Annotated in this window: 59 protein-coding genes (2 of these 59 running past the window's edge); 33 read left to right on the forward strand and 26 right to left on the reverse strand. The window is 61.1% G+C overall.

What is annotated here, in order from left to right; translation table 11 throughout:
* A protein-coding gene (locus AC1Q6Z_RS28395; RefSeq protein ID WP_306041347.1) for an error-prone DNA polymerase crosses the window boundary here: on the forward strand, positions 1-376 show its end. Its footprint begins 2,882 nt before the window's first position; 376 of the gene's 3,258 nt are visible here — the last part of the coding sequence; its start codon lies off the left edge, out of view; it ends in the stop codon at positions 374-376.
* Positions 377-411: 35 nt separating this feature from the next.
* Here AC1Q6Z_RS28395 and AC1Q6Z_RS28400 read toward each other — a convergent pair whose 3' ends face one another.
* From AC1Q6Z_RS28400 to AC1Q6Z_RS28420, 5 genes are all read right to left on the reverse strand, one after another.
* Positions 412-1,647 (reverse strand): CapA family protein, encoded by a 1,236-nt coding sequence (locus tag AC1Q6Z_RS28400; protein ID WP_306041559.1) that lies wholly within the window; start codon positions 1,645-1,647, stop codon positions 412-414.
* A 91-nt stretch (positions 1,648-1,738) separates the two neighbouring features.
* Positions 1,739-3,373, reverse strand: coding sequence for a dipeptide ABC transporter ATP-binding protein (locus AC1Q6Z_RS28405; protein ID WP_306041557.1), 1,635 nt, complete (start codon positions 3,371-3,373; stop codon positions 1,739-1,741).
* Complete coding sequence (locus tag AC1Q6Z_RS28410) at positions 3,363-4,244, reverse strand: ABC transporter permease (protein WP_306041555.1); 882 nt, start codon at positions 4,242-4,244, stop codon at positions 3,363-3,365. Before AC1Q6Z_RS28410 ends, AC1Q6Z_RS28405 begins: the two co-directional genes overlap by 11 nt.
* An 11-nt stretch (positions 4,245-4,255) precedes the next feature.
* Positions 4,256-5,227, reverse strand: coding sequence for an ABC transporter permease (locus AC1Q6Z_RS28415; protein ID WP_242224959.1), 972 nt, complete (start codon positions 5,225-5,227; stop codon positions 4,256-4,258).
* A gap of 11 nt (positions 5,228-5,238) precedes the next feature.
* Complete coding sequence (locus tag AC1Q6Z_RS28420; protein ID WP_306041552.1) at positions 5,239-6,831, reverse strand: ABC transporter substrate-binding protein; 1,593 nt, start codon at positions 6,829-6,831, stop codon at positions 5,239-5,241.
* 373 nt (positions 6,832-7,204) lie between these two features.
* On the opposite strand from AC1Q6Z_RS28420, the gene AC1Q6Z_RS28425 reads away from it, so the two are divergent.
* Positions 7,205-7,432 (forward strand): helix-turn-helix transcriptional regulator, encoded by a 228-nt coding sequence (locus AC1Q6Z_RS28425; RefSeq protein ID WP_242225027.1) that lies wholly within the window; start codon positions 7,205-7,207, stop codon positions 7,430-7,432.
* Positions 7,433-7,481: 49 nt separating this feature from the next.
* On the opposite strand, the gene AC1Q6Z_RS28430 is transcribed toward AC1Q6Z_RS28425, so the two are convergent.
* The 4 genes from AC1Q6Z_RS28430 to AC1Q6Z_RS28445 form a co-directional block, all read right to left on the reverse strand.
* On the reverse strand, positions 7,482-8,717 hold the full coding sequence (locus AC1Q6Z_RS28430) for a hypothetical protein (RefSeq protein ID WP_492649966.1): 1,236 nt from the start codon (positions 8,715-8,717) through the stop codon (positions 7,482-7,484).
* Between the two features lie 181 nt (positions 8,718-8,898).
* Positions 8,899-9,975: a class I SAM-dependent methyltransferase gene (locus tag AC1Q6Z_RS28435; protein ID WP_492649962.1), complete on the reverse strand. Its 1,077-nt coding sequence runs from the start codon at positions 9,973-9,975 to the stop codon at positions 8,899-8,901.
* A 208-nt stretch (positions 9,976-10,183) separates the two neighbouring features.
* Positions 10,184-10,915 (reverse strand): helix-turn-helix transcriptional regulator, encoded by a 732-nt coding sequence (locus tag AC1Q6Z_RS28440; protein WP_306041547.1) that lies wholly within the window; start codon positions 10,913-10,915, stop codon positions 10,184-10,186.
* A 258-nt stretch (positions 10,916-11,173) separates the two neighbouring features.
* Positions 11,174-12,589 (reverse strand): amidase, encoded by a 1,416-nt coding sequence (locus AC1Q6Z_RS28445; RefSeq protein WP_306041546.1) that lies wholly within the window; start codon positions 12,587-12,589, stop codon positions 11,174-11,176.
* Positions 12,590-12,768: 179 nt separating this feature from the next.
* On the opposite strand from AC1Q6Z_RS28445, the gene AC1Q6Z_RS28450 reads away from it, so the two are divergent.
* Positions 12,769-12,936, forward strand: a complete 168-nt coding sequence (locus tag AC1Q6Z_RS28450) for a hypothetical protein (RefSeq protein WP_492649963.1) — start codon at positions 12,769-12,771, stop codon at positions 12,934-12,936.
* A 233-nt stretch (positions 12,937-13,169) separates the two neighbouring features.
* On the opposite strand, the gene AC1Q6Z_RS28455 is transcribed toward AC1Q6Z_RS28450, so the two are convergent.
* The gene (locus AC1Q6Z_RS28455; RefSeq protein ID WP_306041544.1) at positions 13,170-14,366 is read right to left on the reverse strand and encodes an FAD-dependent oxidoreductase; all 1,197 of its coding nucleotides are present in this window, start codon (positions 14,364-14,366) and stop codon (positions 13,170-13,172) included.
* A gap of 45 nt (positions 14,367-14,411) precedes the next feature.
* Complete coding sequence (locus tag AC1Q6Z_RS28460) at positions 14,412-14,927, reverse strand: copper chaperone PCu(A)C (RefSeq protein WP_151652281.1); 516 nt, start codon at positions 14,925-14,927, stop codon at positions 14,412-14,414.
* 184 nt (positions 14,928-15,111) lie between these two features.
* On the opposite strand from AC1Q6Z_RS28460, the gene AC1Q6Z_RS28465 reads away from it, so the two are divergent.
* Positions 15,112-16,041 (forward strand): cation diffusion facilitator family transporter, encoded by a 930-nt coding sequence (locus tag AC1Q6Z_RS28465; RefSeq protein WP_370360515.1) that lies wholly within the window; start codon positions 15,112-15,114, stop codon positions 16,039-16,041.
* Between the two features lie 13 nt (positions 16,042-16,054).
* Here the strand turns inward: AC1Q6Z_RS28465 and AC1Q6Z_RS28470 are convergent, their stop codons facing one another.
* From AC1Q6Z_RS28470 to AC1Q6Z_RS28490, 5 genes are all read right to left on the reverse strand, one after another.
* Positions 16,055-17,242 carry a peptidoglycan L,D-endopeptidase MepK gene (locus tag AC1Q6Z_RS28470; protein WP_492649967.1) on the reverse strand — a complete coding sequence of 396 codons (1,188 nt, stop codon included), beginning with the start codon at positions 17,240-17,242 and terminating at the stop codon, positions 16,055-16,057.
* A 214-nt stretch (positions 17,243-17,456) separates the two neighbouring features.
* Entirely contained in the window at positions 17,457-18,512 is a 1,056-nt protein-coding gene (locus tag AC1Q6Z_RS28475) for a flavin-containing monooxygenase (protein WP_306041540.1), read from the reverse strand.
* An 11-nt stretch (positions 18,513-18,523) separates the two neighbouring features.
* Positions 18,524-19,153 (reverse strand): L,D-transpeptidase, encoded by a 630-nt coding sequence (locus AC1Q6Z_RS28480; protein ID WP_084438751.1) that lies wholly within the window; start codon positions 19,151-19,153, stop codon positions 18,524-18,526.
* Positions 19,154-19,294: 141 nt separating this feature from the next.
* Positions 19,295-19,618 (reverse strand): hypothetical protein, encoded by a 324-nt coding sequence (locus tag AC1Q6Z_RS28485; protein WP_492649964.1) that lies wholly within the window; start codon positions 19,616-19,618, stop codon positions 19,295-19,297.
* Positions 19,619-19,850: 232 nt separating this feature from the next.
* A complete protein-coding gene (locus tag AC1Q6Z_RS28490; protein ID WP_064334800.1) occupies positions 19,851-20,780 on the reverse strand; it encodes a LysR substrate-binding domain-containing protein in 930 nt (309 codons plus the stop codon).
* Positions 20,781-20,866: 86 nt separating this feature from the next.
* Between AC1Q6Z_RS28490 and metC the strand changes: the two genes are divergently transcribed.
* From metC to lspA, 15 genes are all read left to right on the forward strand, one after another.
* Entirely contained in the window at positions 20,867-22,093 is a 1,227-nt protein-coding gene (gene metC / locus AC1Q6Z_RS28495) for a cystathionine beta-lyase (protein ID WP_306041533.1), read from the forward strand.
* A 101-nt stretch (positions 22,094-22,194) separates the two neighbouring features.
* Entirely contained in the window at positions 22,195-23,112 is a 918-nt protein-coding gene (locus AC1Q6Z_RS28500; RefSeq protein WP_492649965.1) for a transporter substrate-binding domain-containing protein, read from the forward strand.
* A 61-nt stretch (positions 23,113-23,173) separates the two neighbouring features.
* Entirely contained in the window at positions 23,174-24,316 is a 1,143-nt protein-coding gene (locus tag AC1Q6Z_RS28505; protein ID WP_064334840.1) for an amino acid ABC transporter permease, read from the forward strand.
* Between the two features lie 2 nt (positions 24,317-24,318).
* On the forward strand, positions 24,319-25,392 hold the full coding sequence (locus AC1Q6Z_RS28510) for an amino acid ABC transporter permease (protein WP_306041530.1): 1,074 nt from the start codon (positions 24,319-24,321) through the stop codon (positions 25,390-25,392).
* Positions 25,392-26,147, forward strand: coding sequence for an amino acid ABC transporter ATP-binding protein (locus AC1Q6Z_RS28515; RefSeq protein ID WP_306041528.1), 756 nt, complete (start codon positions 25,392-25,394; stop codon positions 26,145-26,147). Before AC1Q6Z_RS28510 ends, AC1Q6Z_RS28515 begins: the two co-directional genes overlap by 1 nt.
* A 184-nt stretch (positions 26,148-26,331) precedes the next feature.
* Positions 26,332-26,787 (forward strand): pseudoazurin, encoded by a 456-nt coding sequence (locus AC1Q6Z_RS28520; RefSeq protein ID WP_064334805.1) that lies wholly within the window; start codon positions 26,332-26,334, stop codon positions 26,785-26,787.
* A gap of 240 nt (positions 26,788-27,027) precedes the next feature.
* Positions 27,028-27,390: a copper homeostasis periplasmic binding protein CopC gene (copC, locus tag AC1Q6Z_RS28525; protein ID WP_168169022.1), complete on the forward strand. Its 363-nt coding sequence runs from the start codon at positions 27,028-27,030 to the stop codon at positions 27,388-27,390.
* Positions 27,391-27,400: 10 nt separating this feature from the next.
* Positions 27,401-28,243 (forward strand): copper homeostasis membrane protein CopD, encoded by an 843-nt coding sequence (gene copD / locus AC1Q6Z_RS28530; protein ID WP_370360509.1) that lies wholly within the window; start codon positions 27,401-27,403, stop codon positions 28,241-28,243.
* Positions 28,244-28,341: 98 nt separating this feature from the next.
* A complete protein-coding gene (locus tag AC1Q6Z_RS28535; RefSeq protein WP_306041525.1) occupies positions 28,342-28,944 on the forward strand; it encodes a transglutaminase-like cysteine peptidase in 603 nt (200 codons plus the stop codon).
* A 203-nt stretch (positions 28,945-29,147) separates the two neighbouring features.
* Complete coding sequence (locus tag AC1Q6Z_RS28540; protein ID WP_306041524.1) at positions 29,148-29,717, forward strand: MAPEG family protein; 570 nt, start codon at positions 29,148-29,150, stop codon at positions 29,715-29,717.
* A 168-nt stretch (positions 29,718-29,885) separates the two neighbouring features.
* Positions 29,886-30,527, forward strand: coding sequence for a DsbA family protein (locus AC1Q6Z_RS28545; protein ID WP_306041523.1), 642 nt, complete (start codon positions 29,886-29,888; stop codon positions 30,525-30,527).
* Positions 30,527-31,396 (forward strand): peptidylprolyl isomerase, encoded by an 870-nt coding sequence (locus tag AC1Q6Z_RS28550; RefSeq protein ID WP_064334810.1) that lies wholly within the window; start codon positions 30,527-30,529, stop codon positions 31,394-31,396. The genes AC1Q6Z_RS28545 and AC1Q6Z_RS28550 overlap by 1 nt, the downstream gene beginning before the upstream one ends.
* A gap of 69 nt (positions 31,397-31,465) precedes the next feature.
* Complete coding sequence (locus tag AC1Q6Z_RS28555) at positions 31,466-32,506, forward strand: L,D-transpeptidase family protein (RefSeq protein WP_306041522.1); 1,041 nt, start codon at positions 31,466-31,468, stop codon at positions 32,504-32,506.
* Between the two features lie 193 nt (positions 32,507-32,699).
* Positions 32,700-33,389: a L,D-transpeptidase gene (locus AC1Q6Z_RS28560; protein ID WP_306041521.1), complete on the forward strand. Its 690-nt coding sequence runs from the start codon at positions 32,700-32,702 to the stop codon at positions 33,387-33,389.
* Positions 33,390-33,392: 3 nt separating this feature from the next.
* Positions 33,393-33,899, forward strand: coding sequence for a signal peptidase II (gene lspA, locus AC1Q6Z_RS28565; protein WP_370360505.1), 507 nt, complete (start codon positions 33,393-33,395; stop codon positions 33,897-33,899).
* Positions 33,900-33,931: 32 nt separating this feature from the next.
* Here lspA and AC1Q6Z_RS28570 read toward each other — a convergent pair whose 3' ends face one another.
* The 4 genes from AC1Q6Z_RS28570 to AC1Q6Z_RS28585 all read right to left on the reverse strand — a co-directional run bounded on the left by AC1Q6Z_RS28570 (position 33,932) and on the right by AC1Q6Z_RS28585 (position 38,053).
* A complete protein-coding gene (locus tag AC1Q6Z_RS28570) occupies positions 33,932-35,251 on the reverse strand; it encodes an MFS transporter (protein WP_306041519.1) in 1,320 nt (439 codons plus the stop codon).
* 15 nt (positions 35,252-35,266) lie between these two features.
* Positions 35,267-35,542 carry a metal-sensing transcriptional repressor gene (locus tag AC1Q6Z_RS28575; protein ID WP_306041518.1) on the reverse strand — a complete coding sequence of 92 codons (276 nt, stop codon included), beginning with the start codon at positions 35,540-35,542 and terminating at the stop codon, positions 35,267-35,269.
* 166 nt (positions 35,543-35,708) lie between these two features.
* Positions 35,709-36,902 carry a ZIP family metal transporter gene (locus AC1Q6Z_RS28580; protein WP_306041517.1) on the reverse strand — a complete coding sequence of 398 codons (1,194 nt, stop codon included), beginning with the start codon at positions 36,900-36,902 and terminating at the stop codon, positions 35,709-35,711.
* Positions 36,899-38,053 carry a multicopper oxidase domain-containing protein gene (locus AC1Q6Z_RS28585; protein WP_306041516.1) on the reverse strand — a complete coding sequence of 385 codons (1,155 nt, stop codon included), beginning with the start codon at positions 38,051-38,053 and terminating at the stop codon, positions 36,899-36,901. Before AC1Q6Z_RS28585 ends, AC1Q6Z_RS28580 begins: the two co-directional genes overlap by 4 nt.
* A 182-nt stretch (positions 38,054-38,235) precedes the next feature.
* Here AC1Q6Z_RS28585 and mntR point away from each other — a divergent pair, with 182 nt between their 5' ends.
* From mntR to AC1Q6Z_RS28600, 3 genes are all read left to right on the forward strand, one after another.
* Positions 38,236-38,706: a manganese-binding transcriptional regulator MntR gene (gene mntR, locus AC1Q6Z_RS28590; protein WP_306041560.1), complete on the forward strand. Its 471-nt coding sequence runs from the start codon at positions 38,236-38,238 to the stop codon at positions 38,704-38,706.
* A 226-nt stretch (positions 38,707-38,932) separates the two neighbouring features.
* On the forward strand, positions 38,933-39,373 hold the full coding sequence (locus AC1Q6Z_RS28595) for a disulfide bond formation protein B (protein WP_064334819.1): 441 nt from the start codon (positions 38,933-38,935) through the stop codon (positions 39,371-39,373).
* A complete protein-coding gene (locus AC1Q6Z_RS28600) occupies positions 39,370-40,017 on the forward strand; it encodes a DsbA family protein (protein ID WP_306041515.1) in 648 nt (215 codons plus the stop codon). Before AC1Q6Z_RS28595 ends, AC1Q6Z_RS28600 begins: the two co-directional genes overlap by 4 nt.
* Before the next feature lie 132 nt (positions 40,018-40,149).
* On the opposite strand, the gene AC1Q6Z_RS28605 is transcribed toward AC1Q6Z_RS28600, so the two are convergent.
* From AC1Q6Z_RS28605 to AC1Q6Z_RS28625, 5 genes are all read right to left on the reverse strand, one after another.
* A complete protein-coding gene (locus AC1Q6Z_RS28605) occupies positions 40,150-40,758 on the reverse strand; it encodes an SCO family protein (protein WP_306041511.1) in 609 nt (202 codons plus the stop codon).
* Positions 40,755-41,258 carry a copper chaperone PCu(A)C gene (locus AC1Q6Z_RS28610; RefSeq protein WP_023517227.1) on the reverse strand — a complete coding sequence of 168 codons (504 nt, stop codon included), beginning with the start codon at positions 41,256-41,258 and terminating at the stop codon, positions 40,755-40,757. The genes AC1Q6Z_RS28605 and AC1Q6Z_RS28610 overlap by 4 nt, the downstream gene beginning before the upstream one ends.
* Positions 41,259-41,395: 137 nt before the next feature.
* Positions 41,396-41,812, reverse strand: coding sequence for a MerR family transcriptional regulator (locus AC1Q6Z_RS28615; protein ID WP_023517226.1), 417 nt, complete (start codon positions 41,810-41,812; stop codon positions 41,396-41,398).
* Between the two features lie 29 nt (positions 41,813-41,841).
* On the reverse strand, positions 41,842-42,048 hold the full coding sequence (locus AC1Q6Z_RS28620) for a hypothetical protein (protein WP_023517225.1): 207 nt from the start codon (positions 42,046-42,048) through the stop codon (positions 41,842-41,844).
* Positions 42,049-42,153: 105 nt separating this feature from the next.
* Positions 42,154-42,573 carry a MerR family transcriptional regulator gene (locus tag AC1Q6Z_RS28625; RefSeq protein ID WP_023517224.1) on the reverse strand — a complete coding sequence of 140 codons (420 nt, stop codon included), beginning with the start codon at positions 42,571-42,573 and terminating at the stop codon, positions 42,154-42,156.
* A gap of 177 nt (positions 42,574-42,750) precedes the next feature.
* Here AC1Q6Z_RS28625 and AC1Q6Z_RS28630 point away from each other — a divergent pair, with 177 nt between their 5' ends.
* Entirely contained in the window at positions 42,751-42,972 is a 222-nt protein-coding gene (locus tag AC1Q6Z_RS28630) for a heavy-metal-associated domain-containing protein (RefSeq protein WP_064334823.1), read from the forward strand.
* Entirely contained in the window at positions 42,969-45,047 is a 2,079-nt protein-coding gene (locus AC1Q6Z_RS28635) for a heavy metal translocating P-type ATPase (protein ID WP_306041505.1), read from the forward strand. The genes AC1Q6Z_RS28630 and AC1Q6Z_RS28635 overlap by 4 nt, the downstream gene beginning before the upstream one ends.
* A 368-nt stretch (positions 45,048-45,415) precedes the next feature.
* Here the strand turns inward: AC1Q6Z_RS28635 and AC1Q6Z_RS28640 are convergent, their stop codons facing one another.
* Positions 45,416-46,021, reverse strand: a complete 606-nt coding sequence (locus AC1Q6Z_RS28640; protein WP_306041503.1) for an SCO family protein — start codon at positions 46,019-46,021, stop codon at positions 45,416-45,418.
* Positions 46,022-46,171: 150 nt separating this feature from the next.
* On the opposite strand from AC1Q6Z_RS28640, the gene AC1Q6Z_RS28645 reads away from it, so the two are divergent.
* From AC1Q6Z_RS28645 to AC1Q6Z_RS28685, 9 genes are all read left to right on the forward strand, one after another.
* A complete protein-coding gene (locus AC1Q6Z_RS28645; protein WP_306041501.1) occupies positions 46,172-46,720 on the forward strand; it encodes a TlpA family protein disulfide reductase in 549 nt (182 codons plus the stop codon).
* 40 nt (positions 46,721-46,760) lie between these two features.
* Positions 46,761-46,940, forward strand: a complete 180-nt coding sequence (locus AC1Q6Z_RS28650; RefSeq protein ID WP_370360498.1) for a UPF0262 family protein — start codon at positions 46,761-46,763, stop codon at positions 46,938-46,940.
* Complete coding sequence (locus AC1Q6Z_RS28655) at positions 46,937-47,128, forward strand: helix-turn-helix domain-containing protein (RefSeq protein ID WP_145926157.1); 192 nt, start codon at positions 46,937-46,939, stop codon at positions 47,126-47,128. The genes AC1Q6Z_RS28650 and AC1Q6Z_RS28655 overlap by 4 nt, the downstream gene beginning before the upstream one ends.
* A 707-nt stretch (positions 47,129-47,835) precedes the next feature.
* Entirely contained in the window at positions 47,836-48,819 is a 984-nt protein-coding gene (locus AC1Q6Z_RS28660; protein WP_145926158.1) for a DUF3991 and toprim domain-containing protein, read from the forward strand.
* Positions 48,820-48,932: 113 nt separating this feature from the next.
* A complete protein-coding gene (locus tag AC1Q6Z_RS28665) occupies positions 48,933-49,538 on the forward strand; it encodes a DUF1419 domain-containing protein (RefSeq protein ID WP_306041498.1) in 606 nt (201 codons plus the stop codon).
* A 109-nt stretch (positions 49,539-49,647) separates the two neighbouring features.
* Complete coding sequence (locus tag AC1Q6Z_RS28670) at positions 49,648-50,730, forward strand: hypothetical protein (RefSeq protein ID WP_306041496.1); 1,083 nt, start codon at positions 49,648-49,650, stop codon at positions 50,728-50,730.
* Positions 50,727-51,326: a hypothetical protein gene (locus AC1Q6Z_RS28675; RefSeq protein WP_306041494.1), complete on the forward strand. Its 600-nt coding sequence runs from the start codon at positions 50,727-50,729 to the stop codon at positions 51,324-51,326. Before AC1Q6Z_RS28670 ends, AC1Q6Z_RS28675 begins: the two co-directional genes overlap by 4 nt.
* An 88-nt stretch (positions 51,327-51,414) precedes the next feature.
* Entirely contained in the window at positions 51,415-51,759 is a 345-nt protein-coding gene (locus tag AC1Q6Z_RS28680; RefSeq protein WP_272809659.1) for a hypothetical protein, read from the forward strand.
* Between the two features lie 298 nt (positions 51,760-52,057).
* Positions 52,058-54,917 carry the 5' portion of a helicase-like domain-containing protein gene (locus AC1Q6Z_RS28685; RefSeq protein ID WP_306041487.1) on the forward strand. The gene runs 2,252 nt beyond the window's last position, so only the first 2,860 of its 5,112 coding nucleotides appear in the window; the start codon lies at positions 52,058-52,060; its stop codon lies beyond the right edge, outside the window.

Consider the following 54,917-nt stretch of genomic DNA (forward strand, 5'->3'; position numbering starts at 1 on the left):
CAAAGGGGTCATGTTCATGACGCTTGAGGATGAGACTGGCATCATCAACGTGGTTGTCTGGCCAAACGTGTTCGAGCGCCAGCGACGGCTCGTTCTCTCAAGCTCGATGTTGGCGATCAACGGGAAGATTCAGCGCGAAGGTGACGTGGTGCACCTGGTTGCGCAACGGATCTTCGATCTTTCGGAGGACCTTGGCCGGTTGGGTGAGCGCGACGACCAGTTTCCCTTGCGCCACGGACGAGGCGACGAATTCGCCTATGGCAATGGCGCGCCAGATTCGCGTGGGCGGCCAAAGGAGGCAGTGCCGGCACGTGAGATATACGTGCCGGACTTGCTGATCGATCGGTTGAAGGTCACAAGTCGAAATTTCCATTGATCGCCCACACCCAGATGTGGTCGATCGGCAGAGGGTTAGATGCGAATGCGCGCTGTGTCGTCCAAAATCTCAATGCCCACGCCGAATTTTCCGCAGTGCTCCCGAAACCGCTGGAGAATCCTTTCCGCGTCGTGACCGTGGGCAAGCTCTGGTGCAAGGCGCTCTTCCAAAGCTTCGCTTTTCAAGGCTTCTGCACCACCGATAACGACCGGGTGAAATGAAACGCCGGCAACCTGGCCATCGTCGTCGAACGAGCACAGGCCAATCACACTCTCCCACACTTCACGCGCCCGCCATTTCGATTTCACGGATTTGACGTGGAAAATGAAATTGCCCAGACTGTAGAATATCGGCCGCCCGCGGTAGATTTCGATCGGCTGAAGGACGGGAGCGCCATGGCTCACGAACATGGCCGCCCCCGCGTCGATGCATTTCTTCGCGACGGCCCCCACCCATTCAGCCACCTGATACCAGTCCGCGGCCCAGTGATGGTGGTGCAGGTACGCGATGACTAGGCACCCTTCTTCGGACGCTGACGTGATCGCGGCGAGATTTCGGCAGAGGGAGTCTTCGTCGATTTTGACGTTTCGGCCGAACCGATCGGAGCGCCTGAATATCGCGCGGGCGATGCTCAGCTCAACCTCAGGATCGACATGTGGCGTGTCGTCAGGTTGGCTGTCATTGGCGAGGTCCATCGCTGTGTAGCCGACATTGTCGCGGATCGCGCGCAACTGCTCGAAAGCCTCGGCGTCGACATCGATCACCTTCGACAGCTTCAGCCGGTTAACGCCGGGGCGTTCAGGACGGCCGATGGAAGCATCCGCGGCGTACATGAAGTCAGGTCCAGGTCCCCCGTCCATGGCGACAAGGGCCACCTTCCGCCCGCCAACGAAGCCCTTCGCAGCGCGCGACGCCGCCGTCCGGTTGCGCCCGATGCCGGCGTGAAGGAACCCGCGCCTCTCCACCTCCTCCAGGGTGGAAAGAACGCCGGAGGGACCGAGGTCGAACGCATGGTTGTTCGACAGCGCAAGCCCTTGAAAGCCAAGTGCCTGCAATGCGTCCAGAGCATTAGGCTGGCTGCAGCCGAATACCGCACCTTTGAGCGGCCATCCTCCATGGTTGCCGAGTATCGTGCTTTCGAAGTTCGTGAAAGCGAAGTCGGCTCGCTGGAGCACCTCCTGGACTTCCCTGAAACCGGGCGTGCTGACGTCGCGGGTATCGTGTTTGATGAGTGATTGCCCGGTAACGGCGATCGTGAACCTGTTTATCATGACAGACCTTTCCTCGCTGCGCATGGACGCGGCGTGCAGATAGATGAAGAGCAAATTCGAGTTGTGCCCAATGCCTGCGACGTCGCTGCCGTCAATGCGTGAAACGCTTCGGGCGCGCGTCGATCAGGCTGCGCGTGTACGGGTTTTGCGAGCGCGAGAAGATGAACTCCGAGGGACCGGCATCTTCCACCTCGCCATCTTTGAAGATGTAGATTGAGCTGCAAAGCGCCTGCACCAGCGCCAGGTCGTGCGAGATGAAGAGCATCGAAATGGCCCGCTCCGCTACATTCTCCTTGAGCAGCGCGACAATCTCCGCCTGCACGGATACGTCAAGCGCTGACGTGGGCTCATCGGCAACGATGATCCGCGGGCCGGCGAGAAGGGCGCGTGCGATGCAGATACGCTGCTTCTGTCCCCCCGACAGTTGGTGCGGATATCGGCCGAGAAGGCTGTGTGCCAATTGGAGGCGATCCATCATATTGACCACATCCTGCCTCGGGTCGCCCGATTGGCGACTTCCGAACCGGACACTTTCCCGTAGCGTCTCTCCAATCGGCATGCGCGGATTCAGCGAGATCGCCGGATCTTGGAAGATCATCTGGACCTCACCGAGCAGACCGCTCCGACGGCCGGGCCGAGAAATGTCGAACCGCCTGCCGTCGATATCGAGATTGCCGCTGTTGGCAGTCTCCAGCCCGGCGATGATCCGGCCGATCGTGCTCTTGCCACTGCCGCTTTCCCCGACGATGCCGGTGATCGCGCCGCGCTCCAACACCACCGAAACGTTGCGCAACGCGGATTTGTGGGCCTTCCTCCTGAACCAGGCAAATCCGCTGGAGAAGGTCTTGGCGACGCCCCGGGCGGCGAGGATGGGCGGCGTATCGGTCTCGGCGACATGCTCCGCTGGACTATCCGACAACCGCAATCTGGGGACGGCGGCGAGGAGGCTGCGGGTATATGTGCGCTGTGGGGCGTCCAGTACCGATGCCGTGACGCCGGACTCCACAACCTTGCCGTGGCGCATGACAACCACCCGGTCGGTTATATCGGAGACGACGCCCATGTCGTGAGTGACAAGGATGATCGACACGCCGGTCTCGTCGACGAGTTCGCGCAGGAGCGCGAGGATTTGCTTTTGCACCGTCGCATCGAGGGCGGAGGTCGGTTCGTCGGCGATGATGATATCGGGTGCGCCGGCAAGTGCGATTGCGATCACAATGCGCTGGCGCTGACCGCCCGAGAACTGGTGGGGGTAGTTGTCATATCGTTCGCGCACATCCGGAATGCCGACGCGAACGAGCAAATCGAGGGCCATGGCCCGCGCTTCCTTGCGCAGCGTCTTGTCATTGTTGGCGAGGATAGCTTCTTCAACCTGGGGGCCGACGGCCATGAGCGGATCGAGAGATGCGGTGTGATCCTGGAAGATCGCAGATATCCGCCGTCCCCTGATTTCGGCCCATTGGTGTTCGTCCATTCCATCGAGCGTCTTGCCATCGAAGAGGATGGTGCCGGCCGTTCGCTCGAAATCTGCGGCAAGAAGACCAAGGATGGCGTTGCCAAGCGTCGACTTTCCCGCGCCGGACTCGCCGATCAGACCAAGGACTTCGCCGCGTTGCAGGCTGATGCTGACATCGTGGAGGATCGTCGTGGCGCCGGCTGGAGTGCGGTGTTTCAAGGTGAGATTGCTGACCATCAGCAAAGGATCACGCGTGTTGTCATGCGCCATGGGAACGCCTCCTGGGATCCAGCCGGCGCCGCAGGTCTTCGCCGACGAAGTTGATGCTTGCGATAAGACCGAACAGAGCAAGGCCCGGGAAAAGGCTGATCCAGTATTGGCCGGTCAGCAGGTACTGGAAGCCGTTTGCGACGGTGGAGCCGAGCGACGGCTTGTCGATCGGCACTCCGAGTCCGAGAAAGGAGAGGGTGGCTTCTAGCGCGACGGCATGGCCGAGTTCGATCGGGATCAGGGTGATGGCCGGGGCGATGCTGTTCGGAAGGAGGTGACGAAAGAGGATGCGATGGGTCGGCAGTCGCAGGAGCCGGGCCGCATCGAGATACGGCTTGCCGATCTCGCTGAGCGCCACCCCACGCGCAAGTCGGGCATAGGTTGCCCATTGCACGATGACGATTGCAAGGATGATGCGGTCGACGCCGGGACCGAGCGTGACGATCGCGATGAGGGCCACCAGGATGGTGGGCAGGCTTAGCTGGAGATCGACGATGCGCATGATAAGGGCGTCTGCCCACTTGCCGAAGTAAGCGGCGCTGACACCGAGCGTCAGCCCGATGAAGGCGGCAATCGCCGTGCTGGTGACCGCAACGAGAAGACTCAGGCGCAGGCCATAGAGTATGGTGCTGACGATATCGCGCCCAAGTCCGTCCGTTCCGAGCAGATAGGCGTAGCCAACGCCACTGACGGTTCCTGGTGGGGACGAAGCTTCCCACGCCTGGATCTGCAGCGGGTCATAAGGGTTTTGCGGCGCGATGAACGGTGCTGCGAGCGCCAGCAGAATGTAGGCGGCAAGCAGCACCAGCGAGAGGCTGAAGCGGTGTTGCCACGGATACCTCCACAATGTGCGAAGTGTTTCGGCCTTCATGAGTTCCCCTTTCAAGCGGAAAGGCGCACGCGCGGATCGAGCGCGGCATAGGTGAGGTCAACGAGGGCGTTCAGCCCGACGAAGGCGACGGCGACGAAGGCTAGGGTTGCCATCACGACCGGCCGATCGAGAAGCTGGATGGAGTCGATCAGAAGCTTGCCGACGCCGGGCCAGGCGAAGATCGTTTCCACCACCACCGCGAAGGCCAGCATCCCGCCGAACTGCATGCCGACGATGGTCACGATGGGAATGCTGATGTTCGGCAGGGTATGCCGGAACAGGACCCGCCGCGCTGACAGGCCCTTTGCCCGGCAAAACCGGATGAAATCCTGGCTTTCCACCTCAATAGTGCCCGCCCGCGCCAGTCGCGCGATAAGCGCGATCTTCGGAATGGCAAGGGCGAGGGCAGGCAGCGCCAGATGGCTGAGACCGTCGAAGGTGAGAAAACTCCACTCCCGGCCGAGCAGCGAGACTGTCTCACCACGGCCGCTTGAGGGAAACCAGCCCATGGCGAGTGCGCCGAGGAGGATGAGCATCATGCTCAGCCAGAAGGAAGGGATGCTAAGCGCAAACACGCTCGCGTTCAGGACGATGCGGTCAAGCAATCCCCCTTGCCGCCGACCGGCCAGAAGCCCGAGCAGAGTGCCGCACGGTGCGGCAATCAGCATGGCCGTCGACGCGAGTTCGAACGTTGCCGGCAGCTTGCTCATGACAAGCGAAAAGGCCGGCAGATGGTAGATATAGGACGTCCCGAAATTGCCGGTGACGACGTTGCCCATGAACAGGAAATACTGCCACCAGAGCGGCTGATCGAGGCCGAGGGCAATCGTCGCGTTGCGGATGTCCTCGGCGGTGGCTGTTTCGATGTTGACGATGTTGAAGACGGGATTGCCCACGCTATGGATACCGGCAAAGCCGATCACCGACATGACGAGGAGGAGGAGGAAGGCTTGTGACAGCCTTCCAACGATGGTGGTCATCATGGCAGTCCCCCTCACTTACCCGAGGGTACGGCCTGCATCGCGGTCGTCCAGCCGCGCGGATGCACGGCATAGGAGCCGACCTTCTCGCCATGTCCGACGATCAGATGGAAATGGTAGAGCGGGATCATCGGATAATCTGCCATGACGAACTCCGTGGCTTCGGCGATCGCTGCATTCCGATCGGGGCCTTCATCCATGGCCATCGCCTTTGCCAGCATCTCGTCGAATGCCGGGTTCCGGTACTTACCGTAGTTGAGCGATCCCGTGCCCGCTTCGTTGTCGGAGGAGCCAAGGAGCGCTCCGAGGCAGAATGTCACCGCCTCGCCGGAGCATCCGCCGTACCAGACCGGATAGTCGCCGTTGGACCGCTTGGTGGCGAATACCGAGAACGGCGCCACCTCGGGCTGAGCACTTACCCCGATCCTTGCCCAGTTCTGCGCGATAGCCTGCAGGGACTCGCCGTCACCGGGGTACCGGCCCGCCGGGCCGGCGAGCACCACCTTGAAGCCATCGGGATAACCGGCTTCAGCGAGAAGTGCCTTTGCCTTCTCATAGTCCGGGGGCGTCACCTTCAGGTTTGCCGACGTTCCGGCGAGGCCGGTCGGGAAAAGCTGGGAGGCCGCGGTGCCATAACCGAGCAGGATCCTGTCGGCGATGAAGGCGCGGTCGGTGGCCAGCGTCAGGGCCTGCCGCACACGCTTGTCCTGGAAGGGATTCTTGATCTCGCCACCCGCCTTGTCGGTCAGCCCAGGCGGCTTCTCTCCGCCGATGTCGAACTGCAGGAAGTTCGAACGGGCGGCAGCGGCGCTTTCCACCTTCACGCCGCGCTGTTCGAGGCCCTCGACGTCGCGTGCCGGGATGGAGTCCGCAACGTCGACGTCGCCGGTCGCCAATGCTGCCACGCGTGCGGCAGGGCTTTCGATGACGCGGAAGGTGACGTTCGTCCAGGCCGGCGTTCCGCCCCAGTAGGCGTCGTTCCACTCCAGGTTGAGCGTTTCACCTGATTGCCAGCTCTTGAACTTGTAAGGGCCCGTCCCGACCGGCCGCGCGCCGGCATTGAGATCCTCGGTCGTTGCGAAGCCATCCGCCTTGTGAGGCATGATGAAGATCGGGGTCATCAGAAGCGGCAGGGTGGGAATGTCACTCGTCGTCTCGATGACGACGGTCAAGGGGTCCGGCGCCGATACCGACTTGATTGCCTGCGTATACGACTGATAGCCGCCGCTCGGCGGCTTGAGGAAGTCCCGGATGCGCTCGATCGAGTAGATCACGTCCTGGGCCGTGAAAGGCGAGCCGTCGTGGAACTTGACGCCTTCGCGCAGCTTGAACTCCCACTGCGTTTCCGAGAGCCGCTTCCAGGATGTCGCGAGCCGCGGCACAGGGTTCATCTGTGCGTCCTGGGTCACGAGACGCTCGTAGATATGGGAAAGGAGGGAATTGTTCTCGCCGAGATCGGCATAGTGCGGATCGAGTGTCATCAGCTTGAACTGCGTCCCGATGCGCAGATCTTCCGCCATGGCGGCGCTCTCGAGAAAGCCCGCCGATACGGTCGCGGCGAGTGCCGCGGCAAACACTGTCGAGCGGAATTGATGCAGAAATGGCATTGCGATGGTCCCTCCTTGGTTTTTTGCGCCCGGCCTGCCGAGATGAAGGGCTTCTTCACCACACGCGTTTCCGCTCCCGTTGAACGAATTCAGTCGTCGCAAAGGGCAGGTGGGCGAGGTTGTGATAGCTTTAGATCCGGCTTCTTATCTGCAGCGGCTGCATGAAGATGCGGACATTTGTGGAGAGGAGGTTTCCATGGATGATTGCAGGCAAAGTTCTGCTAATCTCAGAATCAGCCATGATCCGAGCTCCTACCAGCTTGATTATGGTCAGGTCAGATTGCGTGCTCCAACACGCCATCTGGCCGCTTGCATGATAAGACCTACAGGAAGAGCCCATGACATGCAACATAAATCACCATCGTATGGTGATATGAAGCCAATTCAGTGCAGATTGGCCCGCACAGCATTGGGCTGGGGAGTTGTCGACCTTGCCAAGGCAGCAGGGGTCTCAACGCAAACCGTAGTTCGGCTCGAGCGCGGGGAGGAGTTGCGCGAAACGACGCTCGCACGGATTCAAGCGGTACTTGAGGACGCAGGAATAGAGTTCATTCCCGCGGACGGCGGTGGTGTGGGCGTTCGCTTCCGAAACCCGTCCTGAGCTTTAATTGCCATCACGCAGTACCCAAAGGCCGGGATGCCGTGTCGCGTCACGGTCCTGACCACAGCCACTCGCTTGAGATGCGCTTGATTGTGCCATCGTCGATATGCGCGGACATCTCGGCCCAGATGGGATCGGTTGTGAAGCTCGCTAGGTCGCCGCTGGCCTGCTCCAGCGTCAGGTTCGCGTACGTCGAAAGGAGAGGGGAGATTCCGCCCGCAGCTTCGATTTCCTGAAAAGGATCAGTATCGGCAGGCTTTAGAACGCGATGTCCCCATACTCCCGGCAGCTTGTCCCTCTCAAGTGCAGCGAGCAGTCCCGCGGCACCTGAAAGCCGGACGCCTATAGAGGCCAGATACCGCATAAGCGGAAGATACACTGTCTGCCGGCACCCACCGAGAGCTCTGACGCCTGGAAGGGTCGAAACCACCAGATAGGTCATGAACATCCCGGGCAGGATTGCACGCTCGCGAAGCGCAGCGGCTAGTCGTTTCGGAGTGAGCTTCACCTCGAAGCTCGGTGACCGCAGGGACTTGAGTGCGCCGCCCTCCAGATGCAACGGGACCACCCTGTTTTTCTCGAGGCCCCAGAAGAGATCGGTGGTGCGGCGAACCCAGCCCGCCCATGGACCAGCGTTCAGGCGGTCGGTCTCTTCCAGGATCGACAGCGCGGCCATCACTCCATCGAAGAAGTGCGCCGACAGCCATGATTTCCTATCATCGAGATGATCCGCGATCAGGTCGGCCATATCGAAATCGTCAAGCTGCAGCAGTTTCGCCGGCGCGGCGAGCTTTCCGTGCCAAAGAGCCTGATTTCCCATTTTGATGGCCTCGGCGCCCGATGGAAATCCTGCGGCAGGGAGTTCGGCCAACAGGCGCGCGGCCGACGCATTCGGCGCGACCTCGTGCCTCGAATTCGAAAAAGCGTAGCGGTAGGGGCCATTTAGGCACCCGATGCTGCTTCCGATCAGGCGCTTGCGTGGGAGGCCGAAAACATTGAGGGTTTCTCCGCCTACCCTCAGCCACCCCGGTCCCTTCTTCGCGCTTTCCTTGAAAGCCGACGTCGAGACCGAGTAGGTGATGTGCCATTGCCGGCCATGCGACATGAGGCCGAGCAGGCTGAACATATGCGTATAGAATGCGTCCGGCTCGATCAGCAGCATTGCATGCGGCCCGGTCTGCATGACCGGCGCGGAAAGGACTTCGGCGCTTGCGCTGAGGGCGTCTTCTTCGCCATATCCTGACCGGCGCGCAGCCCGCTCGACGCAGACGCGCAGCCGATCCATGGCATGCACGCGCACCTCATCTCCGCAAGAGAACGGCTCGACATCGTAAAGGGCCGTGGCGTAGGTAGCCAGCGGCTGCGCCCAGAAGGCGTCCAGATGTGGCAGCAGGTAGGAGAGACAGCGGCGTACATCGGCTACGCTGCAATGCTCCTTGAGATCAGCCGATACCTCAGAATCCATCTCAAGAACTCAACGACCGTCTCGGAGCGACAGCCGCCGTCGCGGTGGCACTACGCCAAGAGAGTTCCGGGCCGAGCGGATCGGATTCCGTGTCGATCACAACGAGAGGAAGAGGCTCGTAGCAGAACGCAGGCGGCATAGCCGGTTTCAGCATCAGCGAGATGAGTTCCACCAACGAGGCCCGCGAGTTGGAGGAAGCGATCATGTAGAAATTGCCGCTGTTCCAGGTCACCACGGAATAGCGGAAGAACGCCCTGAGCGCCGCAGTCGTGGTCGAAAGGTCCACCTGACAGGCCGTCATGGTGTTTAGGATCTCGGCCTTCTTTTCGGAGATATGCTCCTGCGAAAAATATCGGGCCTTGAACAGCTCATCCTTTTGGCGCTCCCGCTCAGCGTATACGGCAGCATCTTCATGGGCGAGTTTCTGCACTTGCACCAGGACGCCGCCCTGCCGGATACGAGGGACGACGAACTCGAGCTGCTTTACGCGATCCTGATCGTACATCTGAAAGGTTGTATCTTCGAACAAGACATCAAAGCCGTCCCGGAAGGGGGAGAGATCTGAATCGCTCGCGTAGCGATCGTCATCGAGTTCGAAAAACGGCCCGAGAAAGAAATGTGTGTGCTCGCTTCCCCGTCTCGCGAGAAAAGCTTCGCGGTTGGCGGGCGTTGGACTGCAACAGAGCGTCTTGATGCGCCCTCCGCCAAGCGCCGCAAGGCTTCGTGCAAGGCAACCTGTGCCAGTGCCGAGCGTATAGATCGTCGTGGGCATCATGGCTCGAGCCCAGTTCTGCAGTGCGAACGAAAGGACAGCCGCCCCGAGACGGCATTCTTCTTCGAGCCGGTAAGGAATGCTGGCGTAATAGTGCTGGTCGAAAATTCCGAACAAGCGCGTATGCGTGTCCGCAAAGACAGCGCAGTCGAGATCGAAATCCATCAGGCTCAAGTCAGGCTGTGGCTGTGCAAGATCCGGCGCCCCGCCTCGACCACTGGCCGTTCTTTCGAAGAAGGGGGCGAAGGACGTCAGCCGCGGGGCGTTTCGCCAGCGCTCTATTGTTTCCGGGTCCACCGTCATCATCGCCTCCCATTGATCGACCGCCGACGCGAACCAACCAGGCGAGAGTTGAACCGCCTTTGCCCGCTCGCCACACGAGGGTCGATGCTGTTGCGGAAGGACAATCTTCGGGGCGAGAGGAGGGGGGCGCAACCTATCGAAATCGCCAGATTGCCAGAGAGTGACGAGAAGATCGTCAAGGTGATGATTGGCCTAAAACGCTGCGATGTGCCTAGACGTCGACCAGTTCCAAGTAGCTCGCCTTGGCCACGGCATGGTAGCTAGTCGTGGCGCCTAGCTTCCGCCTGGCCGACCGCATATAGAGGTGGACCGCACTCTCCGAGATGCCCAGGATGACGGCAATCTGTTTATAGATCTTGCCGGACGCAAGAAGTTGGAGACATTGGCGTTCTCTCCTCGATAATTCTCGGACAAGAACGGGGCGGCGCAGCCCCGAGAGGGTGAGCACTTTCTCGTGGAGGTAGTGGGAGAGAATATGCAGGTCGTGGAGGTTTGCAGCGCAGAGGGCCAACCAGTCGCTACCTGACCATTCGGAAGTAACCGAAAACAGGCAGCGCTCTCCGTTTGCGCCACGGATCGGGACGGTGAGGCCGTTCGGGCCTACCCCATAGGCCCGAGCTTCGTCGAACAGCCGGCGGACCCGTGAGGCTCTTTGGTCGAGCGTCGACCAGTCCACCGGGAGCAGTCCCCAGCGCGCAATATCGATAACAGGATCTATTGCAAGGTAGTCGTTGGCGAAATAGGTCGCGATCCATTCCTCTGGATAGGTGCTGCAGTAGTAGGGAGCAGCCGACGGGCCAGCGCCTCTCCGGACGACAATGAATGTCATGTGTGACAAACCATAGCGAGTTCTGACCGCATGGAGTGCACCGGATAGCTCGCCAGGTTCCGACAGGGTCTGTAGCTCTCCGAGCGTGAGCGATAGGTACGAGCGATCATCCATTCGAAATGCGCACTCCTCTTCGTCCTAGCCGCGCCTGGGCCGCCTGAATACGATCAAGCCTTCTTCTTACCGGCGGTCTCATGTTCCTGAAACTGCCAAAAAGATGAGTTGAGTGATCAGTCCAAGTGATCCAGCAGCGCCCGGCCGTGCGGAAGCGGGCGTGTGGCTTTTCGCCGCGGCGAGCCCACCTGAGGCCAAGATCCCGCGAGAGATGTCGGTGCTGCTGGCGCCGTCGAGACGAGCAGCGTTCCCTTTGTCCTAGGTAGATCGCGCCCGAACTGTGTCGACCATGGGCGCTTTATGGTGCCAACCCGTCACCAACTGGAATGCATGGCCGATTCTGAGGGCCAGATCTTCGGCAAAGCTCTTGCAGACGATTTGTAGCGATGTCGGAAGTCCATGACGGGTGTATCCGTTCGGAACTGCTAACGCGCACATATCGAACGTATTCACAAATTTGGTGAACCGTGACGCTGCGTAGGATTCGTCAAGGTCGTGAAGCGTGCGTGCCGGCGTCTCGGTCGTCGGCGTCAAAAGCGCGTCCACGTCAATCATCGCTGCTTGCATTTCCTGCCCCAGTTTTTCTCGTTGACACATTGCCACGAGATAGTCCTGGGCAGAGAGATTTCGCCCCGACAGGATTCGTTCACGAACAAGGTCGCCGAGCGCTGTGGTTGGGTCATTTGCAAGATGACCGAACAACGCATATGCCTCGGCTTTTGTGATTGCATCTTGAGGGGAAAAGCAGGCGTTGAATCGGAATGGCAACGGTAGGCCGATGATATCGGCGCCAAGCTTCGCAAGGCACTCCAACGATGCATCGTATGCAGCGAGAACCTCTTCGTCGACGCCCTCTCTTTCATCTCGATGTATGCGGGCAAGCCGAAGACCCTCAACCCCTCCCTTGAGGCCAGCCAGCACATCGCTTCTAGGGGTGCCCCACGTTGCACGATCAAGCGGGTCGATCCCCTCGAGAAGGGAGTACAGCAGGGCGGTGTCCTCAGCAGTCCGGGCCATTGGTCCCACTGTGTCGAGCGTCGGGCTCAGCGGCATAACTCCATACGAGCTGATGCGCCCAGACGTCACCTTCAAACCCGTGATGCCACAGAATGCCGCTGGAAGCCTGACCGAGCCGCCCGTGTCGGTTCCAATCGCCCAAGGCGACATACGCGCCGCAACCGCGACACCGGAACCGCTACTCGATCCCCCCGGCGTTCTTGCTGTCGCTTGATCCCAAGGATTCCAAGGCGTACCCATGTGCTGGTTTGTGCCCCAGCCACCCATTGCAAACTCCACCGTTTGGGTCTTGCCAAGGAAGATCATGCCTCTGTTTAGAAGGCGGCGTGCAATGGTCGCCGTTCGGTCTGAACGTCTGTTCCGCCACTCAGCAGAACCTCCCGTTGTGATCCTTCCTTCGATCTCGATTAAATCCTTTAACGCGATAGGCACGCCGTGCCATGGGCCTATCGCACGCCCCTGACGAATGGCGCGATCAGCAGAAGCAGCTACCTTTCGCGCCTCATCTCCATAAACATCTACGAACGCGTGCAACCTTCCATCCAGCGATGCGATCCGAGAAAGAAACGCATCTACAGCCTCTGCGGATGACAGCTCTCCCGACGAGATCTGTCTCGATAACTCCGCAGCTGTCAGTTCTGCTGGGTCGCTTGTCATTTTGGAAGCTTGAGTCCTCTGTTCTCCGTGGATAGACGGAAAGATATGCCGGGTCATCTTGACTAGGTGAACTCACGTTCGAGCGGGGAGATATGGGAGTGCCAGCCGATATCTGGGTGAGAAAACAGGTTCGCCATGTGAAGGCGGAGGTGGTCACGCCGCCATCGTTAGAGTAGATAATGAAGCTTGTTGGCTTGATCGCCAAGCCTACCATAATCGCAATTCGGTTCTTGGGTGTTGTGCTGAGAAGATTTGTTTTTGCCGTACTTTTCGCGTTGGTGGGCATCTCAGTGGTGTTCAGTGTGATCGGCGTCCTGGCGGTCTGGAACCCGATGGAGTTGTTCTAGCCGGCTTCTCATTGGACGCTAGTCGCGCCAAGCTTTGATGATGAACACTGTGGGACAAGACACCCTGACGCGCGTTTCGCGCAAAACTTGTGTGCTCTCGACGCGCTCTCCTGCATCGATGAACCCGACCAATCTGGGAGAAGTGTGCGCGGCCTAAGAGACCTCGGGACGGGCGGTCGACGCCGAAATTCAATCTAGCCGATGTCATCGGAGTCGATGATCGTTGATTGCGCTCAGCCGCGAATATGTTCGGGGCGAAACCCGATCCCGATCAGCCGTCCCGTCAGATGAGGCAGGAACCGGGAGCGTGCGATGAACCGCAGGAAGGCCGGCGGCCGTTTTGGCTGGGACGCGTCGGCCGCGGGACCGCGCTTGCGACGCATCATCAGCTGGACCTTCTGCGTCGCCTTCGTCGGGAATGCGCGACGCTTCTGAACCGCGGCAAGATGCCCAGAGGAGCACGTCCCGTCCTTCAGCGGCCGGGCAAGGATGTTTGCGGCGGCGACGGCGTCCTGCACCGCGAGGTTGACCCCGACGCCGCCGATCGGCGACATCGCGTGGGCGGCATCGCCGATAAAGAGCAGGCCCGGCTTCCACCAGCGCCTGGCGCGGTCCATGCGAACCCGCAGCAGATGAACATCCGGCCAGCCGGCGATCTCCTCGAAACGTTCGAGGGGTAGGGGCGCAACAGCGGCCAGCCGTTTCCGCAGTTCTGGAAGCCCGTCGCCTTTCACGTCTTCGAAGCGTCCCTTGCCGATAACGAAGCCGATCTGCCAGTAGTCGCCGCGGTCGATCATGACGAGCCCTTGAGAGGGGCCGGCATGGCCCATCGGCATCGCCGGATCGTCCGGCCGGCGGGAAACCCGCATCCACAGCACATCGACATTCGAGCCAAGGTCCTCGATCTCAACGCCGGCCTCGTGCCGGACGATCGATTCCCGTCCATCGGCACCGACGGTCAACGACGCGCGGATCGTCTTCTCGTTCCCCCTCTCGATGATCCGGACACCCTGCACCGCACCGTCTTCTTCCACGAGGCCCACGACCTGGCAGCCCATGAGAAGGCGAAAGCCGGGATAGGCGGCGGCCTTGCGGGCAAGGAAGTCGAGAAAATCCCACTGCGGCATGAAGGCAATGAACTTACAGCGGGTCGGCAACTGGGAGAAATCGGCGATCTTCGCCGTCCGGCCGTCGATCTCGGCGTAGAGGGCAGGGGCTTGCTGATGCGGCAGGGCAAGGAATTCGTCGAGCAGCCCGAGTTCGGCCATGACCTCGAGGGTCGAGGGATGAATGGTGTCGCCACGGAAATCCCGGAGGAAATCGTCATGCTTTTCGATCACCGTCACGGGAACGCCGGCGCGTGCCAGAAGCAACCCCAGCATGAGGCCGGCAGGGCCGGCGCCGACAATGCAGCAACTCTGTTGGCACAACGGGTGTTTGCTCCTTTTCGACTCTGCTGCCGCCAACAAGACGATTCAACCCGGATCGGCTTCGACCTGACCGTGATGGTGCCTGACGAGTTCGTCACGGGAGCTGACGATCTTGGCGATCACCTCCAGTTTCGTGCCGTCGTCGAAGGTCAGCGTCAAGCGGTCGGCCTGGCGCCCCGTCATGTCGGAGACTGGATCCCCAAGAAGGAGCCGAATGCCATTTGGCTGCATTCTCAACTCGGCATGAGCGGGGATCGGAACGAAATCCTCGAAGCGGCGCTGCTGGGAAACATCATCGGCGGGTTGTGACGACAGCGTCGAAACCGATCGAAAGGTCTCGCTTGCGACAGACGACAGACGCATCTCGCCGTCCGTCCCGTTCCAGATCGTCAGGAACCCCTTGGTCTGACCGCTTTGTTGATCCACAACGAGGAGTTCGGCGTGCTCGACCAGCAAGGCGCGAGGCGGATTATCATGGAGAGACAAATCGTCCGAAGCGCCGGCGGCGAAAGCCGGCAGCGTGGTTGCAAACATTGTCGCAGCGCAGGCGATCATGCGCATGGCCCAGGTTCTCCGACTTTTGATCCGGATGTTGTCTTACCAGAATTCTCGCCGGAATAATGACGCACTGTCCTTCACAAATGCGGCATATGGACACCGGACCATCTACATGGATGATTGACGTTCGCCCGCTACCGCACCAGTTTCCAAGCAGTCGCGATAAAGCTGGTAGCGAGGGCGCAAGATGATGAGCAGCGAGCCGGGGCATGCGCATTCCGATGGAGATCACGACCACCAACACGGAGCCGAGGTGACGCAATCGAACGAGCGCCGGATCAGGCTCGTGTTCATCCTGACCGCCGGTTATGCGCTGGTGCAGGCAATTGGTGGCTGGCTTGCAGGTTCTCTTGCGCTGATCGCGGACGCCGGACACATGGTCTCGGATTCGGCAGCCTTGCTGCTTGCGCTGGTGGCCTATCGTGTGGCGCGCTGGCCGATAGATGCGCAGCGGACCTACGGCTTTCACCGTGTCCGGGTCCTGGCTGCTCTCGCCAATGGCGCGACCCTGCTGCTGCTTGTCGCATGGATCGCCTGGGAAGCGGTGCAGCGCATCAACCAGCCCGCGGAGATCCTCGCCGGTCCGATGCTCGTTGTCGCGACCATCGGTCTCGTCGTGAACCTTATCGGCGCCTATGCGCTATGGTCCGGCGACAGCGGTGACAGCAACCTGCGTGGCGCGCTCCTTCACGTCGTCGGCGACCTTCTCGGATCGGTCGGCGCCATTGTGGCGGCCATCGGCATCATGCTCACCGGATGGAGTGTTCTCGACCCGCTTCTCTCGGTGCTGGTCGCCGGCCTCGTCATCCGCTCGGCCTGGGGGCTGGTTTCCGATTCCATCCGCGTGCTCCTGCAGGCCACGCCGAAAGGCATCAATGCCGATGAAATCGAAGCGGGCCTGCAGAATCTACCGGGCATCGCCGAGGCGGGCCACTTCCATGCATGGACCTTGACGGACGAAAGCATCGTCGCGACCGTCCACGTCAGCCCTAAGGAGGGGATCGACCCATTGACCCTGCCGTCGGTCGTCGCGTCCTTTCTCAAGGAAGGGCACGGCATCGATCATGTCACGGTCCAGGTGGACCCGCGGGGCGCGCTTCTCGCCCGGCACGCGTGATCGTGCCCTTCAATCAGCCGTCTGATCCGAAGCGGTCCAGGTTGAAGGTGCTCGACGCATCAAGTGCCCGTGTTGTTTGCGAACCGCGTCGCGTATCGTCGACGCTTGCGACGGCACGCCGCAGGCTAGCCGGAAGCGTCAGCCGTTGAAGCGCCTCGGCCGGTGCAAGCGCCCAATCGAGCATCGCCTTGTCGGAAACCGTCCATGCGCTTGCCTGGTGAAGGTCAAGAAGGCCGGATTCGGCGGCAGCGGGCTGGCGCAATACCCGCCCCGTGATGCCGAGGCCTCCCATGGCCTTGAACGTTGAGGAGGGAATGAAAGCGGAGGTGTTTACACTCACAACGCGTTCGATTTCAGCTGCTCGAAACGTGGGGAGCGGAGCGCTGATGGTCGCCAGGTCGAAGAACGCCGGTTGTTCGACGGTCATTTCGCCCGCGGCCTGCACCTCGAGCGCCTTTTCCGCGCGGCTTTTGCGTGTCGGCAGCAACGCGGTCACGAGACTGTTCGGCGAGGTGTCATCTTCGGACAGTGCAGCGCCGGCGGAGCTCGCGGCCACGATCGATTTCGAGCCGACGCGTCGCTTGTAGTCCGCCATGGCCACGTTGTAGCCGGGCAGGGGGCGACCATCGGCGGGAACGTGCAGTGTCTTGCCGTTCGGGAAGATGCGCACAAGCTCTTGACGCGACATCCGTGGCCAGGCGCGCACATTGCCGACATCGAGATGCACGAAGGGCGAGCCCGATTTCGGATAGTAGCCGACGCCGCCAACCTGCATTTGCATGGCGGTGGCCCTGAGCTTTGCCAGCTTCACGCCAGGGATGAAGAAGTCCATCGCCTTGCCGAGCGTGTGCTGGCTGTTCTTGGCGACGCCCGAACTGCGCGAACGACCGCGCAGCATATTGTTGGTGGCGGGGGAGCGGTAGGCGGAGACGATGTGGATGTAATCCTTCGCGCCGCTGCGCTGATAGACTTCCCAGACGAGGTCGAGCAGGCGAGGGTCCATGCGAGCAGGTTCGTTCCGGCGCCAGTCGCGCAGGAAGCGGTTGACCTGCGCGAGACCCTTCGGGTCGAACCTGCCGTCGCGCTTGAAGGTGATCGTCGCCCGCTCGCCGGTGTGGGTGAAGAACAGTTTCAGCGATCGATCTTCCGCGGCAGCCGTGGCAGCGGTCAGTGCGACGACAGAGGCGGCGGCGGCCGTGATGGTGGAGGCTTGCGCAACCCAGCGCGCAATCGTCTCGATTCCCTTGTCGGCAGCAGCGTGGAACAGGCGCGCCAGAAACGCAGTCACAGGATACTCAGACACAGCAGTTCCGATCCAAACGAGAAACTTCACGGGGCGGCAGAGACGTCTCGCCGCAGATTGCTGGCGAGGATTATGGTCAACAAAGATTTAAGAAGCCGTTGATGCCTGGTGGTCATCGCTTGGCCCCTTGACGGTGTTGCCGGCGGACAATCTCCTCGACGATGCGCCCGGCATCCGGCCCGGCACCCATGACGAGAGCGGATGCCCTGTTTCGTTGCCACGGCCGGCCCACGAAGTAGAGCCCAGGCACAGCGGAAACGCCGTTGGTGTGCGAGAACGCACGATCCGGTCCTACGGCCGACGGAATCTCCACCCAACCCGTCTCATCGCGATAGCCGGTCGCCCAGATTACCGTTCGCACGGTGGCGGAGCTGCCGTCGGAAAACGTGGCCGTCTCGCCTGAGGCGGCGACAAGGCGTGGCACAAGCCGAACACCTGCCTGCGCCAGGTGTTTGTCTCCTTGCCCTCGGTCGGGAAAGGCATCGGCAGCGCGCACCTTGCGGCCGATCCATGACTCCGGCGAGGCGTTCAGAATGCCGAGCAAGCGGAGCCACCACCAGATCGACTTCCCGAACAGCCCTTCGGGGAACAGTTTTCGAGGCTTGCCGTGGGAAAGCATCACAGGTTGCAGGGTCCGGCATTCAAGTGCGATGTCACGACCGCTTGCGCCGTCTCCAACGACGAGGACCGGTCCATCGGGCACACCCGCAGGGTTCTGATAGGTTTGCGGCGTCAACTGCAGCACCTCAGATCCGAAGCCGCTAGAGATGGACGGGACTATCGGTTTCTGAAAACCCCCGGTCGCGACAATCACTTCACTAGCTTCGATTTTCTCGCCCGAGTCCGTTTCTGCGAGGAAGACCCGGTTCGCACGCGACAAGCGCGCGACCCGTGTTCCCGATCGCACCGGCAGGCTGAAACGCGCGGCGTAGTCTTCCAGGTAGACAGCAAACTCGTCGCGGCTCGGATATTGCTCCCGGTTGCCGGCAAGGGGCAGGCCTGGAAGGGCGCTGAACTGGCGTGGAGTGAACAGGGTCAGCGAAGCGTAGCGGCTGCGCCAGCTGTCGCCGACGCGCGGATGGGCGTCGACGATCAGGAAAGGCAGACCGGCCCTGCGCAGGTAGTACCCTGCGGCAAGGCCAGCCTGGCCGGCTCCGATGACAAGCACCTGCCGCGCCGTCACGAAACCACCACGACGCGTGTTCCTACCGGGACGCGCTCATAGAGGTCTTCGACGTGACCGTTGACCATCCGTATGCAACCATTCGAAACCGCCTTGCCGATCGTCCAGGGCTCGGTCGTGCCATGGATGCGATAGAGGGTGTCTCTGCCGTCTCGAAACAAATAGAGAGCCCTCGAGCCCAGCGGGTTCTTCGGCCCGCCGGGAACGCCGTCGGCATAGCGTGCATATTTCTTCGGATCACGCCGGATCATGTTGTCGGTCGGGCGCCAGCTTGGCCATTTCGCCTTCCGGCCGACAGTCGCCGTGCCGGAGAACGCCAGGCCCGCGCGCCCGACACCTACGCCATAGCGGCGGGCAAGGCCCCCTTCTTCGATGAGATAGAGAAAGCGATCCCTCGGTACGACGATGATGGTACCGGCCGTCTCCGGATAGGGAGATGTCACCAGTTGCGGCAGAAATCTCTCATCGATGTCGATCGTGCGTTTCCTGCCTTGCGCGAAGGCGAGCGCGGGTGAGGCAAGGAGAGCGACGGCGGCAAGGCCGAAGGTCCGTCGATCCAGAACCGGGGAAGCCGGCCGCTCCGCTGTTGGGGATTGTTCGGTATCGTGGTTTGAAAGTCGTCTCATGGAAGTGTTCCTTGGCACGGGCAGGGGTCGCTTGGCGGTCTGCAATCGGCTTTGAAATGGGAATGGTGGGTGAGCGGCCGAGCGTATGCCGCGGTCGCGTCACCGGAGACCGCATCGCGCGCGCGTGCGTCCCCGGTTGGTTCAAGCCGAGCGAGGGGGAGGCAGAATCAGCCGGGCTGGAACTGACGATTGCGTGTCGAAAGCTTGATTGGGGCGAATCCGGCGGACCGGTGCGGCCACCGGCCAGAACCACGCGACCAGCCAGCTGCAGGCTTCGTGACAGGTCTCTAGGCTCGCCGGATGGTCAAGCTCTGAATCATCAGTGTCTATCGCCAAAAGGCTCACGCTGCTCTGTAACGGGTCGGACAGCGCGTGGCCGCGCGCCGCCACCGACGCCGCGGTGCTTGCTCCGACGACGAGCGACATAAGGAAGACAATGATCAACTTCATGAGGGCGCGGTGCATGTGCGTAATGCCCGGATCGCTGCATTTTCGAAGACCTATCTCACGGCATTATGCTTAACAGGCGATTACCGGTGTGTGCAGCGTGGAGGCGAAATTCCTGCCTTCGCGCACGACCCGTTGAAATCGCAAGTGATTTTGATCCCGTGCGTTTGATGTCATGACATCGGCAGGTGCCAATCACGATGGCATCCCGCGTTCGGCGTTTTGCGGCGGGTCGCACTCGGCAAAAGTTCTACATACTGACCGCTGTCTCGATAGTGCCGACCTTGATGCCGATGTCGTTGCGGGCGTCGTGCAGCGCGGCAATAAGCGTCTCGGCCCTTGTGGATTTAAGTCGATCCTTGCTCGTGAGGATGAGGGCGCGGAACGGGATCGCAGGGATGAAGGGGCGAGCGACAAGGCCACGGCTCTCAAACTGGCTGGCCTTGTAGGTCATTGCATTGGCGATGCCGATTCCGACGCCCTCCAGGGCCAGATTGCAGACGACCTCGGAATATTGCGTTTCGACGACAGTGCGGGTTTGCAGTTGCGCCTCTTCAAGGGTCCGTTCAATCCGTCTGCGCACCGTGTCGTCCGGAGACAGCGCGATGAACGGTTCGCCCTCCAAGTCCGCGGGCGTTACGTTTTCCCTTCCTGCCAGCCGATGACTGGCCGCCATGACGCAAACGGCCGGCGCGGACATGAAGGGTTGCACGGAGACGCGAGACGTGTCGATTTCGTCGGCGGTAAGACCGACATCCGCCTGGCCGGAAGCGACCATATCGCGCACGGCATTCGAGCCGGCAATCAGAAGTGTGACATGGCCGGTTCGGTCCCTGCTGCGATAGCGTTGGATAGCCTTCGGCGCGAACGAAAGCCCGAGCGCAGGGTAACATGCCAGGCGGAGTCCGCTGGCGCCGAACTCCCGGATCATCGCCGCACGCGCGCGCAGCTGGTCCATCCCGATGAAAGCCCGCTCGACCTCCTCGTGCAAGGCAATTGCCTCTGGCGTTGGTACGAGCCTGCCGCCGACCTGGCGGAATAGGGTCAGTCGCGTCGAGCGGGCAAGGCGGGCAACCGCCCGGCTGACGGCCGGCTGGCTGATGCCCAGGAACTCAGCGGCTCGCGATGTGCTTCCCATACGCATCACCGCGTCGAAGGCCTCGAGTTCTCCCAGGTGCATTATAACATCCGCGCATAAAGTGCCTATGGCTGAGACATTATCGCACATAGTGACGATACGCTATATCTCGTTCAGGGAGTTTAGCCGTGAACCGAGAAACCAAACTGCTGCATGCCGGACCGATAAGCGATGAAGGGTTCAGGAGCCTTTCCACGCCGGTCACGCGTGCCTCCACCATCGTCTTTCCGTCTTCCGACGCGTTCGAGCGCCGCTACGACCGGTTCTATGACGGTTATACCTATGGCCTGTACGGCACGCCGACGACCCGTACGCTTGAGGCACGGCTCGCCGAGTTGTACGACGCGGACCACTGCCTTTGCCTGCCGTCGGGCCAATCGGCGACCGCGCTCGCATTGACCTCCCTTTTGAAAGCAGGCGACCGCGTTCTCGTCACATCCGCCGCATATGGTTCGACACGCAGCTTCTGCCATGACACGCTTTCACGGTTCGGTGTCGAAACGGTTCTCTACGAGCCAGCCGCCGGAGCAGGCGTCGCTCGCCTGATCGACGAGCGCACGCGGGTGATCGTGGTGGAATCGCCCGGTTCCAACACTATCGAGATACAGGACATACCGGCGATCGCAGGCGCCGCCCGTGCGGCCGGAGCCTGCGTGCTCGCCGACAACACATGGGCGTCTGCGCTAAACTGCAACCCGCTTGATCTCGGTGCGGATCTTGTCATGGAAGCCTTGTCAAAACATGTGGGTGGGCATGCGGATCTTCTGCTCGGTGCCCTGGTCACACGCGATGAAGGATTGTACCGGCGGCTGAAAGACACCGGCAGGACCATGGGTCTCGGCATCTCGGCCGATGACGCCAGCCTCGCGCTGCGCGGGCTTCAGACGATGCCGCTGCGGTTGGAGCGGGAGGGGATATCCGCCTTGACGCTCGCGCGCTGGCTCCAGTGCCGTTCAGAGATCGGCGATGTGCTGCATCCTGCCCTGCCGAACCACCCGGGCCATTCGATCTGGCGGCGTGATTTCCAGGGTGCCAGCGGCCTTTTCTCGGTGAGGCTGGCACCACCGTTCCAAGCCAATGTCTCCGCTTTCGTGGACTCGCTCAAGGTCTTCCGTATCGGTGCAAGCTGGGGAAGCACGCAAAGCATCGTCACGCCTCAACTGGATGTATCCGCGAACCAGGCATTGCCTGTTCCGGGCAGCAACAGGATCGTCCGTTTCTCGGTCGGTCTAGAGCCGGTCGAGGACCTGCAGGCGGATATCGAGGCGGCCCTGAATGCCTTGGTCGCGGATGTGGTGCACGAGCACTGGATTGATGAAGAGGGAACAATCACAACAAGAGGAAGAGAACGATGAAGTACGCAATTCTGCTGACCAGCGCCATCGCTGCTGCTATACTTTCCGGCGAGCCGGTTCACGCCCAATCCATCGTCGACAAGGTCCGGGAACGGGGATATGTGAGCTGCGGCGCCAGCCAGGGGGTGCCCGGCCTGTCACGCCCCGACGAAAAGGGAGAGTGGACCGGTTTCGACGTCGACAGTTGCCGAGCCGTTGCCGCCGCGGTGTTCGCGGACAGCAAAAAGGCACGGTTCGTTCCACTGAACGCGGCCCAGCGCCTGCCTGCGCTTCAGACGGGCGAGATCGATGTCCTGTCCCGGACGACGACATGGACCTACACACGCGACACCGCGGTCCGCTTCGTCGCGATCAACCTCGTCGACGGCGACGCCATCATGTTGAGCAAGGCGTTGAACGTCCAGAAAGCGGCTGACCTCGATGGGTTGACGATCTGCCTGCAGGGCGGTGGCAGCCTGGTCGAGAACGCGCTCGACACGATCGAGCAGGACAATGCCGTCAAGGTCCAACGCGTCTATTTCGATTCGACCATCCTGGCGCGGGATGCCTATTTCGGCGGACGTTGCGACGGCTATATGAGCGACGGCTTCGCCATTGCCGGCCAGCGTGCGTCTGTCGCTGGCAATCCGGAGGAGCATGCCATCTTCTATAGCGGCGCGACCACCGAGCCGCTCGCTCTAGCCATCCCCCGTGGTGACGACCGCTGGTTGGACATCGTGCGCTATGCGTTCAACGCCATGGTCTGGGCCGAAGATCGCGGCATCACCTCGCAGAATGTCGATGAAATCAAAACGACGAGCGGCGATGCAGAAACGCGCAAGGCGCTGGGGGCCGAACCCGGCATCGGCGAGCCGCTCGGTTTGGACGACGCTTGGATCTACAATGTCATCAAGCAGGTCGGAAACTACGGCGAAGTCTTTGACCGCAATCTTGGGGCACAGAGCGCGCTCAAGGCCGAGCGCCGTCTCAACGCCCTCCCGCGCGATGGCGGCATCCTATTCCCGATTGCGTTCAAGTAACCGAACCGGACCATTGCCCGGTCGCAGCGGCCGGGCAATGCATGCAGAGGAGATTCAGATCATGCTGCAGGATGCCCGCTTTCGTGCGGCTGCCGTTCAGCTGATGTTGTTGGCTGGCGTTGCGACCTTCGGGATCGCCTTGGTCTCCGCCACGGCGCAAAACCTTCAGCTTCGGGGCATACCCGTCGGTTTTGGCTTTCTCTGGAAACCGGCGAATTTTCAGATCGCGGAGACGATCCTTCCCTATTCGTCCTCCGATCCGAACTGGTGGGCGGCGGTCGTCGGCCTCGCCAACAGCCTGTTCATTTCAGTCCTCGTGATCGTCATCGCCAGCGTCATTGGCCTCTTCATCGGCATCGGGCGCCTGAGCAACAACCCCCTGATGAGCGGCCTTTGCCGTGGTTGGGTTGAGATCGCCCGCAACACGCCGCTCGTCGTCCTACTCATTTTCACCTACGCGCTTTGGTGGGAGGTTTTGCCTCTCGCTTCGCAAGCGTGGAAGCTGGGCCCCGGCACGCATCTTTCGGTGCGGGGACTTTCCATGCCGGCGCTTCACTGGTCGGCATCGGGGGTAATGCCGCTGGCATTCGTTGGCGCCGGCCTCCTGGGCGTGTTCACGGCATCCCGCGCCGCCCACAGGCGGCAGTCTCGTACGGGCCGGCGCCCGCCTTATGTCTTATGGGCATGGATTGCCGTGGCATCGGGCGTGGCCCTGCTTCTCATGCTCTATCGCAATGCGTTATCGATCGAGTTGCCGGAATTCCGCCGTGCAAACTTTGTCGGCGGCTGGTCGCTGACGCCCGAACTGACCTCCATCCTGATCGGCCTTACATTCTATACCGCGGGTTTCGTCGGGGAAATCGTTCGCGGGGGGATCGTCGCGGTACGCAGGGGACAGTGGGAAGCCGCCACTGCGTTGGGTTTAACTCGGGCGCAGACCTACCGGCTGGTCGTCTTGCCGCTTGCCCTGCGCAGCATCGTCCCTCCGATGAATAGCCAGTACATCAACGTCATCAAGAATTCGACCCTCGCGATCGTGGTCGGCTACCAGGATTTCATGACGGTCATGAGCACTATGATCAACAAGACCAGCCACGCGATCGAAGGCGTCGCGATGATCCTCGGCGTCTTTCTCCTCGTCAACCTCGCCCTGTCCGCGCTGCTCAACGCGTACAACCGGCGCATCGCCATCGTGGAGCGTTGAAAATGGTCGAAATCGCCTACAACGTACCGGCGCTTACCAGTCGCCCTCTCACGAGACGGTTGGCGCCGTTTTTCGGCACGCCGCTCAATGCTGTCTTGACGATAGCGCTGGTCGCGCTTTTGGTCCGTATCGGGTGGCCGCTTGCGGATTGGGCGATCTTCGAAGCAGCCGTGCTTCCCGCCGAGCCCCAGACCTGCCAGGCGGCGACAGGCGCCTGCTGGAGTTTTCTCCTCGCCAAGTATGGGCAGATCCTCTTCGGCATCTATCCGCCCTCGGAACGGTGGCGCGCCGCACTGGTGTGCGGATTAATCCTCGCGACACTGGTGGTTTCCGCAAGGCCGTCGTCATGGCGGCCTTGGCTCGCCCTGGCCTGGCCGGGCATGATGATCGTCGTGCTGTGGCTCATGAGCGGCGGTTTCGGTCTGCCCTACGTGCCCACAAGCGCCTGGGGCGGCCTGCCGGTGACGCTTATCCTCACCGTCTTCGCCATCGGCCTCGGATTCCCGGCGGCAGTGCTTCTGGCTCTCGGCCGCAGGTCGCATATGCCTGTTGTGCGAACATTGAGTATCCTGGTCATCGAGACGATCCGCGGTCTTCCGCTTCTGAGCCTTCTTTTCGTCGCCTCGATCCTGCTGCCGCTCTTTCTTCCGGATTGGCTCCTCCCGGACAAATTCGTCCGTGCGCTTCTTGCGCTCACGGTTTTTGCGGCGGCTTACCTCGCGGAGGTGATACGGGGTGGGCTCCAGTCGATCTCTGCGGGCCAGGCGGAAGCGGCAGAAGCGCTGGGCCTCGGATATTGGAACACCCAGCGACTGATCATCTTGCCGCAGGCGATCCGCATCGTCATCCCGGCGCTGACCAACACCATCATCGTGATGGTGAAGAACACCAGCCTGGTTCTGGTGGTGGGCCTCTTCGATCTCATCAGTTCCGGCAAGGCGGCACTGTCCGATCCGGACTGGCCAGCACCATCGACAGAGACCTTCCTGTTCATCGGTCTGATCTACTTCATTCTCGCCTTTTCCTTTGCTCGTTTTGCCGACTTCCTGGAACGCCGCGGTAAGGAGATGCTTTGATGGCTGCCACTCCCATTGCAACACTCGCGATAAGTATCGAGAATCTTGGGAAGTCCTATGGCGATTTCGAGGTCTTGAAGAGCGTCAACCTCTCTGTCGCGCAAGGCGAGAAGATTGTTATCTGTGGACCCTCCGGCTCTGGCAAGTCGACGCTGATCCGCACGATCAATCGGCTCGAGGAGCATCAGCGCGGCAGGATCATCGTTGACGGGATCGAATTGACCGGTGACCTGAAGGGGATCGAGAAAGTCCGATCGGAAGTTGGAATGGTTTTTCAGCACTTCAATCTCTTCCCGCACTTGACCATACTGGAAAACTGCACCCTCGCGCCAATCTGGGTTCGCAAAATGCCGCGCCAACACGCGCAGGAGATTGCGATGGAGTTCCTCCGAAAGGTCCGCATTCCGGAGCAGGCCGATAAGTATCCCGGGCAGCTCTCGGGCGGTCAGCAGCAGCGTGTGGCGATCGCGCGGGCGCTGTGCATGAAACCTCGCATTATGCTGTTCGACGAACCGACATCGGCGCTGGACCCGGAGATGATCAAGGAGGTGCTCGACACAATGATCGAACTCGCCAACGACGGTATGACCATGCTGTGCGTCACGCATGAGATGGGTTTTGCGCAGGCGGTTGCCGACCGCATCGTTTTCATGGATGGCGGAAAAGTGATCGAAGAAAACCGGCCGGCGGAGTTTTTCAAGTCGCCGCGAAACCCGCGCGCGCGCGCGTTTCTCAGCCAGATAGTCGGGCACTGAGGGCGATCGTTCACAGACGGTCCAACCGCGGATTGAACACCGCCGGCGATGGAGGCGATGATGGGCGGCTGGGGAGCGGCAGTTCGCCGCGCGACATCTCGCTTTGCCGGTTACGATTGACCAAAGTGTTCCGAACAGGCAGGCGATATCCTGCAATCGTGCAAGATTGTGAAGGAGAAACCACATGCTTAAACGACGAGACGTATTGCTGGGCGCAGCGATTGGCACCATAGCGTTGACGGCGCTGCCTGTCAGAGCGGCAACGAAAGACCATCAGGTGATGATGCTCAACAAAGGCAAGAAGGGCGCGATGGTCTTCGAGCCCGATTTCATTTTGGCCGCGCCTGGCGATACAGTGACCTTTGTGCCCGTCGACAAGGGCCACAATGCCGAGACCATCAAGGGATTGATCCCGGATGGAGCGAACGCGTTCAAAGGCAAAATCAACGAGCAGATCACGGTAACCGTCGAGCAGGAAGGCATCTATGGTGTAAAATGCCTTCCGCACTATGGAATGGGGATGGTGGCGCTCATCGCGGTGGGGCAGCCGGTCAACTTGGAACAGGCCAGGACGGTGAAACATATAGGCAAGGCAAAGAAGGTGTTCGAGGAACTGCTGGCGCAGGTGCCGACGACGTGAGTTCTTGAAGCAACGCCACACACGAGCCGGCTTCTTGTCATGCCATGACCGTTATGCATCTGTGCGCAACGGTACACGTCGTCCGGCTCGGCGACTTTGTGCGCAGGATAGGCAATCATCGCTGATTGAGGCGAGAAGAGCGTGTAGCCGTGCGGCGTGGCGCTCCGCCGCCCCAATCATCCTATCAACCCGCTGTCATCGTTGATGACGGCGACCCGATATTCAGGACCGTGCAGCGACATGAACAAATTCAAAGCCTTATTCTTAACGTCGTTTGCAATGACAGTTCTGACAGCCGCCCCGGCAACGGCGCACTCCGTGCTCAAGAATTCGTCGCCAAGTGCCGATACAACCGTGGAAGCACCAAGGTCACTTGAGCTCACGTTCTCCGAAACCGTCAACCTGCGCTTCAGCAATATCGAACTCATCGGGCCTGATGGTGCGGCGGTGCGAGTGGGCAAGCCTATCAATTCGCAGGATGGTCATACGCTTCTTGCGCCCCTTCCGGAGCCGCTGCCTTCAGGCAGGTATGATGTCAAATGGGATGCTCTTTCCAAGGATGGTCATAAGATAAACGGCAATTTCAGCTTTCTCGTCAAATGAGGTGCCGTGAATGGCGGACCCGGTAATTGTCCTCATCCTGTGCCGGGGCGCAATATTCGGAGCAGCCCTTATGATCTGGGGGGCGTCATTGTTTCGCTGGCGCCTCCAGCCTCATGCAGAGAGGATGCGTTTCGAGGGCTGGATGATTCTGTGCCTGGTTGTCGCGGTCATTATTCTCCTGCCGGCACAGGCGGCCCGGGTTTCTGACGGGTGGGGCGATATTTTTGAACCGGGCCTTCTTCGGGATGTCATAGTTTTCACCACGCCCGGAAGGTCGTGGGCTCTCCAGGCGGCGGCGATCACGGTGGCTGCGTTTGCATTTGTCATGCAATGGACAAGGGCCACCGTGCTGTCGATAGTGATCGTGTTCATTGCCCAATCGATGACCGGACATGCCGCAGCATCCGAAGGCGTATTCGGGTATGTGCGGCAGGCGAATGACGTGCTTCACCAGATCGCTGCGGGAGCTTGGTTGGGTGCGCTGCCGTATGTCTTGCGGCTTCTGCCGGACGTGGAAAAGCTTGACGCGAAGATGATTCTTATCCGTTATTCAGGCGAGGGCCATTTTTGGGTTTCGCTTCTGCTCGTGACCGGGTTGATTGCTACTCTTTGGATCTTCGAAGGAATACCGCTTGACTGGAGCATTCGCTATCAGCTGCTTTGGGCTTTGAAGGTGTTCGTGACAATGGCCATGGTCGGACTTGCGGTGTGCAATCGTTACTTCCTGGTGCCGCGTCTTCGGGACAGGCCCGACGCATTGTCGGCGCTCGCGAGAGCAACCAGACTCGAGATCGCGCTTGGGCTATTGGCCGTTGCGCTGGTTGCATGGTTTGGAACGCTCGAACCACGTTGAGCGGTGTCTTCGGCTCTCCGAGTGTCAGGCGCATGGACGCGCGAGACGGGAATCATTAATAATCTGGACACGTTGATCAGGAATGAATCGGAGTGGTGATGAATTTCGGACGGTTGATCGCAGGTGCGAGCCTATCGGCTCTCTGGTCTTTTGTCGGCAACGGCGCATGGGCTCATCCGTCCGCGATGGTCACGGGAAATTTCACGTCTCAACCAATCGGTCATTTTGAGTTCTGCAAGCGAAACGCGTCAGAATGCACGTTACGTTCCAGGAAAACGGCGCCATTGCCAATGTCGAGCGAGTTCCTTGCGCAGTTGCAACAATTGAATGTTTCAGTGAACAAGGCAATCAAGCCCATAAGTGATTTTGATCTATACGGAGTGGAAGAATACTGGACCTATCCAGTCGATGCAGGCGATTGCGAGGACTATGTGCTCGCAAAACGTCGTGTTTTGATCGAGGATGGTATCCCGTCGTCAACGGTGCTCATTACGGTATTGCGTCGACCGAACGGTGAGGGGCACGCCGTTCTGACGGTGAGAACCGACATCGGAGACGTCATTCTTGATAATCTGACGGATGCCGTCTTGAACTGGGACGAAACTGGCTACACTTACCTGAAGCGACAGGCGCTCGACCATACGGGGCGCTGGGTGTCCATTCGAGACGGCGACGCTCCGCTGGTCGGTTCCGTTCACTGAAGTTCGGGGTCGAGGAGGTTTCGTCTGCAGAGCTTTTTTCGTCTCGACCAAACTGCGCACGAGCACGGCGACAATCGCAGCAGCCGCCGAATTGCTGGTCATCCAAACCATGCCGAGCGGAACTTAAAGCTCTGGCACCCGCGATCGAGCGGTCCTGACAGTAAGAGCTTTACGTTCAGGCTCATACGGTGCGGAGTGTTGATATGGTAATCGTCCCGGCGTCCAAAGCTGAACTTCGGAAAGAGCAGCGCAAAATCCTCTTGAGAAGCGGTGCGGCTGCCATGGTGTGCATGCTGGCCCTCGGTGGCACGCAATACCTTCTACGCGGCGCCAAGGTTTTCCCCGACGAAAATCTGGAATCGCGGCTATTATTCATAGCCGCCGCGAACTTGCTTCTCGTCGTTTGGGTCATCATAGGCGTCGCCATGGTGGCACGAGGCCGACGTCATTCTGCGGAAGATATCGGCGGATCGGCATACTCTCGCCCGAGCTCTAGAATTGCCGTTGCAGCCGCTTTTCTTCAGAACACGCTCGAACAATTCGTCATCGCGTCCGTGACGTTATCCGCGCTCGTGATGCTGGAAGGCGCGGCGATGATGCCGTTTATCGCGGCTTCTGTGGTCCTGTTCGGTGTCGGCCGCGTTTGCTTCTTAGTCGGGTACTCAAAAGGGGCCGGTGGCCGTGCGTTTGGAATGGCCCTGACTGCGCTCCCCAGCATCGCGGCGTTCGTGATCGCGTTGGCGCATTTGATCACGCGGGTCTGGCAAACGTGATGCTGACGACGTCAATTCTGGCATACTGATGGATCGGCATAGGCCCCGGCGGGCTTGAATCCGACCCTTCGTTTGAATCCGTCGTAAAAATCGTGGCGCGCGTTTACGCCTCTTGCACCTCAAGTACCTAGAGGTTTTATGATCCGGCTCCTTTGATTTGGAGACGAGATGTTCAGGCGACAATTTCTGGGATCGACCGCGGCAGCTTTCACCTTGCTGGCCGCAAACCGCGTTGTTGCGCAGACGGCCGCCACAGGCTCGGCGACGGACCTCTTGCAGCCGGGGCCGTTGCCCGAGCGGATTCTGGGGCGCGACGACGCACCGGTTACCGTTATCGAATATGCGTCGATGACATGCGGGCATTGCGCCAACTTTCACTTGAGTATCTGGCCAGCCTTCAAGGCAGAGTTCATCGATACGGGTAAGGTCCGCTTCATTCTCCGCGAGTTCCCGTTTGATCCGCGCGCGACCGCCGCCTTCATGCTCGCCCGCTGCACGGGTGACGACAGATGGTATCCGACGGTCGACCTCCTCTTCCGTAACCAGCCGCGCTGGGCGCGTGCTCAGGACGGCAAGGAAGGGTTCCTCTCGGTCCTGTCGATGACCGGTCTCAAGGAAGCCGATCTTGAGGCTTGCCTTAGCGACCAGGCGCTGCTCGACAAAGTCAATGCGGTCGCGGCCAGAGGTCAGGAACTTGGCGTCGATTCGACGCCGACCTTCTTTATCAACGGCGAAAAATACACCGGCGTAATGCCGATCGAGCAATTGCGCGCCGTCATCGAACCGATTGTCGCGGGAGCAAAGAAGTGATGCTGCTGAAAATCAGGAACGTCTTTCTTTCCGCGCTCTTTCTGGTCGCTGTTCCAGCCTTCGCCGAGGAACGGGCGGATCAGGTAGCAGCTCGCGTCGGAGATTCCGAGATTCTGGAATCCGACGTATCGTTCGCAACCTCGTTCCTCGGCGATCCTAATCCCAAGGCAACACCCGAGGCACGCAAGTCCGCGGTCGTCGATGCGCTGATCGACCTCAAGGTGGTCTCTGACGCCGCGATCAAGGACGGGCTGGAGAACGACGAGACGTTCAAGCGGCAGATGGTGTTCCTGAGGCAACAGGCGCTTCGGCAGGCCTATCTCGCCAAGGCTGCCGCCGCCGCTGTAACCGAGGACGCACTGCGCAAGGTCTATAACGAACGGGTCGCCGCCATGCCGTCGGTCGAAGAGGTTCGCGTCCGGCACATCCTGCTGAAGGACAGGGCTGGCGCTGAGGCGGCGATGAGGGATATAGCCGCGGGCAAGTCCTTTGAAGAGGTGGCCGGGAGCGTTTCGCTGGATGAAACGTCGAAGAAGAGCGGCGGTGATCTTGGCTTTCTGACCATGGAACAACTCCCGCCGGAGCTGGGAGAGGCGATCGTAACGATGAAGACCGGTGAGATTGCCGCAAAGCCCGTGGAGACGCCCTTCGGCTTTCATGTCGTAAAACTTGAAGAGCGGCGCAAGCGTGAACCACCGGCATTCGAGGTTGTGTCGACGGAGTTGCGCCGTGGCATGGAAGCCCAGGCGGTGAGCAAGATCGTCGCTGACCTCAAGGCGGCCGCGCGGATAGAGAAGCTCGTGCCCGATGTTGCGATGCCTGAGGGATCGGATGACGGACACGAGCATGGTGCCGAGGGCGGGGAATAGCGCAACTCTATCGTTTCTTTCGTGCAATCCCGTTCCCTTGTTCTCATTATTCTCGTGTCCCGGCATCTCATGCGGTCGCTCCATTCTCTGCTGCCAAAATTCCTCGCCGTCTCTCTCATCGCGATCATGCTATCGGGATGCGTTGCCATGGAGCTCGCCGAACTCTCCAGCGAGCCGCCGAAGCTTTCCGCCGCCGTCGTGGCCGCGATGGCGAAGAAGGGTATGCGGCCTGAAGATCCTGTCCTTGTGCGGATATTCAAGCAGGAGAGTGAGCTGGAGGTGTGGAAGGCGGATGCATCAGGCCGTTACAAGCTCTTCAAGACCTATCCGATGTGCCGCTGGTCCGGCAAACTCGGCCCCAAGACGAAAGAAGGCGATCGCCAGGCGCCGGAAGGCTTCTATCATGTCTCGGCCGGGATGCTGAATCCGCAGTCGCAGTACTATGTCTCGTTCAATCTCGGTTATCCCAACCGTCTTGAAGCTGCGCTCGGCTACACCGGTGAGGCGCTGATGGTCCATGGCGCCTGCTCGTCGTCGGGTTGCTACGCCATGACCGATCAGGGCGTCGGTGAGATCTATGCCATCGCTCAGAAGGCGCTGCAAAGCGGTCAGGACAGCTTTCAGGTCCAAGCCTATCCGTTTCGCATGACCGCGGAGAACCTCGCCAAGCATCGAGGGGATTCGAACATGCCGTTCTGGCTCACCCTCAAGGAGGGCTACGACCAATTCGCTTTTTCGAAGCGCCAGCCGAAGGTCGCGGCCTGCGAACGGCGCTATGTGTTCAACAGGGAGTTCGAGGGGGGCGATCCGCGCAATCCGCTCGCCGCCTGTCCGGTATCGTCCAGCGGGGCTTCGGCCGACCTCCTGTCAATGGTGGCGACGGAGCGTGGCAAGGTGGACGCGGCGCTTGCCGCCGAAAAGTCGGCCGCGGCGCTCGCTTATGTGGACGGCGGCATGCATCCAAGCTTCCGGGCTCTTTTGAAGAAACAGGGGGCCTCGAAGCTGGCGGAGGATATCTCGATCAAAAAATATCCGGTCAGTCGGCCGGAGGCTGCGCTTGCCGATCCCTATTCGGGCACGTCTGCTTTCAGCGGGGCGTCGGATGACTGATCCAAGTGACGTTCGACAGCGTGCGCGCATGATCCGGCGGAAGAACCGCGTCATGCTTTTTGTTCTGCTGGGCTTCGTAGTCTCTGTCATTGCCTACAGCGCTTTTCACATTCGCAGCGAAATGAAGACGTCGACACCGTCGGCAGCTGCTGCTGAAACCGGTAAATAGTCGGCGTCGAGAAAAGGGACGAACATGCTTGAAGACACAAAGACAGTCGCGCGCCGCAGCTTCCTTCTCGGGGCACTTTCCATGGCGCTGGCGGCCTGCTCCACGACATCCCCCTCCGCAGTGCCCAGCGTCGCACGCCGTCCGATGGGCGTGCCGAGCGAGGAGGAACTGGCGGCTCGCTACGCCGCGATCGAGGATGGCGGTCATCAGCTGCCGGCCGTTCCCTTCCGGGAAATCGATTCAAAGTTCTACCGCCAGCGTGTTCTCAACACGACGGGCGAGCCAGCCGGCACTGTGGTGGTCGATACCGGTTCAAAGTTTCTCTATGTCGTGGAGCCCGGCGGCACGGCGATGCGCTACGGGGTCGGTCTTGGCCGCGCGGGATTTGCCTGGGAAGGCGAGGGGGTCATCCAGTGGCGCCAGAAGTGGCCGCGCTGGAAGCCGCCGGCGGAAATGATCGCGCGCCAACCCGAGCTTGCGAAATTCTCTGTCGAGAACGGTGGACAGGAGCCAGGGCCGAACAATGCGCTCGGCGCCCGCGCGCTCTACATCTTCCAGAATGGCGAGGACACGCTTTACCGTCTGCACGGAACACGTGAGTGGAACTCTATCGGAAAATCCGTGTCCTCCGGCTGCGTGCGGTTGGTCAATCAGGATGTCATCGACCTCTACACCCGCGTGCCTTCCAAGGCACGCATTGTCGTACGCACGTAGATCATGCGGTTGGTAGTTGAAAGAAAAGGCGAGCTCGCCGCCTTGTTTGCGTTCGGCGCCGCAATCTTCCTCGTGGACATCGCTCTCAAGCACTTCATGGTCACGGCGGTGATGAACCCGCCGCGGATCATTCCCGTCACACCGTTCTTCAATCTCGTGCTCGTCTACAATCCCGGCGTCAGCTTCGGAATGTTCGCCGAATGGATATCGGCGGCGCCACAGCTTTTTGCCGTTCTGAAAGCATGCATCGTTGCCGGGCTCCTGTCGTGGGCCGCTCTTTCGCGCCGGATGGTTGAGCGGCTGGCACTGTGCATGGTCGCGGGAGGAGCGATGGGCAATCTCGTCGACCGGTATGCCGACGGCCACGTAACCGACTATCTGGATTTCTATGCGGGACAGTGGCATTGGCCATCGTTCAACCTTGCCGATGTGGCCATCGTGGCTGGTGCGGGCGTCATGATCGCGGTTGCTTCTTTCCAAAGAGACACTGCAACGAGCCAATCTTCATGAAAGCGTGTCGGCGGAGCCACCGGTTCGACAGCTTACGGCCTTGAGGGCCACTCTGGATGCAGCCGGTCGATGACGACGGCATGGGTGTGGCGATGTCCGCCACGCCGCGCTCCTTCCGCAAGGTGCGGGTGATCGGCAGGCAGGTCGTCGTGGTCGTGTTCGATCTCGGCATTGTCGTCCGATGGCCATAGCACCATCGCGGCGGCGAGGCCTGATGTCGCGAGGAGTGCGAGGCAAAGGGCGGCTGCGGACAGGCCGATAGTCGCGCCGAGCCAACCGGCGAGCGGATAGGTGATGAGCCAGGCGGCGTGGGAGAGCGCGAAATGCGCCGCAAACAGGGCCGGTCGGTCTTCCGCATGCGCGGATCGCCGCAACAGCCGGCCGGAGGGCGTCTGGGCGATCGAATAGCCGATGCCGAGGAGACACCAGAGCGGCAAGAGCGTGCGGATGCTGTCGACGGCCGAGGCTGCCAGAAGCCCGGCAATCAGGACCGCCGCTCCAGCCAGCATGACCGGGCGGTCGGGAATAGTGTCGAGGAGTTTTGGAAGGAAGAGCGCCGCCAGCATCGAGCCGCCGCCGAACGCGGCGAGCGCAAGGGCCGTGCTTTCCTGGGTCAGGCCGAAGGTGGACTGCACGATCACGACCGTGTTGACGATCACCATCGAGCCGGCGGCCGAGACCGAAAGGCAAATCGCGAGAAGGCCGCGCAGCCGCGGCGTTGCCAGATAGAGACGAAGGCCCCGCGTGGTCCGTTCGTAGACACTGCGACGCTCGGTCTTCGAAGGCGCGGGAAGCACGACGGAGACGACGAGCGCCGAGGATACGAGAAAGCCGATGACCGTGCCGCCGAACAGCGAATGGAAAGAGATGATCGTCAGGAGCGCTGCAGCCAAGGCGGGGCTGATGAGGCTTTCGAGGTCATAGGCGAGCCGGGAGAGCGATAGCGCTCGCGTATAGTCCTTTTCGTCCGGCAGCACCTCGGGGATCGTCGCCTGGAAGGCCGGGGTGAAGGCGGCCGAGGCCGATTGCAGGACGAAGATCAGGACGTAGACCTGCCAGACCTCGGTGACGAAGGGCAGGCAGAGGGCGACGGCGGCGCGTACGAGGTCGAGTGCGACCAGCAGCGGCCGCCGTGGAAGCACTTCCGCGAAGGCGCCCGCGATCGGTGCGATGCCGACATAGGCGATCATCTTGATGGCGAGCGCCGTACCCAGCACCGCGCCGGCGTCAGGTCCGGCGATCTCGTAGGCGAGCAGGCCGAGGGCGACCGTCGCCAGACCTGTCCCGACCAGCGCGACGACCTGCGCCAGAAAAAGGTGGCGATAGGTTCGGTTCTGGAGGACGCCGAGCATGCTGTTTCCGATCGGTCAGAGATACTTGGTGATCGCCTTGAACTCGGCCATGGCGCTTCGCTGGTCGGCGGGCAGGGGGCCGACCGCATCCTCGAGGCAATGGTCGAGATGGTCCTGGATCAGCGCGCGCTTGGCATTGGTGACCGCCTTTTCGACGGCATGAAGCTGTTGTGCGAGATCGAGGCAGGGGCGTCCATCCTCGATCATCGCGATGATGCTCTTCAGATGTCCCTCGGCCCGCTTCAGCCGCTTGACGATCTCGGGATGGGTCTTGTGCCTGTGCTCGCTCATATGGATAACCTATCCCCCTGGATAGGATATTGCAATTGTGGGCACGGCGTCACATTCGTGATTGCGCCGCGCCTACAGCCAGCGTTGCACCGGGCGTTTATCGGCCAGATAGTGTTGCCGAGAAAGCGCGCCGGGACCTGTTCCTCACTGCGAGCGCATAGACCAATCAGATCTTCACCAGCATCGCGGTCACGTACATGACTGCGATGCCGAGGGCGAAGCCGCCCAGGACCTCCTTCGAGAACAGGATGTCCGTACGGTCCTCGTCGTTGCGGAGCATGAACAGCGTCACCTCGATGATGACCTGGAGAATGGCGCCGGCACCGATCGCGAGCGCAAGTGCCGACCAATGGGGGGCGTAGGCGAGGCTGCCGATCCACATGCCGAGCACGGCCGGGCCGCCGGCGATCAGCGTCAACAGTACGAACTGGCGGAAGGTGGGTCTGATCTTGAGGAGCGGTGCGGCGATGCCGATGCCTTCGGTGATGTTGTGCAGCGTGAAGCCCATGACGAGGAAGGTGCCGAGACCTGCGGAGCCGGCCGCGAAGGCGCCTCCGATGGCAAGGCCCTCGCCCATGTTGTGCAGGCCTATGCCGATTGCGATGTAGGTGGCGAGCGCCACGCCGCTCGGCCGTCCGCCCCGCCGCGAGACGGCCATTAGTAACAGGAAGGACGCGGCGGCGGCAAAGACCACCATTGCGCCACCCTGGAAGACGGGTGCGGATGCGCCGGCAAGCTCGAAGGCCTCCGCTACGGCGTCCACTAAGAGGAACGCGAGGAGGCCGACTGTCACCGCGAGCAGGAACCGCATGGCGCTCAGTCCCGCGCCGCGTAGCGCCGGATAGAACATCAGGCCGATGGCGACGGGCAGAATGCCGACGAAGGCGCCGAGGATGGCTTGCGACCGGAGACCGTTCGAGGTCACCTCCGGCGTGGGAACCGCGACCGGGATCTCGTGCTCGAACGTTGCGCCGGTGCTGGTGACGACGGTGACACGGTGCGCCTCGCCGAGAACCCAGGGGAAGGGAATGGAAATCCAGGCCGACTGCCCGCGGGGAAGCGGGCCGGGCGGGTCGAGCGTGAATTGCCAATAGGCGGCATCGACCTGGACCTGTGCGATCTTCAGCGGCTCCGAGCCGCCGGCGCGTACAAGAAGCCGTACCCCGCCGCCGTCGAGCGTTGTGCGCTCATAGGTGAGGTTCTCGACGGGCGGCGCGCCGTTTTCGAAGCTTCGGAGCGGATTGGTACCGAAGAGCCAGGCAATGGCCGCCGCCAAAACCAGGAAAGGGATGACGGTCCAGAGGAGAGCGGCGCGCCGGCTAGGTGATGCGGCCTGGCTCGAAGCGGTTTCGTCGGTCATGCCACTTCCTCCACGACTTCGAACATTCCCATCCAGCCGAGCTCCGTGAACTCCGACTGGTGCGCGTGGAACATGTAGAGGCCCGGTTCATGGTCCGCATGTTCGCCGAAGGTGAACTCCAGAATGCCGCGCTGCGCCTGGCACTGCATGATGAGGTCGACGGTTTTAAGAGTCGGCGTCAGGGTGGTGCCCTGGTCGAAATAGTCGAAGAAGTTGCCGTGGATGTGGAAGGAGTTGATTGGATCGAACTCGGTGAGGTTCGCGAGGTAGATGCGCACCGGACGGCTCTTCTCGATGCGGATCGGCTTCTTGGCGTAGCAGTGGGCGATGGTGTTGCAAGCATAGAACTCGTTCTCGCCGTCGAAATTGGTGTCGAAGGCATTCATCACCATGGCGAGTTCCTGCCATCTCGCATTCTCGGGCGAGCCGTGCAGCCGGCTGAGCGCCACGTCGCGGAATTCTGGTCGCAGTTCCGGATCGGGATCGATGACGAAGAGACCGTACATGCCCTTGTGGATATGCCGCGCGAGCGGCAGGGCATGGCAGTGGTAGAGGTGGCAGCCGAAGGGGCGGGCGTCGAACTCGTAGACGAACTCCTCGCCTGGGTTGATGACGCCCGCGCCAGGAATCCCGTCCATGCGCGCGGCATGAATGCCGTGGAAATGCATGGAGTGCGGATGAGAACCGTAGTTGCGCAAAATGATGCGCAGCCGCTCTCCTTCCATCGCGCGGAGCGACGGCCCGGGCACGCGACCGTTGAAGGTCCAGGCGGGGAACATGACGCCGGGCGCGATCTCGATCTCCTTGTCCTCGACCTCGACTTCGAACGTACGCAGCCGACGGCCGTCGGGGAGGGTGGAGACGGTCCCGAGATCCCAGTCGGTCAGCATCGACGTCGGATCGAAGCCGTTGCGCTCGTTATCGACGTCACCGACGGTGATCATCGCTCCATGTGCCTGCATATGCGGCGGCGCGGCATCGCTTGTGCCGGCTTTGCCGTCAGTCGTCGCGGACATCTGGTGGCCCTGGTGCTGGGCGGCGGCATCCTGGCTCAGCGCTGAACGGGCGGCGAGGGCTGCGCCGCCGGCCGCTGCCAGGCCCGCGCCGAGCAGCTTTCGGCGTCCGAGGTTGAATGGCAGCCAGTTTCGCATTGTCCCGTCCTTTTGATAATCGTTCTTAATAGCAATAACAGCACATGCTCTTAGTTATAGCAATAGCTATGTTCGGAACTGCTGATGCTTCGGTCGCCTCCGGAAAAGATGATGATTGCAGAAAAATCATAGTGCAGGCTATGAATTCGCAATAAACTGGATAAAACCTCGGGAAGGGCATGATGACAGCAAGTCGCAGGAAATCGGCAAACAAACACTCGCTCGTTGACGCCGATACCCATGTCGAAAGCTTCCGCCAGACGCGCTCCAACCGGCGCAACGAACTCATCGAGGATTATGTCGAACTGATCGATGACCTCATCCTCCATGGCGGAGAGGCGCGGCAGGTCGATATCGTACAGAGGCTGGGCGTTGCGCAGCCGACCGTCGCAAAGATGCTCAAGCGTCTCGCCAGCGACGGCTTCATCCAGCAGAAGCGCTATCGCGGCATCTTCCTGACCGAAGCCGGGAAGGCACTGGCGGCCAGGAGCCGAGAGCGACATCGGATCGTCGAAGGGTTCCTGCGCGCCGTCGGGGTTGGAGAAGAGGCCGCGCGCATCGACGCCGAAGGCATCGAGCACCATGTCAGCGACGAGACGCTTGCCGTCTTCAAGGCTTTCCTCGACAAGGCGGGGCCGCCCGGCCGCGCTTGACCTATCCTGACCGTGATGTGCCTACGGCAGGGGGCGCGGCGCTTCATCCAACGATGGAGCGTTCGTGGCATTGAAGTTCGCTTTCGCAGATCCGATCCCACGACAATTTTGCCCACAGTCCCTGCTGTATGACGAGAGTGGCGCGCTCTGATCGGAGTCACGCTGCTTGACCCTCTAGCTGCTTGAGGGTCCATAATTCGGGAATCATGGCGATATCGGACATTGTATGAGCGTTCGGGACAAGAGATCGGAAGACGATGGGTGGCTGACGCTGTTCCTCGCATGGATGGTTGCGCTTATCGCTTCGCTCGGGGCTCTCTTCATCGGCGAAGTCATGGGCCAGACGCCGTGCATCTTATGTTGGTATCAGCGCGCGTTCATGTTTCCGCTGGCGCTAGTCCTGGCGGTTTCCGCCTTTCGCATGGACCGTGGCGTATGGCGCTATGCGTTGCCGCTGAGTGGAGCAGGTCTGTTGATCGCGACATACCACGTCCTGCTATATTACGGCTTCATTCCGGAGGCAGTCGTTCCTTGTGGGAAGGGGCCCTCCTGTACTGATGCGAAGATGACCATTTTCGAGGTGATCCCGCTGCCGGTGCTGTCACTTCTGGCATTCGCCGCGATTTCATTCCTCCTCCTCATCGACCGAAGGGAGCATGCCCGATGAACCGAGCGCTCGTCATCACTCTCACCGCGCTTGCCGCGCTCGGTGTTTTTGGAGGAGGTGCCTACTACTACACTGCGCAGCAGAAAGAACATGCGGCTTCTGTCACAGCGTCGGCGGATACGCTCGTGCGCGCGCATTCGCCGATTCTGGGTAAGGAAGACGCACCCGTCACGATCGTGGAGTTCTTCGACCCCTCATGCGAGGCCTGCCGCGCCTTCTTTCCGCTTGTGAAGAATATCCTGGCGACCTATCCGGATGATGTGCGTGTGGTGATCCGCTATACCACCTTCCACAAGGGCTCCGACGAAGCCGTGCGCATCCTCGAGGCGGCACGCAAACAGGACAAGTTCGAGCCGGTCCTTGCGGCGCTTGTGGACAAGCAGCCCGAGTGGGCTACTCACGGGGAGCCTGACATGAAGCGGGCCTGGAACATTGCCGGTGAGGCGGGTCTGGAACTCATGGGCGCCCGTCTCGACAGCGTGAAGCCGGAAGTTGATCAGGTGCTTCAGACCGATCTAGCGGACGTCAAGGCGAACAATGTCGAACAGACGCCTACGTTCTTCGTCAACGGCAAGCTGCTGGTCAATTTCAGCCCGCAGGGCTTGATCGATCTGGTGAAAGGCGAAGTCGACAAGACGAGTTGACAGCGCTCTGGCAAGAAATCGCGGCTTGTCCGCCTGTAGGGCGCTTCACGGCTGGTGGTAGGTTCGATGTCCCTCACCAATGCTTGGAGGTCGATAGGGTGAGCAACTGCCTTGGCCGAGAAAGTTTGAAGGTCACGCCCCGCCCACTTCCGCGAGATTGCGCAGTTTCTTCAGACGGGTTTCTCGCGGCTCGTGCATGTCCAGCATACCTTGGAACCGACCATCCGCATCCATGAGAAAGATGCCCGCTGTGTGGTCCATTGTATAGCTGCCGCCCTCGGTATCGACCCTTTTGGCTGTTGCCCGGAACGCTGACAGCGCCTGATCCGTTTGCTTCCGCGTGCCGCGCACCGCGATGATCCTCGGATCGAATGCTTCCATGTACAGCGAAAGCAGGTTCTGCGTGTCACGTTCCGGATCGACGGATATGAGAAGCGCGTTGAACGCATCGGCCTGCGGACCGAGTTCCTTCATGAGATCCGTCAGTTCGAACAGCGTGGTCGGGCAGATGTCCGGGCAGTGCGTAAAGCCGAAGAATGCGAGGTAGGGCCTGCCGCGTAGGCTTCTATCCGACACGGCCTCGCCGCGATGGGACGTCAGTTCAAACGGGCCGCCGATCCCGCCGGTGGGCTCGGTTTCGGCCATATTCGCAAGAACCAGAGCTCCGGAGACGAGGCCGCCAACCAACAGGGCGGCGATTGCGGATCTGAAGAGCGCACGTCGGCTGTAAATCGACGTCATGGGGTTGCGCCATGGCCCTGATGGTCTTCGTTTTCAGCCGGCTGTTTCGCGCCCATGCCCTGAACCGCGAATTCAACCTTGATCTCGCCAGCCTTTTCGAAACGGAGCGTCGCCTCGACCTTTTCGCCTTCCTTGAAAACCTTCGTGGGCTTGATGAACATGAGGTGGGTAGCGCCTGGCGCAAGCTCGACCGTTTCACCCGGTTTGATCGTCACCCCTGCGGTCAGTGGTCGCATGCGGGCGACGCCATCTTGAAGAGTCGACTCGTGCACTTCAACCGCCGTTGCGATCGGAGAGCTGCCGCCAAGGAATGTGTCAGATTCGGCGCCGGTATTCGTGATCTTCAGATAGCCGCCGGCAACGGGAGCTACCATCGGCGTTGCACGCGACCAGGGATGATCGATCTGCAGATCACCAGCGCTATAATCATGCGCAAATGCGGCGGGCCCTGCTGCGAGGGAAAGCGTGAACATAAGAACAGGGGTGAAAAGACGTTTCATGTCAGCCTCTGAGTAAGGAGCGCGATCCGGACCTTGGCCCGCGACCCCGCTCTACACCCTCTAGCAGCTTTAGGGTCAATCGACCCCGGACGCCTGCGGCTTTCTGTCGTCTGCTGGTCTGCCCCTGATGACGCGGATCAATCGTGATCCGAGCAGCATAGGTCGTGTGAAGCGAGCGCCCGGATCACATAACAATCCCGCACATGATTGTTGTGCTGGTGAGAGGTTATGCGCTCTAGTTCGATTTCAAGCTTCCGGAGCTTGGCGATCTTGTCGCGAACGGAGGCAAGTTGCTCAAGGGCAATGCGGTCGGCATCCGCGCAGGGTTTGTCAGGGTGATGGCTGAGTTCGATAAGGGATCGTATGGCATCTATCGAAAGGCCCAGATCACGGGAGTGCTTTATGAAGGTCAGGCGATCCATCTCCTCCTTGGTATAGCGGCGCTGATTGCCTTCGGAGCGCTCCGCGTGGGGAAGAAGACCCATTTGCTCATAGTAGCGGATTGTCGGGATTTTCACGCCGGAGGTCTTCGAAAGATCACCAATCGTCAACATGTCGTTTTTCCAAAGTCTGTTATAAGAGTTCAATCGCCATGGAGTATTCGGAACCAGAAGAAGCCTTCGGCTCCGATGAGAGGACCGATGACGAGAGGCGCAACAACGCCGAACAGGCCTTCGAGAGTCGTGTGAGCAGTCGCCCAGCAAACGAAGAGCATTGCCAGCTTGACACCCAGAATGCCGAGCAGGGCAAGACCAAGAAAGAGAGCGGACGACCTGATCGCCTTGGCCATGTTTCACCTCCATCCAAGCCTAGCCCGGGCGAGGATGATCGCAAACTCAACTCTTGTTGTTCGAAATGATGGCGACGGCGTCACCGCGCTTCCGCTTTGAAAGCGTCATGTCATGTTCTCGTGGGATGGGGACAATGATTCGATGATGCGGCAGTCGCCCACCGTGCCGCTCGAGCATTGAGACAGCATCCGATCGAGCTCGCTCCGCAATGCGTTCAGATCGGCGATCTTCCGCTCGACCTCCAGCAGATGTTCCTTGGCGATCGCATCGACCGCTCCGCACGGCCGGCTCTTGTCGTCTGAAAGATCGAGCAGTGTTCGAATCTGATCGAGCGAGAAGCCGAGATCGCGTGCACGCCGGACGAAGCTTAGGCGATTGAGGTGCGAGCGCTCGTAGGACCGGTAATTGCCGCCCGTACGCGCTGGTGCGGGTAGAAGGCCGCTTTTCTCGTAGAACCGGATAGTTTCGACCTTCGTGCCGGTCATTTGCGCCAGCGCCCCGATGGTCAGCGGGCGGTTTGCCATAGCTTTATCCCTGTACTGACTACAGTCTTTAGATAGGGGCAATCGTCCCGGCGCGCCAGTCAATTTCACTTTACCGCCCAACGATCGAAAGCTGAAGGACGGCTCTTGACCCTGTAGCGACTACAGAGCGCACATTCCATCGGTGCACTTCGAGCGTATTTTCCAAAGGAGCAGAATATGACCTCTTCCCTCACCACCATCGATCTCAAGATCGAAGGCATGGATTGCGGCCATTGCATCAGTACAGTCGAGAAGGCGGTTCATGCCCTGCCGGGCATCGAGGAGGTCAAGGTCTCCCTTTCCGATAACAACGCGATAATCAGCTTTGATGCTGCCCTTACGTCGCAGGATGCGATCGTCGAAGCTGTCGAGGACGCAGGGTATGACGTTCCGCGATGATCACGCTTGAGCTTCCCATTGGCGGCATGGATTGCGCCGCCTGTGCCAAGAAAGTCCAGCGGGCCCTGAAGAAGCTCCCCGGCGTCGTAAATGTCGAGGTGCTCCTGAGTGCTGAAAAGGCCGTCATCGACCATGACCCGAAACTCGTGACGCGCGAGGCATTACAGGCGACGGTGGAAAAGGTCGGCTTCACCGTCCCGGCGCCTCAGGCGGCCGATACAGCCTATATGATTCAAGGCAATCTGCTGCAACGGCAGCTCTTTACGCTGCTTGGCGTGCTGTTCGGCGTCATCCTGTTTCTCGTCGTTATTGGGGAAGGCCTTGGTCTGTTCGACGTGGTTACGGATCGCGTCCCTCTCTGGCTTGGGACGGCGGTGGTCCTCGCGTTTGGTGCGCCGATCTTCCTCGATGCTGGTCGCTCGGCCCTTCGCCTGGAGGTGACGAGCCACACGCTTATGTCCGTAGGTGCCGTCGCGGCCCTGGTCACCGGCCAATGGGCGACGGCGGCGATCGTCGTCTTCTTCATGCGCATTGGTGTGTTCGCCGAGCGCTTCACCAGCGAAAAGGCACGGCAGCTTCTGAAGGGGTTGACCGCGCTCGCGCCGCAAAAGGCGCGCGTGCTGCGTGGTGGAGAGGAGATCGAGGTGACGATCGAAGCGGTTGCGGTCGGCGACACGGTTATCGTGCGCCCGGGCGAGCGCGTTCCTGTCGACGGTATCGTGATCGAAGGGCAGGCGACCCTCGATCAGGCGGCCATCACGGGCGAGAGCATGCCCGTAGAAGCGGAAGCCGGAGACAAGGTTTTTGCGGCCACGCTCGCCAAACTGGGACATCTCAAGCTCGAGGCCGAACGGATCGGTCGTGACACGACCTTCGGTCGCACGATCAAGCTCGTCGAGGAGGCGGAAGCCAACCGCGGCGAGGTGCAGCGGGTCGCCGACAAGTTCAGTGGATACTATCTGCCGGTCGTCGCGACGATCGCGATTCTTACCTACCTGCTGAGTGGGAACGTCCTCTCGGTTGTTGCCGTCCTGGTCGTCGCGTGCTCCTGCTCGTTTGCACTCGCCACACCTATCGCGATGATGGCCTCGATCGGCGCAGCAGCGAAGCGTGGCCTGCTCATCAAGGGCGGCAAGTATGTCGAAGCCATCAAGGTCGCGGATGTCGTCCTTATGGACAAGACGGGCACTTTGACGACGGGAAAGCCACGTGTGACGGATGTCGTGTCGCTGGATGGCACGCCGGAGCAAGCACTTCTGCAGCTTGCGGCCATCGCCGAGCGCCATTCCGAACATCCCTTGGCCGAGGCCGTTCGCAATCACGCTAAGGATCGAGGCGTCAAGGGTGGTGAGCCAGAGCGTTTCGAGGCAATTCCGGGCAAGGATATTCGCGCCACCGTCGATGGGCAGGTTGTTGAGATTGGGAACCGGCGGCTGGTGGATGTGGACAAGCGCTTTGATGATGTCGCTCGCTTGGAAGATGAGGGGAAGACACTTCTGATCATGGCTGTCGATGGCCGCCCGGCCGGAATCTTTGCGGCGATGGATACGGTGCGACCGGAAGTCTCCGATGCGATCACGGAAATCCGCAAGCTTGGTATTGCGCGGATCGAGCTTCTGACAGGGGACAACGAGCGCACGGCCGCTGCCATCGCGAGCCCGCTCGGGATCGGTTTCCAGGCGAACCTGCTCCCCGAGGACAAAATCCGCGTCGTGAAGGAGCTGCAGGAGAAGGGCCATCGGGTCGTAATGGTTGGGGATGGCGTCAACGACGCGCCGGCGCTCGCGCAGGCCGAAGTGGGCATCGCCATGGGCGGTGGAACGGATGTCGCGATGGAGGCGGCCCATATCGTGCTCATGCGGGAAGACTGGACGCTCGTCGCCGACTCCTTCCGCATCGCGCGACGCACGATGGGGGTGGTCAGGATGAACATCGCCTTTACCGCGCTTTACAATCTTGTCGGTCTTTCGCTTGCAGCGTTCGGGGTCATTCCGCCGATCTTCGCCGCCGCGATGCAGTCGATACCGGACATCGGGATTCTTGCGAATTCTTCACGCTTGATCCGGCAGAAGTAGTGCCGAAGACCACACAGGACCGCCGCTAACTTGCGGCGGTCAATCTCCTCTCATAGCGCTTTACCAGACCTATCCTTCGCGCCGGTCGGAGAAATCAAGTGGGCGGCAAGAAGAAGATCTATAGGCAGGATCCGCATTTCCGAAGCGTGGTGCGGACCAATCGAAAGAGGCACGCGTCGCCTCATCTGATCAAACGCGTCCGCATCGCTCTCTGCGCGACAGGCCTCATGATAGCGGCACTTTTCGTGGTGTTTATCAATCTTATCTGACTCGGTAGGCAAGTCGCTATGCGGCTACCAGAACGCTCATGACCGCGAAATGCAGCACTCTTCTTTGGCGCAGGCCGGGATATCGAAAAAGGCAGTCTTTTACGAGGTGACATCCTTTAGGAGCCTCATCCGCTCTTCACGAGGTTCCTCCATCCGCAACAACCTGACGAAGCGGCCATCCGCGTCAATTACGTAGACGCCAGCCGTGTGCTCCATCGTGTACTGGCCGCCGTCCAGGGGAACTTTCTTTGCGAAGGCGGCAAAGGATTTGACGACGTCGTCGGTCTGCTGGCGCGTGCCGCGCAAGGCGACAAAGCGCGGATCGAATGCCGTCATGTATTGAGAGAGCAGTTCCTGACTGTCGCGCTCTGGATCGACGGAAATCAGCAGCACCTTGAGGTTGTCTGCCGCGGGCCCGAGTTCCTTCATCATGTCGGTCAGTTCGAAAAGGGTCGTAGGGCAAATATCGGGGCAGTGCGTAAAGCCGAAGAACGCGAGGTATGCCGTTCCGGCCAACGACGTCGAATTGAACGTTTCCCCCGTATGGGTTTCCATCGAGAATGGACCGTTCAGGGGGAAGGATTGCTGCGAGAGGCGGTCCTTGTCGGATTGCAGCGTCCAGGTCAGCACGGCGAGCACAACAGCAAGGATCGTGATCGTCGCCCATGTGACCCTTCTCACGATCCTCAAAGTCTTCGATGCCATGCAAAACGCTCCACTTTCTTGCGATCTGGCTGGTCTTCTAAAGGCTGAAGCGGCTTCAGGGTCAACGGGCACAGAATGATTCGTCTTGACCCTCTAGTTGGTAGAGGGCGTACGGCGTGATGTAACCGCTTGGCGAGAGATGTCGGAATAGTGAAATACACGATGAAAATTGGGGGCGTGGCAGTCGCCCTCCTAGCTGGTACCGTTATCGGGGGGATGTGGGCTCTTGGCAGCGGCATGGTCGACCACGGGGTCGCAGAGCCTGTCTCGCTGACATTCACCGATCAAGCCGGCCGCGAGAGGGGCTTTGGCGATTTCGGGGGCAAGCCCACCCTCCTTAACGTCTGGGCGACGTGGTGCACGCCGTGTCGCAAAGAGATGCCCTCGCTCGATCGGTTACAGGCATCAGCCAGCACGAATGGATTTGAAGTGGTGGCGTTGTCGATCGACCTTGGTGGAGTGCAACGCGTAAGACCGTTCTACGAGGAGATCGGCATACGAAATCTCGGAATCTACGTCGATCCCGACAGCGCCGTGATGCGAGGTTTGATGGTGACAGGCCTGCCAACGACGATCCTCATCGGTGCGGACGGCGTTGAGCTCAAGCGCTGGATCGGTCCCAAGGAGTGGGATGATGCGGGAACGATTGCAGAGTTGAAGGCGCTTGCCGCCCGCGATTCCAACGCTGGAACACGATGAACAATCAAAGACTACGCCCAGACAAGCGAAACCGCGTTTGATGTCATTGGCAAGAGCTACGCGCTGCCATTGTGTCGAAGCGATCGATTTGGCGCACAGGGCAATTGACAAGCAAGGTGCTGAATTCGTGATGGAGCGAATGGCGGTTAAATATCAGATTGATTCCGACAGAGCACGCCCGTCTATCAGATTAGTTTTCGTGCCGATGGTGGGTATATGAAGATTTCGGTCTGCGAGGCAATCTGCCTTCGATGGGCAGCTGAAGGAAAAGGCTCCCGAGACATAGCGGTGCTCGAAGCCGTGCCCGTCGAGATGGTCGCCTCTCTTTTTTCAAGCGCTTTGACAAAATTAGGCGCATCGACACTTGTGGAAGCGATCGAGAACGCCAAGATGCGTGAGGTGATCTAACTCATCCACCAAGACCCACCGTGGACTAGCAGAACTCCGCTCGACTCAAGATGGTCTTGCAGCCGCAGCCGACGTTTCCTCGATCCAGGTTTGCGGTGTTATGATGGTCGTAAACAGCATGGCCTCCAGCGTTGCCACTCTGTGAACCAATCCCGCTCTATTGGGATGACGTTCTAGCCAAGCTCGGGTCTCAGGCGATCAACCCGCTTCGTGGTCAGCTGGCAAGCTTGGGTCCCTTCGATCGGGGACTTCACGGTGATCGCGACCCGTCCCGGTCCGTCAAGGCGCCATCGAGCGGGAATTGGCCCGCTCTCTGATCGAGCCAAAACGATGTTACACGACCTTTCACTCGCATAATACCACGCATTCCAGCGCTCTCGCGACCTTTTGGACCCGGTCACGGTCTTACAGATCGGCGGAGAATACGGCGTCGTCCCCTCCGGCGAAATCGACGCTGATGACAATCTTGACGTCGTCCATGAATTCTTCCTCTGGCCGGCTCATTGAGCCGGCCTTGCCGTCTCGGTTGCCGCGAGCGAGCTGCCCCCCGCAAGGGAGGCTCCGCCGCGGCCGGCTGGCTTGACTGCAAGTTTCGGCAGTAGCCAGCCGCGCCCTTGCAGGGGTCTTCTCTTCGCGGCCTTTGGTGAGAGTGGCGAGAGGTTCGCCGGAAGGAAAAAAGGAGGGGCCGCTAGCGCGGCCGAGAAAGAATGAAAAAATCCGAAATCGAGGCAGTCAAAGAAAAGGTGAGCTGTGGTGCGGTGCTCGAAAGCGCCGGCTTCGCCATCGACCTCAGGGAGAGTACGCGCCGCGCGGTCAAATTCCGCCGCGGCGGCGAGATCGTCATCGTCACTCATGGCGGACTAGGGTGGTTCGATCCACTCAGCGACGATAAGGGCGATGTGTTCTCCCTGATCGAACGCCTGGATCGCGTTGGCTTCGCCGAAGGCTATGCTCGGGCCGCCGCCCTGGTCGGATTTCAGTCGGAGGCGCCGACCTGGCGTGAGAGTCTGCGTCCTCGGTTGCCGGACGTGTCCGTGCCGCAGCGATGGGTGGCACGTCGGCGGCCATGGCCCGGTTCGTACACCTGGCGCTATCTCTCCGATCAACGATATCTCCCCGTCAATATCATTGCAGCCGTGGTCTCGGCGGATCTCCTTCGCGAGGGCCCCTGCGGGAGCATGTGGGCGGCGCACGTCGATGGGCGAGGTGTCGTTTGCGGATGGGAGGAGCGCGGTCCTGAATGGCGAGGTTTTTCCAGCGGCGGAACGAAGACGCTCTTCCGGTTTGGCCCGCCAACGGCGTTGCGCCTCTGCGTGGCCGAAGCCGCGATTGATGCAATGAGCCTTGCGGCGATCGAAGGCATCCGGGACGGGACGGTCTATGTCAGCACGGGTGGTGGCTGGTCGCCCCAAACCGACGCCGCTCTCCGCAACCTTGCCACACGACCGGGTGCGCTTCTGGTTGCGGCGACGGATGCCAACGCGCAAGGTGAGACCTTCTCGGAGCGCCTGCGGGCGCTCGCCGAGGTGTCTGGGTGCAGGTGGCAACGGCTGCGGCCGTTGGCCGAGGACTGGAACGAGGTGCTCAAGGAAAAGAGCAGCGAAGAAAGGATTGAAAGGAAGAAGGGGAGGCTTGCCGCATGCGCGCCGTCCGCGTCAAGGGGAGGCTTTGCCCGGCGAGCCGGCCCTTGACCCGGCCGATCGCGATGCCGGCGGTCGAGAAGGGGTAACAGAGGACTGAAGGAAAAGGCGAGGTCGAGAAGGCTGCGCCGCGCTTCGGTCCGACAACCCCGAAGGAGCCGTACATGACCACAGCACCCGCAATCCGCAAGGTTTTCCAGGGCATTGCTGACCGCCGCCAGATGTATCGCATGTTCGACCGCCATGCCGGGCGCGTCCACCGCCGCGCTGATGACGCAACAGTGCTCTATGCCGGGGAATGGTTCGAGATCGGCGAGGCCGAGCACGACTATATGTTCGCTGTGGAGCCGCCCCTCTGGATCCGTGGCTCGATGTTCGCGCTCCGGCAATTCCTCACCGGATCGGTGACATCAGTGTTTTTCGCGCTGCGCATCGATGATGCCATCCGCTACTTCCATGGCTACTGCGATCTTTCCGACGATGTCTCCGTCGAGCGGATGCGTCTCGCCATCATCGAACGCGAGAGCCGGCCGGTGCAGGCGATGACGCGGGAGGAACGTCTCGAGCACATCTGGAGCAGCACTGCGGAACTCTATCGCGGCTATGCCGACTATCGCTGGCCTCATGCATCGCGCGGCCGGCGCACTGTTCACTTCTTCGGTGGCAAACTGGGCAGCGTCCCGAAACTGCTCGAAGCCATGACCGACGAGGAGATCGCCGCCAAGCTCCCGGTGCATCTGCGCTACCTGCCGGACGTGGCCGCCGCGTGAACGCGACATAACCGGCAGGTGAAGCCGAATAGGCGTCCCAACTGCATCTCGAAACCATCGACTAGCCCGGCCATAGCGCCGGGTTTTCCATTTCCGGAAGGAGAAACCCATGAATGACCTTGAAACGACCGTCGTCATCACGCCGGCGATCCCGCTCGACGACATGACCCTGCTTGAACGCCTCGTGCTCTCGCATGTCTTCGACGCCGGCGAGACCGACAGCGGTCTGCTGCTCTATAGCGACCGCGGCGCGGCGAGCCACTTGCGCATCCCGGCACACGAACTCACCAATGCCTATATGATGTCGCGCACTGTTCCGCATAGCGAGATCAACCGGATCATCGCGCGGGTCTGGAAATCCTGGTGCGAAGAGGACGAGCCGGGAAAAACGGTTGCGGTCGACCTGAGCGAAACATCTTGGGAGTTCATCCTGAAAGATATCGTTGCACGCTCCACGGCCCTGGCAGAGATCAGGGTGCTGGAGTGGTATCGGCATCCCTCGCAGAACCCGGACAGTTTCGGCATGAACATCATGCTGGTGACGGCGAATGAGATTGCCGGCAGGAACAGCGACGACTTTTTCGAGGAGATGCGCGCCGAGACCGAGATCCAGCGACCGGCCGAGGGTATCAGGCGATCGCCGGGCGTTCCCGATCTTGCCGGCGCCGAACCGGCCGTCAAGCGGATGCGCGACGTCATCGACCTGCAGCGGGACGGCAAGTTCCCGAGCGAGAACTTCATCCTGGACCCGCGCGGGCACAATTCTCTGACCAGGATTCGCCGCTTCGTCGAGTCCTTCGGCGCACCTGTTCCTGTCGAAGTCGACAAGGATGAACGGCGATTGGAGACGACGCTCGCCTGCTGGGAAGCCATGCTCGACTTCAACGATCGGTTCATGAATGACGAGCCGATTTCGCAAAGCGTCCATAAGATGGTCGAGGTCTGGGCATTGGTGGGACCGCTTGGAATGCGCCGGTGGGCCATCCAGGTCGCGGGTCTGGCACTCAAGATCCACAATCATCTACACGAGCGCCTGGTCGGACCGCCGACGCCGTTCGACCACGATTTCGTGCCGGCGGTCATCGAAATTCTCTCCTGGACGCAAGTCGGCCCTGAGCTTCCCGGATCGACCGAGGAGGCTGCGCTCAAGGTTTTGGGGAAGCTGGCGGATTATCGGGAGAAGCGCCGATGACCTACCGTGTTTCATGGGACATCGACATCGATGATGCCTCATCGCCGATCGACGCGGCGCGCAAGGCGCACGAAATCGTTCGGCGCCCGGCCAGTTCAGCCAACGTCTACAATGTCGAAGCGCCGGACGGCGTCGTCACCGTCGTCGATCTGGAGGAGGTCCGAGGCCAGCGGGTCGCATCGCCTTCGCCTCTCCTCCTTGACGCGCTCGATCGCGCCGAGCGCTTCATTGCCGGCTTCGAGGGCGATGAGCGGCAGGAGGGTGTCGATCAGCTTCTCGCTGATATCCGAACCGCCCTGCAAGGGCGCAGCGATAGCCAGATCATCGAGGAGACGAACCAGCTCGCCCGCTATCTCATGTCTGAGCTGATCGGCACAGGCTACCAGGTGCCCGACACCTGGAAATTCTACGAGGGGCGAGATCCGCGAAGCCGTAAGGCCTGGATGCACGCGGTCGCCGTCATGGAGATGATGACGTTCACCGACGCCGAGGACGCTCTATCGAACCTCGATCCGGCGGATCCCGAGACGGACGTTCAGTTCCCGATCGAGGACTGGCAGTACGAGGTTACTAACGGCGACACCCGGCGGGGCTAAGAGGACTGGCTCGCGGCAAAGCGCGACGAGTGAACCTCTCCCATCCATTCCGACAGACCATTTCTCCCCCACACTGAGGAGCATATGCATGCCCAGCGTTTACCGCACCGACAACTTCGCCGGACGCGTCAACTATGCCGCGACGGTCATTTCCCGGAAGGGTGGCCATACCCGACATTTCGATACCTGCTTCGAGATGGACGATGCCACGGAGGTCGCTGTGGCCGTTTACCGGCGCTCGCTCAAGAACCCGAAACTGGCCGCCAACATCTGGAGCTATATCGCCAGGGAAACCGTGATGAGAGACGTCGAGGAATTGAAGGACGTCAAGACCCGCGACCTGCCCGCACGCGCTGCGCAGTCACGGGCACGCGCTAAAGCCGCCTCGGAAAAGATCCTGGAGGAGCACAGGCGGAAGCAGGCATCAGCCTAGTCATTCCTCGGACGTCGCCTGCCAGCTCCTGACCGCCGGCCGGAAAAAAAGAAGAAAAGGAAGAACACGCCTTCCCGCATGCGCGTCCGGCCCGTCAAGGGCAGGCGTTGCCGCTGAAGCGGCCCTTGACCGGCCGCCCGCGATGCGGGCTCCGGATCGTGCAAGTCAAGGTCTGAAGAAGGAAGGACATCGCTCCGCTTCGGACCGCATCACCCCCCTCGTCCCATCGCACGCGCCCTACCCTGCTGGAACCACTTCCCGCGGGCGATGGCGCACGCCTGCTCATAAGGAGATCTCGATGAGCAACGATCCTTTCACGCTCGACATGTTCGGCAACACCGCGCTGACCTCCGGCCTGGGCCTCGGCCTTGGTATGTCCGCGTTCAGCGGCCACGATCCCTTTGCCGCCAATGACGACGATCTGGACCCGACGCCACCCGCCCCTGCCCCGGCTCTGCCGATCGCCGCGGCGCGCAAGCCGGCCCCGCGCAAACAGGGCGCGCGCAGCAATTTCTACCTCGGCGACGAGGGCCGCGGTCTCGCCGCCGGCTGGAAGGAACGGGCGAAGGCGAACGTCGCCGCCATCCTGATTGCCGGCGAAATCGAGAAACAGGAGCGACCGGCGACATCAGAGGAACAGCAGAAACTCATCCGCTTCACCGGCTTCGGCGCATCGGAGCTTGCCAACGGCATGTTCCGCCGGCCGGGCGAGGTGGAGTTTCGCGACGGCTGGGACGATCTCGGCGGTTCGCTGGAGACGGCCGTCAACGAGGCCGACTATGCCTCGCTCGCCCGCTGCACCCAGTATGCGCATTACACCCCCGAATTCATCGTCCGGGCGATCTGGGCCGGGCTGCAGCGTCTCGGCTGGCGCGGCGGGCGCGTGCTGGAGCCGGGCATCGGCACAGGACTGTTCCCCACGCTCATGCCGCCGGCCTATCGCGCCACCAGCCATGTCACCGGCATCGAACTCGATCCGGTCACGGCGCGCATCGTGCGGCTGCTGCAGCCGAAGGCGCGCATCGTCAACGGCGACTTCGCCCGCACCGATCTCGGCGTCGTCTATGACCTCGTGATCGGCAACCCGCCCTTCTCCGACCGGACGGTCCGGTCGGACCATCATTATCGACCGCTTGCGCTTCGGCTGCACGACTACTTCATCGCCCGCTCGATCGACCTCTTGAAGCCCGGCGGGCTGGCGGCCTTCGTGACGAGCAGCGGCACGATGGACAAGGGGGACGCCACGGCGCGCGCGCATATCGCCAAATCGGCCAACCTAGTCGCGGCCATTCGGCTTCCGGAGGGCAGTTTCCGCCGTGACGCCGGCACGGACAGCGTCGTCGACATCCTCTTCTTCCGCAAGCGCAAGATCGCCGAGGCGCAGGACGACGTTTCGTGGCTCGACATCGAGGAAATCCGTTCCGCGACCGAGGATGAAGGCGCCATCCGCGTCAATCGCTGGTTCGCAGACAATCCCGGTATGGTTCTCGGCACCCATGCGCTGACCTCCGGTCCGTTCGGCGAGACCTATACCTGCCGTCCCCGCGCCGGCGAGGATCTCGCCGTGTTGCTGAACGCCGCCGTCTGCCGTCTGCCGGAAGACCTCTATGACGGCGAGCCGACCGAGATCGATCTCGATCTCGAGGAGGAGCTGGCGGAGATTGTCGACCTGCGGCCCGGCAACGCCAATGTTCGCGAAGGCAGCTACTTCGTCGACAACAGGCAGGGCCTGATGCAGATCGTCGACGGCCAGCCCGTGGTGATCAAGGTCAGGAAGGGCCGAACCGGCGACGGTCTGACGGAAAAGCATGTCCGTACCATCCAGAAGCTGATCCCCGTCCGCGACGCGGTGCGCGAGGTGCTGAAGGCACAGGAAACCGGCCGACCATGGCGCGACCTGCAGGTGCGGCTGCGCATCGCCTGGTCGAGCTTCGTCAGGGATTTCGGGCCGATCAACCACACGACCGTTAGTATCACCGAGGATGTGGAATCCGGCGAGACCCGCGAGACGCATCGCCAGCCGAACCTCCAGCCCTTCCGGGACGATCCCGACTGCTGGCTGGTTGCTTCCATCGAGGACTACGACCTCGACACCGACACGGCCAAGCCCGGTCCGATCTTCTCGCAGCGGGTGATCGCGCCCCCTGCCCCGCCGGTGGTGACGAATGCCGGCGACGCGCTTGCCGTCGTGCTCAACGAGCGCGGTCGCGTCGACCTCGACCACATCGCCGAGCTTCTGCATTGCGACCGCGACAAGGTGGTCGACCAGCTCGGTGACACCGTGTTCCAGAACCCGGCCGACGGCGCGTGGCAGACCGCCGACGCCTATCTCTCCGGCCCGGTCCGCACCAAGCTTGCGGCCGCTGAAGCCGCGGCGGCCCTCGATCCGACCTTCGAGCGCAATGTCCGCGCGCTGCTGGCTGTCCAGCCTTCGCCTCTGCGTCCCTCGGATATTACCGCGCGTCTTGGCGCGCCATGGATCCCGGCCGCCGATGTCGTCGCCTTCGTCAAGCAGACGATGGACGTCGATATCAAGATCCACCATATGCCGGAACTCGGCTCCTGGACCGTCGAAGCCCGCCAGCTCGCCTATCGCGCCGCTGGCACCTCAGAATGGGGCACCAGCCGCCGCCACGCCGGCGAACTGCTCGCCGATGCGCTGAACAGCCGCGTGCCGCAGATCTTCGACACCATCAAGGACGTCGGCGGCGAACGGCGCGTGCTGAACGTCGTCGATACCGAAGCCGCCCGCGAGAAGCTGCAGAAGATCAAGACGGAATTCGAGCGCTGGGTCTGGACCGACCCGGAGCGGACCGACCGGCTGGCCGGCGTCTATAACGAGCGCTTCAACAATCTCGCGCCGCGCAAGTTCGACGGCTCGCATCTCCAGCTGCCGGGCGCCTCCGCCGCGTTCCAACTCTATGCTCACCAGAAGCGCGGCATCTGGCGCATCATCGCCGATGGCGCGACCTATCTCGCCCATGCCGTCGGCGCCGGCAAGACGATGACCATGGCGGCCGCCATCATGGAACAGCGCCGGCTCGGCCTGATCGCCAAGGCGATGCTCGTCGTGCCCGGCCATTGCCTCGCCCAAGCGGCGCGCGAGTTCCTGGCGCTCTATCCTTCCGCCCGCATTCTCGTCGCCGATGAGAGCAACT

It is taken from the genome of Shinella sp. GW835-FHT14H05, from assembly GCF_058793575.1.

Excerpts from the sequence above, each read along its gene's own strand:
- AC1Q6Z_RS28400 (WP_306041559.1), bottom strand. The coding sequence starts at position 1,647 with ATGATAAACAGGTTCACGATCGCCGTTACCGGGCAATCACTCATCAAA.
- AC1Q6Z_RS28405 (WP_306041557.1), bottom strand. The coding sequence starts at position 3,373 with ATGGCGCATGACAACACGCGTGATCCTTTGCTGATGGTCAGCAATCTC.
- AC1Q6Z_RS28410 (WP_306041555.1), bottom strand. The coding sequence starts at position 4,244 with ATGAAGGCCGAAACACTTCGCACATTGTGGAGGTATCCGTGGCAACAC.
- AC1Q6Z_RS28415 (WP_242224959.1), bottom strand. The coding sequence starts at position 5,227 with ATGATGACCACCATCGTTGGAAGGCTGTCACAAGCCTTCCTCCTCCTC.
- AC1Q6Z_RS28420 (WP_306041552.1), bottom strand. The coding sequence starts at position 6,831 with ATGCCATTTCTGCATCAATTCCGCTCGACAGTGTTTGCCGCGGCACTC.
- AC1Q6Z_RS28425 (WP_242225027.1), top strand. The coding sequence starts at position 7,205 with ATGAAGCCAATTCAGTGCAGATTGGCCCGCACAGCATTGGGCTGGGGA.
- AC1Q6Z_RS28430 (WP_492649966.1), bottom strand. The coding sequence starts at position 8,717 with ATGGATCGGCTGCGCGTCTGCGTCGAGCGGGCTGCGCGCCGGTCAGGA.
- AC1Q6Z_RS28435 (WP_492649962.1), bottom strand. The coding sequence starts at position 9,975 with ATGATGACGGTGGACCCGGAAACAATAGAGCGCTGGCGAAACGCCCCG.
- AC1Q6Z_RS28440 (WP_306041547.1), bottom strand. The coding sequence starts at position 10,915 with ATGGATGATCGCTCGTACCTATCGCTCACGCTCGGAGAGCTACAGACC.
- AC1Q6Z_RS28445 (WP_306041546.1), bottom strand. The coding sequence starts at position 12,589 with ATGACAAGCGACCCAGCAGAACTGACAGCTGCGGAGTTATCGAGACAG.
- AC1Q6Z_RS28450 (WP_492649963.1), top strand. The coding sequence starts at position 12,769 with ATGAAGCTTGTTGGCTTGATCGCCAAGCCTACCATAATCGCAATTCGG.
- AC1Q6Z_RS28460 (WP_151652281.1), bottom strand. The coding sequence starts at position 14,927 with ATGCGCATGATCGCCTGCGCTGCGACAATGTTTGCAACCACGCTGCCG.
- AC1Q6Z_RS28465 (WP_370360515.1), top strand. The coding sequence starts at position 15,112 with ATGATGAGCAGCGAGCCGGGGCATGCGCATTCCGATGGAGATCACGAC.
- AC1Q6Z_RS28480 (WP_084438751.1), bottom strand. The coding sequence starts at position 19,153 with ATGAGACGACTTTCAAACCACGATACCGAACAATCCCCAACAGCGGAG.
- AC1Q6Z_RS28485 (WP_492649964.1), bottom strand. The coding sequence starts at position 19,618 with ATGCACCGCGCCCTCATGAAGTTGATCATTGTCTTCCTTATGTCGCTC.
- AC1Q6Z_RS28490 (WP_064334800.1), bottom strand. The coding sequence starts at position 20,780 with ATGCACCTGGGAGAACTCGAGGCCTTCGACGCGGTGATGCGTATGGGA.
- AC1Q6Z_RS28505 (WP_064334840.1), top strand. The coding sequence starts at position 23,174 with ATGCTGCAGGATGCCCGCTTTCGTGCGGCTGCCGTTCAGCTGATGTTG.
- AC1Q6Z_RS28510 (WP_306041530.1), top strand. The coding sequence starts at position 24,319 with ATGGTCGAAATCGCCTACAACGTACCGGCGCTTACCAGTCGCCCTCTC.
- AC1Q6Z_RS28515 (WP_306041528.1), top strand. The coding sequence starts at position 25,392 with ATGGCTGCCACTCCCATTGCAACACTCGCGATAAGTATCGAGAATCTT.
- AC1Q6Z_RS28520 (WP_064334805.1), top strand. The coding sequence starts at position 26,332 with ATGCTTAAACGACGAGACGTATTGCTGGGCGCAGCGATTGGCACCATA.
- copC (WP_168169022.1), top strand. The coding sequence starts at position 27,028 with ATGAACAAATTCAAAGCCTTATTCTTAACGTCGTTTGCAATGACAGTT.
- copD (WP_370360509.1), top strand. The coding sequence starts at position 27,401 with ATGGCGGACCCGGTAATTGTCCTCATCCTGTGCCGGGGCGCAATATTC.
- AC1Q6Z_RS28535 (WP_306041525.1), top strand. The coding sequence starts at position 28,342 with ATGAATTTCGGACGGTTGATCGCAGGTGCGAGCCTATCGGCTCTCTGG.
- AC1Q6Z_RS28540 (WP_306041524.1), top strand. The coding sequence starts at position 29,148 with ATGGTAATCGTCCCGGCGTCCAAAGCTGAACTTCGGAAAGAGCAGCGC.
- AC1Q6Z_RS28545 (WP_306041523.1), top strand. The coding sequence starts at position 29,886 with ATGTTCAGGCGACAATTTCTGGGATCGACCGCGGCAGCTTTCACCTTG.
- AC1Q6Z_RS28550 (WP_064334810.1), top strand. The coding sequence starts at position 30,527 with ATGCTGCTGAAAATCAGGAACGTCTTTCTTTCCGCGCTCTTTCTGGTC.
- AC1Q6Z_RS28555 (WP_306041522.1), top strand. The coding sequence starts at position 31,466 with ATGCGGTCGCTCCATTCTCTGCTGCCAAAATTCCTCGCCGTCTCTCTC.
- AC1Q6Z_RS28560 (WP_306041521.1), top strand. The coding sequence starts at position 32,700 with ATGCTTGAAGACACAAAGACAGTCGCGCGCCGCAGCTTCCTTCTCGGG.
- lspA (WP_370360505.1), top strand. The coding sequence starts at position 33,393 with ATGCGGTTGGTAGTTGAAAGAAAAGGCGAGCTCGCCGCCTTGTTTGCG.
- AC1Q6Z_RS28570 (WP_306041519.1), bottom strand. The coding sequence starts at position 35,251 with ATGCTCGGCGTCCTCCAGAACCGAACCTATCGCCACCTTTTTCTGGCG.
- AC1Q6Z_RS28575 (WP_306041518.1), bottom strand. The coding sequence starts at position 35,542 with ATGAGCGAGCACAGGCACAAGACCCATCCCGAGATCGTCAAGCGGCTG.
- AC1Q6Z_RS28580 (WP_306041517.1), bottom strand. The coding sequence starts at position 36,902 with ATGACCGACGAAACCGCTTCGAGCCAGGCCGCATCACCTAGCCGGCGC.
- AC1Q6Z_RS28585 (WP_306041516.1), bottom strand. The coding sequence starts at position 38,053 with ATGCGAAACTGGCTGCCATTCAACCTCGGACGCCGAAAGCTGCTCGGC.
- mntR (WP_306041560.1), top strand. The coding sequence starts at position 38,236 with ATGACAGCAAGTCGCAGGAAATCGGCAAACAAACACTCGCTCGTTGAC.
- AC1Q6Z_RS28595 (WP_064334819.1), top strand. The coding sequence starts at position 38,933 with ATGAGCGTTCGGGACAAGAGATCGGAAGACGATGGGTGGCTGACGCTG.
- AC1Q6Z_RS28600 (WP_306041515.1), top strand. The coding sequence starts at position 39,370 with ATGAACCGAGCGCTCGTCATCACTCTCACCGCGCTTGCCGCGCTCGGT.
- AC1Q6Z_RS28605 (WP_306041511.1), bottom strand. The coding sequence starts at position 40,758 with ATGACGTCGATTTACAGCCGACGTGCGCTCTTCAGATCCGCAATCGCC.
- AC1Q6Z_RS28610 (WP_023517227.1), bottom strand. The coding sequence starts at position 41,258 with ATGAAACGTCTTTTCACCCCTGTTCTTATGTTCACGCTTTCCCTCGCA.
- AC1Q6Z_RS28615 (WP_023517226.1), bottom strand. The coding sequence starts at position 41,812 with ATGTTGACGATTGGTGATCTTTCGAAGACCTCCGGCGTGAAAATCCCG.
- AC1Q6Z_RS28620 (WP_023517225.1), bottom strand. The coding sequence starts at position 42,048 with ATGGCCAAGGCGATCAGGTCGTCCGCTCTCTTTCTTGGTCTTGCCCTG.
- AC1Q6Z_RS28625 (WP_023517224.1), bottom strand. The coding sequence starts at position 42,573 with ATGGCAAACCGCCCGCTGACCATCGGGGCGCTGGCGCAAATGACCGGC.
- AC1Q6Z_RS28630 (WP_064334823.1), top strand. The coding sequence starts at position 42,751 with ATGACCTCTTCCCTCACCACCATCGATCTCAAGATCGAAGGCATGGAT.
- AC1Q6Z_RS28635 (WP_306041505.1), top strand. The coding sequence starts at position 42,969 with ATGATCACGCTTGAGCTTCCCATTGGCGGCATGGATTGCGCCGCCTGT.
- AC1Q6Z_RS28640 (WP_306041503.1), bottom strand. The coding sequence starts at position 46,021 with ATGGCATCGAAGACTTTGAGGATCGTGAGAAGGGTCACATGGGCGACG.
- AC1Q6Z_RS28650 (WP_370360498.1), top strand. The coding sequence starts at position 46,761 with ATGTCATTGGCAAGAGCTACGCGCTGCCATTGTGTCGAAGCGATCGAT.
- AC1Q6Z_RS28655 (WP_145926157.1), top strand. The coding sequence starts at position 46,937 with ATGAAGATTTCGGTCTGCGAGGCAATCTGCCTTCGATGGGCAGCTGAA.
- AC1Q6Z_RS28660 (WP_145926158.1), top strand. The coding sequence starts at position 47,836 with ATGAAAAAATCCGAAATCGAGGCAGTCAAAGAAAAGGTGAGCTGTGGT.
- AC1Q6Z_RS28665 (WP_306041498.1), top strand. The coding sequence starts at position 48,933 with ATGACCACAGCACCCGCAATCCGCAAGGTTTTCCAGGGCATTGCTGAC.
- AC1Q6Z_RS28670 (WP_306041496.1), top strand. The coding sequence starts at position 49,648 with ATGAATGACCTTGAAACGACCGTCGTCATCACGCCGGCGATCCCGCTC.
- AC1Q6Z_RS28675 (WP_306041494.1), top strand. The coding sequence starts at position 50,727 with ATGACCTACCGTGTTTCATGGGACATCGACATCGATGATGCCTCATCG.
- AC1Q6Z_RS28680 (WP_272809659.1), top strand. The coding sequence starts at position 51,415 with ATGCCCAGCGTTTACCGCACCGACAACTTCGCCGGACGCGTCAACTAT.